At 34.9% G+C, this 45,526-nt stretch carries 45 protein-coding genes and 1 pseudogene; 34 read left to right on the top strand and 12 right to left on the bottom strand.

What is annotated here, in order from left to right; translation table 11 throughout:
• From BCR26_RS18515 to BCR26_RS09820, 6 genes are all read left to right on the top strand, one after another.
• The coding region (locus BCR26_RS18515) for a hypothetical protein (protein WP_169818873.1) at positions 1-383 on the top strand (383 nt) is incomplete at its 5' end.
• Positions 384-616: 233 nt separating this feature from the next.
• Positions 617-1,264, top strand: a complete 648-nt coding sequence (locus tag BCR26_RS09840) for a hypothetical protein (RefSeq protein ID WP_069698815.1) — start codon at positions 617-619, stop codon at positions 1,262-1,264.
• Positions 1,265-1,394: 130 nt separating this feature from the next.
• Complete coding sequence (locus BCR26_RS09835) at positions 1,395-1,955, top strand: GNAT family N-acetyltransferase (RefSeq protein WP_069698814.1); 561 nt, start codon at positions 1,395-1,397, stop codon at positions 1,953-1,955.
• A gap of 358 nt (positions 1,956-2,313) precedes the next feature.
• Complete coding sequence (trpX, locus tag BCR26_RS09830; RefSeq protein WP_069698813.1) at positions 2,314-3,300, top strand: tryptophan ABC transporter substrate-binding protein; 987 nt, start codon at positions 2,314-2,316, stop codon at positions 3,298-3,300.
• A gap of 73 nt (positions 3,301-3,373) precedes the next feature.
• The gene (locus BCR26_RS09825; protein ID WP_069698812.1) at positions 3,374-4,261 is read left to right on the top strand and encodes an ABC transporter permease; all 888 of its coding nucleotides are present in this window, start codon (positions 3,374-3,376) and stop codon (positions 4,259-4,261) included.
• On the top strand, positions 4,258-5,043 hold the full coding sequence (locus tag BCR26_RS09820) for an ABC transporter ATP-binding protein (RefSeq protein ID WP_069698811.1): 786 nt from the start codon (positions 4,258-4,260) through the stop codon (positions 5,041-5,043). Before BCR26_RS09825 ends, BCR26_RS09820 begins: the two co-directional genes overlap by 4 nt.
• A gap of 62 nt (positions 5,044-5,105) precedes the next feature.
• Here the strand turns inward: BCR26_RS09820 and BCR26_RS09815 are convergent, their stop codons facing one another.
• The gene (locus tag BCR26_RS09815) at positions 5,106-5,567 is read right to left on the bottom strand and encodes a threonine/serine exporter family protein (RefSeq protein ID WP_069698810.1); all 462 of its coding nucleotides are present in this window, start codon (positions 5,565-5,567) and stop codon (positions 5,106-5,108) included.
• Between the two features lie 12 nt (positions 5,568-5,579).
• Positions 5,580-6,335 (bottom strand): threonine/serine exporter family protein, encoded by a 756-nt coding sequence (locus BCR26_RS09810; protein ID WP_069698809.1) that lies wholly within the window; start codon positions 6,333-6,335, stop codon positions 5,580-5,582.
• Positions 6,336-6,574: 239 nt separating this feature from the next.
• Here BCR26_RS09810 and BCR26_RS18020 point away from each other — a divergent pair, with 239 nt between their 5' ends.
• Positions 6,575-6,775: a hypothetical protein gene (locus tag BCR26_RS18020; protein WP_084387102.1), complete on the top strand. Its 201-nt coding sequence runs from the start codon at positions 6,575-6,577 to the stop codon at positions 6,773-6,775.
• A 195-nt stretch (positions 6,776-6,970) separates the two neighbouring features.
• Here BCR26_RS18020 and BCR26_RS09805 read toward each other — a convergent pair whose 3' ends face one another.
• Positions 6,971-7,609 (bottom strand): type 1 glutamine amidotransferase family protein, encoded by a 639-nt coding sequence (locus BCR26_RS09805; RefSeq protein ID WP_069698808.1) that lies wholly within the window; start codon positions 7,607-7,609, stop codon positions 6,971-6,973.
• Between the two features lie 257 nt (positions 7,610-7,866).
• Between BCR26_RS09805 and BCR26_RS09800 the strand changes: the two genes are divergently transcribed.
• Complete coding sequence (locus tag BCR26_RS09800; protein WP_069698807.1) at positions 7,867-8,799, top strand: helix-turn-helix transcriptional regulator; 933 nt, start codon at positions 7,867-7,869, stop codon at positions 8,797-8,799.
• A 181-nt stretch (positions 8,800-8,980) separates the two neighbouring features.
• Here BCR26_RS09800 and BCR26_RS09795 read toward each other — a convergent pair whose 3' ends face one another.
• Positions 8,981-9,754, bottom strand: a complete 774-nt coding sequence (locus tag BCR26_RS09795) for a Cof-type HAD-IIB family hydrolase (protein ID WP_069698821.1) — start codon at positions 9,752-9,754, stop codon at positions 8,981-8,983.
• 219 nt (positions 9,755-9,973) lie between these two features.
• On the opposite strand from BCR26_RS09795, the gene BCR26_RS09790 reads away from it, so the two are divergent.
• From BCR26_RS09790 to BCR26_RS09780, 3 genes and pseudogenes are all read left to right on the top strand, one after another.
• Entirely contained in the window at positions 9,974-10,690 is a 717-nt protein-coding gene (locus tag BCR26_RS09790) for a response regulator transcription factor (protein ID WP_069698806.1), read from the top strand.
• The gene (locus BCR26_RS09785) at positions 10,690-12,159 is read left to right on the top strand and encodes a sensor histidine kinase (RefSeq protein WP_069698805.1); all 1,470 of its coding nucleotides are present in this window, start codon (positions 10,690-10,692) and stop codon (positions 12,157-12,159) included. Before BCR26_RS09790 ends, BCR26_RS09785 begins: the two co-directional genes overlap by 1 nt.
• Positions 12,160-12,348: 189 nt before the next feature.
• Positions 12,349-13,465, top strand: a pseudogene (locus BCR26_RS09780) (ISL3 family transposase).
• 83 nt (positions 13,466-13,548) lie between these two features.
• Here the strand turns inward: BCR26_RS09780 and BCR26_RS09775 are convergent.
• The 3 genes from BCR26_RS09775 to BCR26_RS09765 form a co-directional block, all read right to left on the bottom strand.
• Complete coding sequence (locus BCR26_RS09775) at positions 13,549-14,097, bottom strand: P-loop NTPase family protein (protein ID WP_069698804.1); 549 nt, start codon at positions 14,095-14,097, stop codon at positions 13,549-13,551.
• 33 nt (positions 14,098-14,130) lie between these two features.
• Positions 14,131-14,841 carry an FtsX-like permease family protein gene (locus tag BCR26_RS09770; RefSeq protein ID WP_069698803.1) on the bottom strand — a complete coding sequence of 237 codons (711 nt, stop codon included), beginning with the start codon at positions 14,839-14,841 and terminating at the stop codon, positions 14,131-14,133.
• Between the two features lie 118 nt (positions 14,842-14,959).
• On the bottom strand, positions 14,960-17,068 hold the full coding sequence (locus tag BCR26_RS09765) for an LTA synthase family protein (protein WP_069698802.1): 2,109 nt from the start codon (positions 17,066-17,068) through the stop codon (positions 14,960-14,962).
• A 261-nt stretch (positions 17,069-17,329) separates the two neighbouring features.
• On the opposite strand from BCR26_RS09765, the gene BCR26_RS09760 reads away from it, so the two are divergent.
• The 3 genes from BCR26_RS09760 to ybaK are packed head-to-tail and all read left to right on the top strand — an operon-like array spanning position 17,330 to position 19,807.
• Positions 17,330-18,505 (top strand): class I SAM-dependent rRNA methyltransferase, encoded by a 1,176-nt coding sequence (locus tag BCR26_RS09760; RefSeq protein WP_069698801.1) that lies wholly within the window; start codon positions 17,330-17,332, stop codon positions 18,503-18,505.
• A gap of 28 nt (positions 18,506-18,533) precedes the next feature.
• Positions 18,534-19,304, top strand: a complete 771-nt coding sequence (gene aroD, locus BCR26_RS09755) for a type I 3-dehydroquinate dehydratase (protein WP_069698800.1) — start codon at positions 18,534-18,536, stop codon at positions 19,302-19,304.
• Positions 19,305-19,321: 17 nt separating this feature from the next.
• The gene (gene ybaK, locus BCR26_RS09750; RefSeq protein WP_084387101.1) at positions 19,322-19,807 is read left to right on the top strand and encodes a Cys-tRNA(Pro) deacylase; all 486 of its coding nucleotides are present in this window, start codon (positions 19,322-19,324) and stop codon (positions 19,805-19,807) included.
• Between the two features lie 14 nt (positions 19,808-19,821).
• Here the strand turns inward: ybaK and BCR26_RS09745 are convergent, their stop codons facing one another.
• On the bottom strand, positions 19,822-20,226 hold the full coding sequence (locus BCR26_RS09745; RefSeq protein WP_069698798.1) for a ribonuclease HI family protein: 405 nt from the start codon (positions 20,224-20,226) through the stop codon (positions 19,822-19,824).
• Between the two features lie 87 nt (positions 20,227-20,313).
• On the opposite strand from BCR26_RS09745, the gene BCR26_RS09740 reads away from it, so the two are divergent.
• The gene (locus BCR26_RS09740) at positions 20,314-20,754 is read left to right on the top strand and encodes an EbsA family protein (protein WP_069698797.1); all 441 of its coding nucleotides are present in this window, start codon (positions 20,314-20,316) and stop codon (positions 20,752-20,754) included.
• A gap of 34 nt (positions 20,755-20,788) precedes the next feature.
• Here the strand turns inward: BCR26_RS09740 and BCR26_RS09735 are convergent, their stop codons facing one another.
• Entirely contained in the window at positions 20,789-20,989 is a 201-nt protein-coding gene (locus BCR26_RS09735) for a cold-shock protein (RefSeq protein ID WP_069698796.1), read from the bottom strand.
• Between the two features lie 185 nt (positions 20,990-21,174).
• Between BCR26_RS09735 and BCR26_RS09730 the strand changes: the two genes are divergently transcribed.
• From BCR26_RS09730 to BCR26_RS09710, 5 genes are all read left to right on the top strand, one after another.
• On the top strand, positions 21,175-22,845 hold the full coding sequence (locus BCR26_RS09730) for a formate--tetrahydrofolate ligase (protein ID WP_069698795.1): 1,671 nt from the start codon (positions 21,175-21,177) through the stop codon (positions 22,843-22,845).
• Positions 22,846-23,014: 169 nt separating this feature from the next.
• A complete protein-coding gene (locus BCR26_RS09725) occupies positions 23,015-23,428 on the top strand; it encodes a hypothetical protein (RefSeq protein WP_069698794.1) in 414 nt (137 codons plus the stop codon).
• Entirely contained in the window at positions 23,397-24,098 is a 702-nt protein-coding gene (locus BCR26_RS09720) for a CBS domain-containing protein (RefSeq protein ID WP_069698793.1), read from the top strand. Before BCR26_RS09725 ends, BCR26_RS09720 begins: the two co-directional genes overlap by 32 nt.
• Positions 24,099-24,103: 5 nt before the next feature.
• Positions 24,104-24,580, top strand: coding sequence for a signal peptidase II (lspA, locus tag BCR26_RS09715; protein ID WP_069698820.1), 477 nt, complete (start codon positions 24,104-24,106; stop codon positions 24,578-24,580).
• The gene (locus tag BCR26_RS09710) at positions 24,567-25,475 is read left to right on the top strand and encodes an RluA family pseudouridine synthase (RefSeq protein ID WP_069698792.1); all 909 of its coding nucleotides are present in this window, start codon (positions 24,567-24,569) and stop codon (positions 25,473-25,475) included. The genes lspA and BCR26_RS09710 overlap by 14 nt, the downstream gene beginning before the upstream one ends.
• 92 nt (positions 25,476-25,567) lie before the next feature.
• Here the strand turns inward: BCR26_RS09710 and chbG are convergent, their stop codons facing one another.
• Positions 25,568-26,338 (bottom strand): chitin disaccharide deacetylase, encoded by a 771-nt coding sequence (chbG, locus tag BCR26_RS09705; RefSeq protein WP_069698791.1) that lies wholly within the window; start codon positions 26,336-26,338, stop codon positions 25,568-25,570.
• Between the two features lie 455 nt (positions 26,339-26,793).
• On the opposite strand from chbG, the gene pyrR reads away from it, so the two are divergent.
• The 12 genes from pyrR to BCR26_RS09640 all read left to right on the top strand — a co-directional run bounded on the left by pyrR (position 26,794) and on the right by BCR26_RS09640 (position 40,704).
• Positions 26,794-27,336, top strand: coding sequence for a bifunctional pyr operon transcriptional regulator/uracil phosphoribosyltransferase PyrR (gene pyrR, locus BCR26_RS09700; RefSeq protein ID WP_069698790.1), 543 nt, complete (start codon positions 26,794-26,796; stop codon positions 27,334-27,336).
• A gap of 27 nt (positions 27,337-27,363) precedes the next feature.
• Entirely contained in the window at positions 27,364-28,659 is a 1,296-nt protein-coding gene (locus BCR26_RS09695; RefSeq protein ID WP_069698789.1) for a solute carrier family 23 protein, read from the top strand.
• 11 nt (positions 28,660-28,670) lie between these two features.
• A complete protein-coding gene (locus tag BCR26_RS09690; protein WP_069698788.1) occupies positions 28,671-29,597 on the top strand; it encodes an aspartate carbamoyltransferase catalytic subunit in 927 nt (308 codons plus the stop codon).
• A 9-nt stretch (positions 29,598-29,606) separates the two neighbouring features.
• Positions 29,607-30,890 carry a dihydroorotase gene (locus tag BCR26_RS09685; protein WP_069698819.1) on the top strand — a complete coding sequence of 428 codons (1,284 nt, stop codon included), beginning with the start codon at positions 29,607-29,609 and terminating at the stop codon, positions 30,888-30,890.
• 1 nt (position 30,891) lies between these two features.
• Positions 30,892-31,971: a carbamoyl phosphate synthase small subunit gene (locus BCR26_RS09680; protein ID WP_069698787.1), complete on the top strand. Its 1,080-nt coding sequence runs from the start codon at positions 30,892-30,894 to the stop codon at positions 31,969-31,971.
• Positions 31,972-35,154 carry a carbamoyl-phosphate synthase large subunit gene (carB, locus tag BCR26_RS09675; RefSeq protein ID WP_069698786.1) on the top strand — a complete coding sequence of 1,061 codons (3,183 nt, stop codon included), beginning with the start codon at positions 31,972-31,974 and terminating at the stop codon, positions 35,152-35,154.
• Positions 35,155-35,290: 136 nt separating this feature from the next.
• Positions 35,291-36,073, top strand: a complete 783-nt coding sequence (locus tag BCR26_RS09670) for a dihydroorotate dehydrogenase electron transfer subunit (protein ID WP_069698785.1) — start codon at positions 35,291-35,293, stop codon at positions 36,071-36,073.
• Positions 36,070-36,999, top strand: coding sequence for a dihydroorotate dehydrogenase (locus BCR26_RS09665; protein WP_069698784.1), 930 nt, complete (start codon positions 36,070-36,072; stop codon positions 36,997-36,999). Before BCR26_RS09670 ends, BCR26_RS09665 begins: the two co-directional genes overlap by 4 nt.
• Entirely contained in the window at positions 36,996-37,709 is a 714-nt protein-coding gene (gene pyrF, locus BCR26_RS18950) for an orotidine-5'-phosphate decarboxylase (protein ID WP_069698783.1), read from the top strand. The genes BCR26_RS09665 and pyrF overlap by 4 nt, the downstream gene beginning before the upstream one ends.
• Before the next feature lie 3 nt (positions 37,710-37,712).
• Complete coding sequence (gene pyrE, locus BCR26_RS18945) at positions 37,713-38,345, top strand: orotate phosphoribosyltransferase (protein WP_069698818.1); 633 nt, start codon at positions 37,713-37,715, stop codon at positions 38,343-38,345.
• Positions 38,346-39,093: 748 nt separating this feature from the next.
• Positions 39,094-39,804 carry a carbonic anhydrase family protein gene (locus BCR26_RS09645; protein WP_069698781.1) on the top strand — a complete coding sequence of 237 codons (711 nt, stop codon included), beginning with the start codon at positions 39,094-39,096 and terminating at the stop codon, positions 39,802-39,804.
• A gap of 9 nt (positions 39,805-39,813) precedes the next feature.
• A complete protein-coding gene (locus tag BCR26_RS09640) occupies positions 39,814-40,704 on the top strand; it encodes a LysR family transcriptional regulator (protein WP_069698780.1) in 891 nt (296 codons plus the stop codon).
• Positions 40,705-40,786: 82 nt separating this feature from the next.
• Here BCR26_RS09640 and hisC read toward each other — a convergent pair whose 3' ends face one another.
• Positions 40,787-41,842 (bottom strand): histidinol-phosphate transaminase, encoded by a 1,056-nt coding sequence (gene hisC / locus BCR26_RS09635; protein ID WP_069698779.1) that lies wholly within the window; start codon positions 41,840-41,842, stop codon positions 40,787-40,789.
• Between the two features lie 231 nt (positions 41,843-42,073).
• Between hisC and BCR26_RS09630 the strand changes: the two genes are divergently transcribed.
• Entirely contained in the window at positions 42,074-43,237 is a 1,164-nt protein-coding gene (locus tag BCR26_RS09630; RefSeq protein ID WP_069698817.1) for a pyridoxal phosphate-dependent aminotransferase, read from the top strand.
• Positions 43,238-43,652: 415 nt separating this feature from the next.
• Here the strand turns inward: BCR26_RS09630 and BCR26_RS09625 are convergent, their stop codons facing one another.
• Positions 43,653-44,177 (bottom strand): hypothetical protein, encoded by a 525-nt coding sequence (locus tag BCR26_RS09625; RefSeq protein WP_139124924.1) that lies wholly within the window; start codon positions 44,175-44,177, stop codon positions 43,653-43,655.
• A gap of 218 nt (positions 44,178-44,395) precedes the next feature.
• Between BCR26_RS09625 and BCR26_RS09620 the strand changes: the two genes are divergently transcribed.
• Positions 44,396-45,283 carry a phosphate ABC transporter substrate-binding protein PstS family protein gene (locus BCR26_RS09620; protein WP_069698777.1) on the top strand — a complete coding sequence of 296 codons (888 nt, stop codon included), beginning with the start codon at positions 44,396-44,398 and terminating at the stop codon, positions 45,281-45,283.
• Positions 45,284-45,526: the final 243 nt, after the last annotated feature.

Here is a 45,526-nt window from a genome sequence, read left to right as displayed (position 1 = left end):
GAATCACTGCGATCACTTGTGGAGCAGATGATGAACAGTACAAGGAGAAGTCGAGAGTCGAATCGTTGTCCCCGATGTTTCGAATCACTGCGATCACTTGTGGAGCAGATGATGAACAGTACAAGGAGAAGTCGAGAGTCGAATCGTTGTCCCCAATGTTTCGAATCACTGCGATCACTTGTGGAGCAGATGATGAACAGTACAAGGAGAAGTCGAGAGTCGAATCGTTGTCCCCGATGTTTCGAATCACTGCGATCACTTGTGGAGCAGATGATGAACAGTACAAGGAGAAGTCGAGAGTCGAATCGTTGTTCCCGATGTTTCGAATCACTGCGATCACTTGTGGAGCAGATGATGGATCTGATTTTTGTGATTCATTATGACTGCTTGCAGAGTAGTTGAAGCACAATCTAAAGTGGTTAAAGCTGTTTATTCTATGTATGGAACATGTTAGAATTGAGCAAGGTGGTTACAAGCACAATGTTGTTTCCTTTATTTGTAGTTACTACCACCAGTTTTAAATCATACGGGAAAAATTTTTACTGGTTCTACTAGGCAAGTATAAAAAGTATTAGTATAATAGAATGGATAAGCTTAGGAAGTGAGATGAACTAACTTGAAGAAAACATTTGTAGATGCAAAGGATGATCTAATGGGGTCACTAAATAAACAAAAAAGATTGGGCGCTATTATTATTGGTGGTGCGGTATTGCTCTTATTAAGCTTGATTATTATTGTTCCTAGAGTACAAGCAAATATTCGAAATTCTCAAATTCAGTCATTAGTTAATGAGAATATTGATTCAAAAAAAGTAACGGTTTTAGAATATAGAACTATGGATAAAGTAATTGCAGACCAAAAAGGAATTACGGTTCTTTTTTCTCAACCTAATGTAAAACAATATACAAAAGTGATGGATATTTTGAAAAAACCTGATAAATTAGCTGAATTTAATCGGGGCATTTATATTTATCCGATTGTATATAATGTTCAGGCCGTAGAAACGAAATATTCTATTGTAGCAACAGAACCAACAATTGTTTTTTTCGAGAATGGGAAAGAAAAAAATCGTTTAGTTCTTACGAAGGATTTAGATTTAAATACAGTATTTATACCTGAATTTAACCGATTGCCTTCTGGTGGACAAGCAGAAACACCAGTGGTTACACCTCCGCTAACTTCTACTATTCAATCATCAGAAGCGGTGCAGGAAACAGGAGTCTCAACAGAGCAGGAAGGAATTCCGTCTGAATCGCCTCAATAACATAAAGTAATTATTTATGCGGGAAAGAAGGGCTTTTTTATGCGTTGGTTTGCCAGAAACGTGCAGAAAGACACTATCATAAAAGAAAACAGTAATTATTTTTTTGATGTGTGGATGAGAAGTGGTAAATATGACCGGTGCTAAATGGCGATTTTTTCAAACAAAAAATATTGAATCAGAGCCTCCAATACAAAAGAAAAATCCCTTGAAAAAAATAAAAGTTAGTGCAAAAATTCGACTCGTTCCATTCGATAGAACACGTAGGGAAGCATTTCGTTGGTATCAAGATCCAGATAGTATGTATTATATTGTAGGAGCTCCAAGTATCTATACGAAGAAACAAATTCGACAGATGTATCACTGGCAAAATGAAAATGGCTTGTTGTACTATATTGAATACAATGTAGGAGAACAGTTTCGTACAATTGGAGATGTTTGGTTATCGGAGGATGACTACGCAATTGTTATCGATAAAAGATTTAGAAATAAGGGGATTGGCAGAAGTGTCACCAAATATTTTATTTATAAAGCACAAAAAATGGAACGGAAATATATTTATGTCAGTGAGGTTTTTACTTGGAATAGTGCCTCACAAAAAATGTTTACCAGTCTAGGTTTTTATCCATATGAAAAGCAAAAAGATGCTTGGAGTTATCGAAAACGCTTAAATTCCGGTCTCTTATCAAAATAAAAAAGAAAAATTAATTTATTCTTGACGAACAAAACCTTTATAGTGTAGACTGATTCTAATAAGAAACTTGCAGGAGGGAATAAACATGAAACAATTATCAACACCATTAAACCAATTGAATAGTTCATGGCAAAACTGGCGTAGATAGTTGTATGTATGATTCCTCTCATAGATGCAACTTTAGAAGATAGATTCTAAATTTTGTATCTATGCTGGTTTATTCACAATGAATTTATAACCACGTAGATAAGTTTATCTATGTGGTTTTTGTTTATTTCAAAACAACAGCCGCTCCTTATTAGGAACCGTTGTTGTTTTTTATTTTAGTTTAAAAAATATTGATATGGAGGGAAACTAAATGAAAAGAAGTCGTTTATACATTGCTGTTGGACTAATTATTGTTTTTTTAATCGGATCATTTTTTATTGAAAAAAAGGAGGAGGCAAAAGAACAGATACCAGTTGTTGGGGTACTTCAGTTTGTTAGCCATCCGGCTTTAGATGAGATTTATAAAGGAATTCAGAAAGGTTTGAAAGATGAAGGTTTTATTGATGGAGAAACAGTCAAAATTATTTTTCAAAATGGTCAGGCAGACCAAAGCAAGTTGTCAACGATGAGTCAAAAACTAGTTCAGGATAAATCGAATGTATTGATTGGGATTGCCACACCAGCAGCCCAAGCTTTAGCAAATACAACAACAAAAATTCCAATTGTCTTGGGAGCCATCACCGACCCTGTAAGTGCAGGCTTGGTAAAAGATAATGAAAAACCAGGTGGAAATATAACTGGAGTAAGTGATAAATCACCTGTCGGCAAACAAATAGATTTAGCCACCAAACTATTACCAAAAGCTAAAAAACTTGGTATATTGTATGCTTCATCAGAAGAAAACTCTAAGTACCAAGTAGAAGAAGCTAAGAAAATGGCAGAAAACCAAGGTCTGACCGTTCAAACCTACGCAGTACCATCAAGTAATGAGATAGCTCAAACAGTCCAAGTAATGAGTAGCGAAGTGGATTTTATTTATATACCAACTGATAATACAATTGCAAATGCGATGCAGACTGTTGTAAATGAAGCGAGTAAAACAAAAACACCAATTATCCCATCCGTTGATACCATGGTAGAACAAGGCGGACTAGCTACAGTTGGAATTAATCAATTCGATTTGGGTGTCCAAACAGGGAAAATGGCTGCAGCTATTTTATCAGGAAAATCTAAACCAGCAACTACCCCAATTTATACATTTAAGACTGGTGATATAATTATCAATGAAAAGCAAGCTGAGAAACTAGGGATTAAAGTACCAGATAAACTAAAAGAAAAAGCAAAAATTATCGAATAAGAATAGCTCTAGGAAAAGATATTATTCTAGAGGTAATGACTATTGGATTAATAAATATAAGGAAGTGGATCAAATGATTGTTTCAGCGATTGGACAAGGAATGTTATGGGCAATACTAGGATTAGGAATTTTTATGACTTATCGAATTTTAAATTTTCCCGATATGACAACAGAGGGGTCATTCCCATTAGGAGGAGCGGTTTGTGTGACCGCTATTACTTCAGGAGTTTCACCAGTTTTAGCGACATTATTAGGTGTTTTAGCAGGTATGGGAGCAGGCTTAGTGACAGGGTTACTATTTACTAAAGGAAAGATACCGGTTATCTTGGCAGGAATCCTAGTTATGTCAGGCTTGAATTCAGTGATTTTGTATGTGATGCAAACTCCAAATCTATCTTTATTAAATAAACCTAAAATACAAGATTTTTTTATTCCATTTAATTTGCCAAACTATTACGATATTGTCTTTCTAGGAATTATTTTTCTAGTCATTATTATTAGTTTATTGCTATTTTTTTTCAATACTAATTTAGGACAAGCTTATATTGCAACCGGCGATAATGAAAATATGGCACGTTCGATTGGAATCAAAACTGATTCAATGAAGATCTTAGGGTTAATCTTATCAAATGGGGTGATTGCACTTTCAGGTGCTTTAATCGCTCAAAATGATGGTTATGCGGATGTGAATAAGGGAACTGGTGTAATCGTTATAGGTTTAGCTTCAATCATTATCGGCGAAGTTCTATTTGGTGAATTGACTTTTGCAGAGCGTTTAGTTGCGATTGTTGTAGGCAGTATTATCTATCAATTGTTAATATTACTAGTGATTAAGCTTGGATTCGACACAACTTACTTGAAAATTTTCTCTGCGGTTATCTTAGCTATTTGCTTGATGATTCCACAATTAAAAAAAGCACTGAATTTACACTTTCTATCTGAAAAGGAGGAGAGCAAATGAGTCAAGTTTTAGAATTAAGAAATGCTATAAAAACAATTGATAACGGAATGAATGAAACAAAAACAATTTTAGATAAAGTAAATTTGACGATTAATCAAGGCAATTTTGTAACGGTTTTAGGCGGAAATGGTGCAGGAAAAAGTACTTTATTTAATACTATCGCGGGAACGATTAATTTAACTGAGGGACAATTATTCATTAAAAATGAAGCAATTACTCATTTTTCAGAAGAAAAAAGGGCTAAATATTTTTCTAGAGTTTTTCAAGATCCTAAGATGGGAACAGCACCTAGAATGACAGTTGCTGAAAACTTACTTTTAGCTTTATATCGTGGGCAAAGACGGACATTAAAACGGCGCAAGTTAAATGAACAAAGAGACTATTTCACTAAAATATGCAGTGAAGTTGGCAACGGACTGGAAAATCATCTAGATACACCAACAGGTAATTTATCTGGTGGTCAAAGACAGGCGTTGAGTTTATTGATGGCAACATTAACGAAGCCAGAATTATTGTTGTTAGATGAACACACTGCCGCTCTTGATCCTAAAACTTCTAAGCAGTTAATGGTATTGACGGAGCAACGGATAAAAGAAGCAAATTTAACTTGTTTGATGATTACTCATCGGATGGAAGATGCATTAAACTATGGCAATCGCTTAATCGTATTGAAAAAAGGAAAAATAATTAAGGATTTGACCAAAGAAGAAAAAGAAAAATTGACTATTCAAGATTTATTGCTGTTTTTTGAAGAAGAATCTGAAGCATTTTCACTGGAATAAAAATAACCCCTCAGAAGTTGATTTCACATCACTTTTTGAGGGGTTCTATAATAGTTTTGCATTCAGTAGGAGGTACGATCTATTGATTTTGTTCTATCGAGAAAAGCTTTTACAATACGTTCAACAATGCCAGTTATCATAAATCCAGAAGCAATTGCTCCTGCAGTTAAGATAACTTTTATTGCAAAATAACTACCAGTTGTGTAATCTCCAAGCACAAAACTTCTGACAGCTTGATAGGCAGGACCTCCAGGTACCAAAGGAACTAAGCTAGGAATATTAAAAATAATCATAGGCATTTTTTTCTTTCTAGAAAAATAGATACTCATTAATCCTATTCCAACAGATCCCAAGAAATTAGCAAAAACTTGACCGGATTCTAAGTTTTTAGTTAACCAAAAAATCATCCATCCAATCCCACCTGTAATGCCGCAAGCGTTTAATACTCTTCTGGGAACATTAGTCACTACACCGAATGTGACTGTACTTAAATAACTAAATAAAAAATGAATAAAAAATTCCATTAAAATACGCTCCTACATAAAAATTTTGAATACGATGGCTATGCCAACTCCAATTGAGCCTGCGACAAAAAGAGCCTCCATAGCTCTAGCAGTTCCACTAAGTAAATGTCCAGCTAAGATATCCCTAAATGAGTTTGTGATTGCAACACCGGGAACTAAAGGCATAACAGCTCCGATAATAATACTATCGATATTTTTAGCAAAATGGAAGTGAACGGCTAAATATGCCAAAAATCCAATGATAAATGCTGCTAAAAAATCATTTAGAAACTTTATATTTAGCCAAGTACTGACGGAAAAGGAAACTGAAAATCCAATCATTCCGATAATGAAAGTTGCAAGAAAGTCATCCCAAGTACCACCAAAAATATACATTAATGTACAGCTTACAACACCAGCAGAAAAAATTTGCAGTGGAATAGTAAAAGTTGGGACCTCGTCATCAATATTTGTTAAGCGCCGATTTAGTTCAGTAAGGTTTATTTCTTTTTGAGCAAATTTTCGGGAGAGATTATTTACAGCGGCAACCTTTTCCAAATTGATACTGCGTTCAGTAACGTTTTCTAACTGTGTATAAGGACTGGATCTAAATCCCATAAAAAGTCCCGTAGCTGTTACATAACTGACACTTTCTGGTTGTCCAGCGTTTGCTGCAATTCGATCCATTGTATCTTCCACACGATAAACTTCAGAACCACTTTCAGTCATTATTTTTCCAGCCATTAGGCAAGTATCTAAAATCAATTGATTCTTTTCTTTTTCTGACATACTTTTTTCCTTTCAATATGAAAATTCGCAACAAATCTAGTTTATCATCTTTTATAGTCTTTTAAAATAGATAAAAAGGAAGCTTCGGGTCAGAAAATAAATCTTCTTTAAAATTTGATTAGAAAGATAAAGAAACAGTAAAAAATCCCTATAAATATGAGTTATCTGCTAATGGCTCTTGATTTTTGTTGGTAAAAGTCCTATCCTATAAGTAACAAACCGAAGGGGTCTATTATAATATGAATAAACAGTGGTCACTCTATTCAATAAGCAGTCTGGTTTTATTAGTTTTGCTAAAACGAACGATTGATCAGAACAATTGGGGATTAAGTTTTTTCTTAGCCATCATCTTATTGATTCAAGTGACAGGTACTCTATTTTGTATTTATCAAAAAAGACACAAAAAAGGAATCCATTCTTCAAAAGCTAGGCATCTATAAATTGTTCATCTGAAGCATTACCCGACAAGTATTCGCTTGTCGGGTTTTTAGTTTGTTCTTCTATAATCGATTAAGTTTCTGTAGTAAATATCTATTTAACTAGTTTATTTTGAAAGTTCTGAATATTTGAACCTCTTCTTTTGGTTTAGAAGGAGGGTCTATGGTTGTAGTGCGTTAATTAACCTTTTTGATAAACTAGCTTTCATTATTAGACGGTAAGGATTCCATCAGCGCAAAAAAATATTTGGAATCACCAGTGCTAAAATAGTCGTGCCAAGATTCCAGTGTGTCTGATTGAAAAACATCTAAATGGGCAAGAATTTGTTTCGTCCACTGTAACGCTCCAGTGCAACTTGCAGTAATCAGGTTTTTATCTGCTACAGATTGTTGGTCTATATAATAGTTTTGACCTTTATAAGTAGGAGAAAATACTTCAAGATATTCCAACCCGTTACTGGTGTGTGGACGATTATCTAAAAGTCCAACATTAGCAAGTGCTGAGGTAGCTCCACAAATAGCACATACTGTAGCATTTAGTTTGAGAAATTCGGTTGCTTTCTCTAGGATAGCCCCATGTTTTGGGTCACTCCATGTATTTGCGCCTGGCAGTAACAATATGCTTGCTTCACTTACCTCTATCTCGTCAATTAAGCAAGTTGGTATTATTGTTAATCCTCCCATAGTATTAATTGGTTCCTTAGAATGACTTACCATTTTTAGTGTGACTTTTTTTGCATCTTTTTTGAAAAAACGACCAGAATTTAACTCTGAAATGACATACCCAAGCTCCCAGTCTGCTAGTGTGTCAAGAACGTAAATATATATTGTTAACATAAAATCCCTCCATTTATTCATTATTTCTAACGAGTGTTTATACTGTTTTTACTTTTATAAAACGTAAGACTTCGTTAATGGTGTTCTTAAAACAATGGTTGCCCCTTTTCTTGTTGTCTTATTTTGATGATTGCTTATTATCAATCTTGGCTATGATCATTCCTCCCTTCTTTGTTTTTACTGTATCACACAATTGTTGACATCATTATGGCAACAATATACAATGATAGAAGCAAATTTCAAGAGGAGGTTATTGGATGAAGGTTCACAGGCTTATTAGTATTATTATGATTCTCCTTGATAAAGAACGAATAAGTGCTCAGAAGTTAGCAGATAAGTTTGAGGTTTCGAAACGAACCATTTATCGTGATGTAGACACTATTAATATGGCAGGTATTCCTGTTCGCTCAACCTCGGGAGTAGGGGGTGGTTTTGAAATCATGCCGAAATATAAACTTGATAAAAAAGTTTTTTCGACTTCTGATATTTCAACTATTTTAATAGGACTTTCTGGCCTTTCCAATATGATAAAGGGGGATGAATTGATTAACGCTCTTACAAAAATTAAAAGTTTTATCCCTGATGAAAAAGTCAAAGACATTGAAGTAAAAACAAATCAAATATGTATAGATTTAAGTCCATGGATGGGGAACAGAGACTTACAAACCTATTTAACTATTATCCAAAAGGCTTTAGAGGAAAGAAAACTGCTGACTTTTGAATATTTGGATAGCAAAGGAAACAAAACTGAACGAACAGTCGAACCATATCAACTCGTATTCAAAGGTAGCCATTGGTATTGGCAAGGATATTGTCTTAAAAGAAATGATTTCCGTTTATTTAAACTATCTCGAATATCAAATCTCCAAACACAAGAGCAGTTTTTTGTGCCAAGAGAGTATCAAAAACCACAGTTAGAATTTACTGATATTTTGACAACTTTACAAACAAAAATTAAACTTCGTATTCATAAATCGGTCATGGATAAGGTATTAGATTGTTGCACGTATGAAAATTTTTCTCCAGATGGTGAAGAGCACTATATTGTTGAGTTTCCTTTTTTAGAGAGGGAATACTACTACAATTTTCTATTAAGTTTTGGGAATAAATGTGAGTGTCTAGAACCGTTACATATTCGTTTAGAAATGAAACGTAGAATAGAGGAGATAGCTAGTATCTACAAAAGTTGATTGTTGAAGGGAGCTGCTGGAAAAGACTATAACTTTGATGTGAAAATGAAGAATAAATATGATGCCAAAGGAACTAATTAAATAGTCCCTTTGGCATCATGATTCTTTTCTTTTATTAAATTTCGTTTTTTTAAATAGTATTTTACTGAATTCTAGCTGGCCATGAAGGATTTTTATTTGATTAAATTAAGTTAAAATAGCTTAGTGCTTTGACGATTCCTCCGTCAGTGTTGTTACTGGTAATATACGTAGAACGCTCCTTTAATTCTGGTCTAGCGTTGCCCATTGCTATTCTATTCTGACAAGCATCAAATAAGGCTAAATCGTTAAGTCCATCTCCAAAGGCAAATGTAGGCGTTTCGCTAAGGGATAGACATCGCATTAATTCTTTTACTGCCGAACCTTTTGAAATCCCTTTTTTAACAGTGTCGATTGAGTAGGGGCCATTTCTGTAAAAGGTGAATTCAGGAAAGTGTTTATAATAATACTCATCTCCATCTTCAGACAAAATCAACATCATGTTAATCACTCGACTATTTGTAAATAGGGGTTCTACTTGAGGAGCATTAGTATGAATTAATTTATACGCGTTTTTCATAGTTTCTGTTTGATTAGAACACCAAATATGCTGATCGTTATATAAAGAAAGTTCATGCCCATTTTGTAATACATGTTCATAGAGCCGTTTACATTCTTCAACAGAAAAGTCATTGGAATAGACTTTTTGACCTTCAACTTGAATAAATTGTCCGTTCATCGCTATTGCCGAATCAATCCCACTATCCGCCATAATATGTTCTATTTCAATGATTGTACGGCCTGTAGCAATTACTGGAAGTACATTATTTTCTTTTAACTTGTTGATTGCACCGTAAATTTCAGGTGTTATTTCAGATTTTTCGTTTAATAGAGTTCCGTCTAAATCAAAAAAAGCTAAAGCTTGAATTTCATTCATCATCGGTTAAACATCCTTTCCCTTTTATATCTTATCAAATAATGAATAAAAGACAAAGGTTTTTAGAAGAAATATAGAATTTATTGGAGCTTTGTGAATTATAGAGTATACTATTCATGAGAAACAAATATTCAAAAAAGAAGAATAGTACTAGTGTTGATCTTATAGAAGCAACTTAAAGACAGCTAAGTCAATGACTAAAATAAAGAGGTGTATAAAATGAACGTATTGATGATAGAAGATAATGAATCAGTTTCTGAAATGATGCAAATGTTTTTTTTAAATGAAGGATGGGAAGCAACGTTTAAATATGATGGAAAAGATGGATTAGACAGTTTTTTAGTCAATCCTGAAAGCTGGGATATGGTAACGTTAGATTTAAATTTACCAACAATGGATGGGATGGCTGTATGCCGTGAGATACGTAAAATTTCTAAGACAGTTCCAATCATTATGTTGACGGCTAGAGATTCTGAAAGCGACCAAGTTATAGGTCTAGAAATGGGGGCAGATGACTATGTCACTAAACCGTTTAGCCCACTTACGCTGATTGCTCGTATGAAGGCTTTACACCGACGTTCTGAAATTGGTGAAGTAGCCGAACAATCAAGTCATTCAGATGAAAATTATGATGTAGAAACAGACCACTTTAAAATGAATATAAAAACAAGAGAAGCGTATTTAAACGAAAAATTAATCGATGGATTAACCCCTAAAGAGTTCGATTTGCTTTATACCTTAGCTAAAAAGCCTAGACAAGTTTTTTCTAGAGAACAATTATTAGAAATGGTTTGGGACTATCAATACTTTGGAGATGAGCGTACGGTAGATGCGCATATCAAAAAATTAAGACAAAAAATTGAAAAAGTTGGACCGCAAGTAATTCAAACGGTTTGGGGCGTGGGGTACAAATTTGACGATTCTGGGGTAGCTTAATGAAATATTTATATCAACAGTTACTCGCTTTTTGGGGGGTAATCATATTAATTATTTTGATTGTTGGAATGTCATTTAGTCAATTGACAAAGCAAACCATGCAAGAAAATAATTATAAACAGTTATATGGTTATGCAAATTCAGCGTTAAACAGAAAAGATATGTATAACAAGGAATTTCCAGGGGCTACCGACCAAGAAGTGATGAATATTTCCCTGAATTGGGCGCAAACATTTTTAAAGGAACAAAATGTCCAATTTCTTTATATAGACAAAAATAAAGTAGTCCAATTCCCTAATCATTCGGAGCAAAAACTGGACTATTCTGTTATTGAACAAGAATGGAAAACATTATCTAGTGGACAATATGTTTATCGTACGGTAAATCAAGATATTTATGGCAACAAAAATACTTCGTCCTATGTGATGCTCCCAGCTTTTTATAAAACTGGGGATCTAGAGCAAAAAGTTTTTGCAGGTGTCCTAGTGATTACTCAACCAGCAAAAAATGTGTCCGATAGTGTAGACGATGTGACTGCAAATCTATTCAAAGCATTTATTATTTCCAGTATTGTTGCGCTGATTGCCAGTTATTTCCTTGCAAGTTTTCAAGTGAAAAGGATTAACCGAATGAGAAAAGCAACAAAAGAAATCACAAGTGGCAATTTTGACATAAAATTAGATACACATGATAAAGATGAGTTTGATGATCTAGCAGAAGATTTCAATAAAATGGCGGAGTCTTTGAAAGAATCTAGAGAAGAAATTGATCGACAGGAAGATCGACGTCGACAATTTATGGCTGATGCTTCTCATGAGATGCGTACACCTTTAACAACGATTAATGGCTTATTGGAAGGTTTACAATATAACGCAATTCCAGAAAGTCAGAGAGAAAATGCAATTAAGCTAATGCAAAATGAAACCTCACGTTTAATTCGTTTGGTTAATGAAAACCTAGATTATGAAAAGATACGTACCAACCAAATCAGTATCGTGGTGAAAAGATTTAACGCTACTGAAACGCTTAAAAATATTTTAACTCAATTAGAGGGGAAAGCAGAAAGTGCAGGAGACCAATTAATTTTTGAAAACGATCAGCCCATCGATGTTTATGCAGACTATGATCGCTTTGTTCAAATAATGGTTAACATTATTCAAAATTCTATTCAATTTACGACGGATGGTGAAATTCGAATTCAAATTGAAAAAGGATATTTAGAAACAATTATAAAAATTTCAGATACAGGAATTGGTATGTCTAAAGAGCAAGTTCAAAATATTTGGGATCGATATTATAAAGTAGATCCATCAAGAAAAAATACTAAATATGGAGAGTCAGGCTTAGGCTTGGCGATTGTAGAGCAACTCGTTCATTTGCACAAAGGAAAAATACAAGTGGAAAGTGAAATTGGAAAAGGAACTTGTTTTACTATTACTTTTCCAGACGTTGAAATAGTCGGAGATTAAGAAAAACACTTAAATAGAAGAAGCCCCCTCGTTAAATGCTTAGTAACGTGGGGGCTTCATTTTTTAGGGCTCTATAATATCTAGTGTTGGTGACCGATGTCGCCAGCACTTTTTTGCATAAAAAAAGACAGACATCTTCAAAACCTGTAGAATAAAGTCGACGAAAACCAATCTATAGGAGGAATGAAGATGTCTCTCTCAAATCTTATCAAAGAAACGCTCGATATTCTAGACCTAAACCTTATTTTTACTGAAAATTGTTTGACCCATGAGAAAATAGGCGAAGATAGTTGTAAGGTTTATAGTGGTACTCTGACGTATTTTCCTGAAAAATGTCTCCATTACAGAGAAACTGAAAGAAAACACTTCTATGACAGGAATTGCTCGTGCCAAACATGCCTCTATAACCACTATCTATCGGGTTCTAAAAGAATACTATACACCGCTCCCTCAAAAGAATAAGACCTTACCGACCGTTCTTTACTTTGATGAATTTAAGTCTGTGAAAGAAAGTTCTGGGACGATGAGCTTTGTTTTTATGGATGGACAAACAAGGCAGTTACTGGACATTGTAGAAAATCGAAAACTAAACTCTTTGAAAAAAAACTTTTATTCCTATGCTTATAAAACAAGAGCCACCGTTCAATATATTGTCATTGACATGTATAAGCCTTACGTCACTCTTGTAAAAAAGCTTTTTCCCAATGCAAAATTGATCATTGATCGTTTCCATATTGTTCAACATATTGGACGTACCTTTCTGACGCACCGAATTCAACAGATGAATCAGCTGAATCGAAAAAATTATCAAGAAGAACAACAATACAAGCATTTAAAGAAGTATTGGAAATTGCTTCAAAAAAACGCCTGGCATTTAGAAGGTCAAAAACAGGTTTGGCATCCTAGTTTTAGGGTGCATTTGACCGAATCAGAAGTCGTTGACCGCTTGCTTTCTTATAGCCCAGAACTCAAGCAAGGATATGGTGTCTACCAAGATTTTCTAGCAGCGATTCGGACGAAAGATTCTCACTGGTTTCAAGAGCTTTTAAAACAAAACTATTCTCATCTACCAGAGAAATATGCGACAACCATTAAGACGTTTAAACAGTATCAAAAAGGTATTTTAAACGCACTTGAACAGCCCTACTCTAATGGGCCCTTAGAGTGTTTGAACAATCACATTAAAGTATTAAAACGAAATGCGTATGGCTTTAGAAGCTTCTATAACTTCAAACTGAGAATTCTATTAACCCTAGGAACCACCCTTTTCAATCCCATGAAAAAGAACAAGCCTGCAGAAAAATAATCTCTTCTGCAGACTTGTTCTTCCTTGACACTATTCTATTGATTTTTCTTTACCAACACTAGTTGACAATGAGCCTTTTTTAGTTAGGCAATCTTTATTACCTCATCCATATAGGGGCTTTCAGCGATTTTACTATCTTCTGTTAAAATTAAAATCGCTTTTTTATCAGCTTTAGCAATTTTTTGTAGTAACGGCAGCAATTCTTGTCGCTGAAAAATGCTTAATTCTTTGAAGATATCATCAATAATAATAATATCTTTATCAAGCAATAGCATGCGACACAGTTGTAGCTTTATTTGCTCATAGAAGTTAAGTGCTTCTAAAGGCTTAATAAGTATCGATGAATCTATCCCTAAATAAGTAAAAAATTGGTTGGCTTTTTTCTTTTGTTCTTTGTTTTTTATAGAGCTTCCTACAAACAGATTTTGTTTTAAAGAGAGATATGGAAGGAAAGGATTTTCAGCTAAGACAAATCCGATACTTAATGAGTGTTTGAAATGAAAAGATTGATCCAGTAAAAAATAGCAATCTGACTTTAATGATTGTTGATCAAGGATGACTGTAATTTTTTGTGCTTGAAACAAATCCATTAATTTATCCAAATGGTGTTCATTATTTAAAGAATGAGTCATTAAAATACCTCCAGTTTTTACAGAATAAATAATTTACAAATTTTCTGATTTCCTTTTATTTATCAACAAGAAAACAATGAGACTAAAAGTACTGATGATTAATGTTAGAAGGAAGACTAAAAAAATGTTTTTTTGCAAGGCTGTTATAATCATGATAACTGGTAACCTAGTAAGATCAATGTCAAAAAAGTAAGTAACATTATCAGAATTTACTAATACATTAGGTGTGGCTTCAATAATGGTATTTGTTGAAAAAAATGAATAGTGACGATTCGTTAGGTTGTTAAAAAGTTCGCCACAAGACATCAAAGTGGCTTCATATGTATGTTGAAAAATTATTATAAAGATTGCTGAAAAAAAAGCACCAATCATAAGTAAAAACAGTGTTTCTAAAAGATACTGTTTGAGAATATTAGGTGTAGAAAAGCCCATTAAGCGCCATTTAAACAATTCTTGTTTCTTTTTTTGGATTGAAAAAAAAGTCAAAATACTAAATGATAATATGAAAAAAGCTACTACAATAGCAAATAGAAAATAGTATGAATTCAGCAACTCTCTATGGTACAAAAGATAATCCGAATTAGGACTGATTTTTTCAATTTGTAGAAAAGAGTGGGTATTGATATCAATGAGGTTCAGTATTCCTGTTAAAAGAGTTAAAAAGGTAAAGAAAATTAGACTGATAAAATAAGATAATTTTTTATGATATTTAACACTGGCTAGTGCATAGCGAATATTGCTCATATTGGTTCACCTCACTAATAGTAGTATAGAAGAATAATGTGAATAAATTATGAAAAAGATACAAAAAAGCTTGAGTATTTTTATACTCAAGCTTAGTTAATTTGTTCATTAAATGAAGTTATTTACCAGACTTTAGATAATTTTGATAGGTTTCGGTATGGTATTGATCGCTAGTAGTCTTGTTACCATTTTTACTGTACACACTAGTCGAGTCATTTCCTTTATCCTTTTCAATAGTTTCCATTTGCTCTAATTGATTTTTGTAGTTAAAATCTTCTGGTTTAATTACTTTCAAATCGGAGGCAGTGTGGAAACGTAATAAATCACCAGTTGTAATTCGATCAGAGATTTGAAGTTGTAACGAAACTTTGCGCTTCAACTCATCTGCTTCATTTTTCACTTCTTCAGTAGGTTCTTCAATTAGTTGACCGGATGCTGTGTCATAAATATTTGAACCTAACAAAGTATATTTTGGAGAAACATAATTTCCATTTCTAAATGCTACTAATTGTTCGTTTTCTTTAGAGAATAGATCTTGTCCTAATTGGATGTAATTTTTTGTGTCAACACCTAATAAATGTAAAAGAGTAGGTAGAGCATCCACTTGACCGCCGTACGTATGGTTAATTCCACCTTTTGTTTGTCCAGGAATATGAATCATGTAAGGGACACGTTGTAACGATGAGTCATCAAAGTCATTCCATAAAGCTTTTGATGAGCCTAATAACTCAGCAAGGTTTTTATTTCTAGAAGTTGAAACCCCATAGTGATCTCCGTAAAGGACAATTACCGAATTTTCATATAAGCCAGAAGATTTAAGATAATTGAAAAACTCTTCCACGGCTTTATCTAAATAGTTAGCTGTTGCAAAATAACCATTAATTGTTTCGTCAGATGTATTCGCAATTGGAAAACCAGCTTCATCATTTGTAAAGTATGAGTAAGGATAGTGATTTGAAACAGCAATAAATTTAGAATAAAAAGGTTGTTGCAAATGCTCTAAATACTGCACAGATTGATTGAAGAATGGTTTATCATGTAATCCATATTGGAAAGAATTATCCTCATTTACATCATAATAATTTGAATCAAAGAAGTAGTCGTAGCCAAGCTTTTTATACGTTTCATTACGATTCCAAAAATTCCCTGTGTTTCCGTGGAATACAGCACTTGTGTATCCAGCTTCTTGGTCTAAAATATTTGGCGCAGCTTCAAAGGTGTTTTTTCCACCTAGCTGTGTAAATAAGGAACCTTGAGCGGAACCAAACAATGAATTTTCGAATAATGTCTCAGCATCACTAGTTTTACCTTGACCTACTTGATGGAAGAAGTTATCAAAACTAAAGGTACTATTGCCATGGTATACACTGTTCAGGAATGGTGTTACTTCGTGTTCAACACCATTTTCATCTTTTAATTTATAATCAATTAAAAACTGCTGGAAGCTTTCTAAATGAATATAGATAACATTTTTTCCTTTAGCAATGCCAAAGGTATCATCATTAGGGGCTGCGTAATGATCTTTCACATAATCTTCTACTTCAATTAAATCATTAGAACTAGCTTCGGCACTGATTTGGTTTGTTTGGTAAGTAGTCACTCCATCGTAGACAGTAAAAGCATTGATACCTAAGAATTTAACAATATAGTCACGAGAGAATTGACGAGTTAATAATTGAGGTCGAGCAGTTTCAGCCATGAATAAGTTAAAAAGGAAAAATACAACAGAAAGCAAACTTACTGAAATAGCCACACGAGCTCTAACAGGGCGTTCATCCATTTTGATTTTCTTAGTTAACAATAAACCAGCAAGAACCAAAACATCTAGAAAATAGACAACATCATAAGGTCTAAAAAGTCGAACAGCACTTTCGCCAAGACCACTAGCCACTTTTCCAGCACCTAACATAGTATTAACTGTAATGAAGTCTGTAAACTCTCTATAGTAGATAACATTAGAGAAGAGTAAAAGACTCATTATTGTGAACAGAACCATCATAGTAATATAAGATGCTTTTGTTCGACGTACGTAAAGAGCGATTGCTAGTAAGAAAAATGTTGTTGCAATCGGGTTAATTAATAAAATGAAATATTCATTAGCATTCTCAATTCTTAAATTAAAATCCACTGTATAAGCGAAAATATTCTTTACCCAAATCAAGAGGGCAATCAGTGAAAACAGACCTAGGCGGGTATTTAAGAAACTAGGAGTATATAATTTTTTCAAAATAAACTTCCTTTCTGGATCAAAAAATCTCAAATGTAACTTAATCAAAGAATTAAACAGTCACATATACTCCAACAATTCTACTCTTTTGGGGATTTTATGTCAATTCTTCAACTATAATTTGTATAGATAGTTAACGAAATCTTACTATTTTTTTAAATGATGGATATCAAGAGATGATAAACCTCTAAATAAAGGTTTTAGCGACAAGGTATTTATTTTTTGGTATACTGAATTGGACATTATAAAGTAGGTGCAGAGATGAAAATACAAGTAACGAAAAAAGCGGAGAAAAAAATGAAAATGGGCTATCCTCTGATCCAAAAAGAAGATATCCAGAACGGCTATAGTATCGATACAAAAGATTGGGTAGAATTTATTGACAGTAAAGGGCACTTTATTGCGACAGGTTATGTAGGCGAACAAAATAAAGGAGTTGGTTGGCTTTTAAACTGGGCAGGTCCAATTAACGCGACGTTTTTTGAAGAAATGTTTTCTGAAGCTAAAGTTGAGCGGATTGCTTATATTGAAGATGAAACGACTACGGCTTATCGTTTGTTTAATGGCGAAGGAGATGGCGTGGGTGGCTTAACGGTTGATTGCTACGGTGATTTTGCTGTTTTTTCTTGGTATAACGAAACGCTTTTTACCTATAAAGAGTTGATAGTAACTGCTTTTCGCAAAGTGTTTCCTGAAATAATTGGCGGCTATGAAAAAATTCGTTTTACCAGCAAAGAATTACCTGAATCACAACACATATTTGGTGGAAAGGCACCAGAACCATTAATGGTTTTAGAAAATGGGGTTCGTTTTGCTACTTATTTAAATGAAGGCTTAATGACAGGAATTTTCCTTGATCAAAAAGAAGTTCGGGGACAATTCGTTGAAGGTTTTGCAGCAGGTAAAACATTACTCAATATGTTTAGCTATACAGGTGCTTTTTCTGTCGCGGCTGCAATGGGAGGTGCAACTAGCACTACAAGTGTTGATTTAGCCAAGCGCAGCTTAGCGAAGACACAAGAACAATTTGAAGCCAACCATCTTCCTTTAGAAGAGCAAAAAATTATTGTCATGGATGTTTTTGACTACTTTAAGTATGCGGTTCGAAAACAATTAACATTTGATGTTATCGTATTAGATCCTCCTAGCTTTGCAAGAAATAAGAAAAAAGTATTTTCTGTTGCTAAAAACTATGGGGAGCTAGTCGAAGATGCAGTGGAAATTTTATCCAATAACGGTGTTTTAGTTGCTTCTACCAATGCAGCTAATATTTCATTGGATAAATATACAACAATGATTATTGAAGCCTTAGAAAAGAAAAACTGTATCTATACCATTAGACAAACATATCAGTTGCCAGCAGATTTTAAAGTAAATCGTCATTTTAATGAAGGAAATTATTTGAAAGTTTTATTTATTGAAATAAAGAAAGTATAAGTGAGCGTTTTGAAGGAGAGTCTCCGATATGAAAACAGTAAAAGTGAAGGATATTGTAATAGGTGAAGGGCAACCTAAAGTTGTTGTACCGATGGTTGGAAAGACAGAAACAGAGTTACTTTTAGAAGCTGAGAGTTTGTCTTCAAGTATTTGTGACCTAGTAGAATGGCGTGTAGACCATTTTAATCAAGTGAGAGACTTCCAACTGGTAGCAAGATTATCTAAGAAAATTTCTGAAATTTTGAAAGAAAAGCCGTTGTTGTTTACTTTTAGAAGCAAAAAAGAAGGCGGAGAAGTTGATTTTTCAGCTACGGATTATTTTGAATTGTATCGGAACGTGATTGAAGCAGGCTGGGTCGATTTATTAGATGTTGAATTATTTATGCCTGAAAAGGAAGTAAATGAAATGATAGCTATCGCTCATGAAAAGGGTATTAAAATAGTGATGTGTAACCATGATTTTGAAAAAACACCTAGTCAACAAGAGCTGGTTTCTCGCCTGTGTAGGATGCAAGAAAAAAAGGCGGATATATGTAAGATTGCTGTGATGCCAAAGGATTCTAAGGACGTTTTGACTTTATTAGACGCTACTAACGAGATGCAAAAAAAATATGGCAATCGTCCTATGGTAACAATATCAATGGGAAAATTAGGGATGATTAGTCGGGTATCTGGGGAGATTTTTGGTTCCGCTATGACATTTGGTTCTGCTGAAAGAGCTTCTGCTCCAGGACAAATACCTATTTCTGAATTAAAAAACATTTTAAATCAATTATCAATCGAACAAGTAAGTGAATGAATAATGAGGTGGGAATTATGGCAAAAAAGAAAAAAAAACTCAAAACTAATGTTATGAGGATTCTTGAGCAACATAAAATTCCTTACAAAGAATTCGGCTTTCCTTGGAGTGAAGAACATCTAGGAACCGATAGTGTTGCAGAAAAAATTGGGGTTGATGAATCTCAAATTTTTAAAACGTTGCTAACTGTTGGAAATAAAACTGGACCAGTTGTTGCTGTAATTCCAGGCAATAAGGAGTTAGACTTGAAAAAATTAGCTAAAGCGAGTGGCAATAAAAAAATCGAAATGCTTCATTTAAAAGATTTAGAAGCAACAACAGGATACATAAGAGGCGGGTGTTCTCCAATTGGTATGAAAAAGTTGTTTCCAACTTATCTAGGAAAAGAAGCAGAACAATTTTCAGAGATTATTATCTCTGCTGGTAAAAGAGGACAACAAGTGGCTGTTGAACCAGCTAAAATTCTTGAATTGACAAGAGGTCAGTTGGTGGATTTGACCTAAAAAGTAAATACACATTATTTTTCCTGATAATATTTTCGTAAAGCTTGTCTTGCTAAAGAATCTGCGCCTTTGTTTTTCTTTTCAGGTAACCATTGAATCATTAACAGCGGAAAAAGTGGTTCCAATTCTTGAAATTTCAATAAATATGTTTTAAACACGGGATTCTTAGCATGCTTTTTTTCAATGGTTTCAACGACGATTTTACTATCAGAATATAGGAGAACTGTTTCGTTTGTGAGTTGCTTTTCTTTTAGTATTTCTAAAGCTTGAATGAATACTCGGAATTCAGCTTCGTGGTTGGAGCATTCTCCTAATGAAAGATGTATTTGCTCATTTAGTGCCTCGCCTAAAATAATAACTCCCCCACCACTAGGTCCTGGGTTTCCTTTTGTTGCAGCATCGACATAAATTCTTAACATAAAAGACTCCTTTTATTAATTGGGTTCATTGATAAAATATGTTATTATTGTAACGTATTGAATTTTTAACTATTGAGAGGTCGCTATATGAAGAAAAAAATCTATCATTGGCAACCAGAATTATCGATGGCGATAATTTATTGGTCTTGTACATTTGGTATATTATTTATCAGTTTAATTTTGACATTAGAAAATACTCGTCCATATTTAACAAGTAACATTGTTTTAGTTATTTTCTTTCTTTTTTTCGCTTTGGGATTGAACCGATATTTTAAAATTGGAGACGACGATTTGTTTATCCATGCTTTATTGCCAAGAAGAAGAAAAAAAGTACCATTAAACTCAATTTCTACAATTCGTGTAGGACCAAAGAGTCTAGAGATTTATTCTACAGCATTAAAAGAAGGCTCACAATTGTTTATTATGACGAAAAAGAGCAAGCATGCGTTTATCGAAAGCTTAAATAAGCATTCGAAAATAATAGGTGAAATTATCTATGATGAAAATCAAAAAATAGGTAAACATTAGAAGCAAAAACAACACCCATCAGGATGTTGTTTTTTTATATTTTCTTGACATGAGCAGCTTGTAAGCCTCTGGTGCCTTCCATTATTTCAAAAGCAACAGCCTGATTTTCTTCAAGTGTCTTGTATCCTTCTTCTTCAATAGCAGTGAAATGAACAAAAACCTCTTCATCCTCATTGTAGACGATGAAACCGTATCCTTTTTTACGATCGAACCATTTAACGAACCCTTTTTGCATTCAAATCACGCCCCTTTAATTTATAAAGACTAAACTAATTATAAGGATAAAAATCACATGAGTCAATCTTTGTCTCAAAACCGATTTTTATGATGGATAATGAACTTAAAAAAAGCTATAATAAGTAATAACTTAACAAATTTGGATCAAGAATGAATAAAGTTCGGGAAAGAGGTTGTGAGGGTATGAAAACAGATATTGAGATTTCACAAGAAGTCGATTTATTGCCAATCAAAAATATAGCCGAATCTGTCGGTTTGGCAGAAGAACATTTGGAACTGTTTGGAAATTATAAAGCTAAACTTAGCTTTTCGGCAATCAAAGAATTAGAAGACAGAAGCGAAGGAAAACTTATTTTAGTTACGTCAATTAATCCAACACCAGCAGGAGAAGGTAAATCAACTGTGACAATCGGTTTAGGAGATGCCTTGAATAAAATCGGTAAAAAAACAGTGATTGCGTTGAGAGAACCTTCACTTGGCCCTGTGATGGGAATCAAAGGTGGAGCTACTGGTGGTGGATATGCCCAAGTCTTGCCAATGGAAGATATTAATCTGCATTTTACGGGGGATATGCATGCCATTACAACTGCAAATAATGCCCTGTCTGCACTATTAGATAACCATATTCAACAAGGAAATGAACTGAACATTGATTCTCGCCGTGTGATTTGGAAACGTGTGGTTGATTTAAATGATCGAGAATTACGCCAAGTGGTTGTAGGATTGGGCGGAGCAATCCAAGGAGTTCCGCGCGAAGATGGTTTTGATATCACTGTAGCAAGTGAAATAATGGCCATTTTATGTTTAGCGACAGATTTAGAAAATTTGAAAGCTCGTTTAGCAAATATAGTTGTCGGTTATACGTTTACTCTTGAACCTGTGACAGTCAGTGATTTAGGGGTGCAAGGGGCATTAGCATTATTGTTAAAAGAAGCAATTAAACCGAATTTGGTTCAAACGATTTACGGTACTGCGGCATTAGTTCATGGTGGACCTTTTGCCAATATTGCTCATGGCTGCAACAGTATTTTAGCGACAAAAGCAGCGTTGAAATTAGGCGATTATGTTGTTACAGAAGCTGGTTTTGGTGCGGATCTTGGTGGAGAAAAGTTTTTAGACATTAAAGTGCCTAATTTAAAAAAAGCGCCAGACGCTGTAGTCATTGTAGCAACCATTCGAGCATTAAAAATGCATGGTGGTGTAAGTAAAAATGAGCTTGGTAAAGAAAATATTTCAGCTTTAGTAGAAGGTTTTTCTAATTTGCATAAGCATGTTGAAAATATGCAAAGCTATGGTTTACCTGTGGTGGTTGCAATTAATCAATTTATTAGTGATTCTGAAAATGAAATCAGTACGTTGAAAGAACTTTGCGAAAGAATCAATGTTCCAGTTGAATTAACAAGTGTCTGGGAAAATGGCGCTGAAGGTGGAGAAGAATTAGCTAAGACCGTTTTACAAGTCATAGAAGAGGAAACAGCTAATTTTCGTACAATTTACCAAAGTGGTATGAATTTGGAAGAAAAAATTGAAGCTATTGTAACTAAAATCTATGGTGGGAATAAAGTTTTATTCTCAAAAAAAGCGAAAAATCAATTGGCAACATTCCATAAGTATGGTTGGGATCGCTTGCCCATTTGTATGGCGAAAACGCAATACTCATTGTCAGATGATCCCCAACAGTTGGGTAGACCGGCTGATTTTACTATTACGATTCGTGAATTAGTACCGAAAATAGGGGCTGGTTTTATTGTCGCACTAACAGGAGATGTAATGACAATGCCAGGACTTCCGAAAAAACCAGCAGCTTTAAATATGGATATTGACAGTGAAGGAAACGCTATCGGCCTTTTCTAATAAAAAATAGTAGAGCAAACAGGGAGTTCGCTGTATCTAAGCGAACTCTGTTTTTTTGTTGTAAAAAATCAGTTAATTCAAAGGAAAAGATTAGGGATATAAAGGAAACTCCTTTTCGTATGCTACTTTTTGTTATATACTTTAATATAATGCGCAAGGAGGAATTTGTATGGAAATTCAAGTGACTCGAAATACTGGTTTTTATGGAATGGGTAGCGCAATCGAATTAACAAAGAACGGACAGAAATGGATAGCAATTAATAACAATCAGACGAAAAAAATAGAGGTAAGTGAAGCAGAGGTAATCCTTCAAGCGAGTTTCTTTTTTATGAAAAGTAATAAATTACTTATCAAGAATACTGGAAATCCAGTCAAGATAGAAATTACGATGAATCCAATGTTAATTTCAGTCTATCTTTTCTTTTTTTTGGTAATGTTGTTACTGCCAATCATTCATTTTTCAATACTGGGTATTCTCTTGTTGTTTGTTTTTTACTTTCTTTTTTTATTTTCAATGTTAGGAAAAGCTTATGTAGTTAAGGAGACGCTAAATGGGACAGGGAGCAGAAACATTTCTGAATAGTTTCAATCGAGTGGAAAAGTGGTTGAGAGAACAATTAAATAATTCTAGCAATATTGGCTTTAGCGAGATGGTCAGACGTTTAGCGAGAAAAAAAGGCTCTCAGGTTGGAACTGTAGAAGAGGATTTATTGCAAATGGCACAATTAAGGAACGCGATTGTCCATGAACGAATTTCTCAAGAATTCATTATTGCAGAACCTAATGAATGGGCTGTTAATCGTATGGTAGAAATAGAACAGTTATTAGTAAGTCCAGCTAAGGTCTTACCACGTTTTTCCAAAAAGGTAACTGGATTTGAAACAAATATCTCGATAAAAGAAATTTTGGCTATTGTGGTTAGAAAAAGATACTCACAGTTTCCAATTTATAAAAAAGGAATCTTTCAAGGATTAATCACTGTTCATGGCATTGGATTTTGGTTTGCTATGGAAAGTGAAAAAGGAGAAATTTATATAGAAGGACGAAAAGCTTCTGAATTGTTGGAAATCAATCGTAATAAAATAAATTATCATTTTGTAAATGGGGAGACAACCATTTTTGAAGCACAAGAATTATTTAGTAACCAACCTTGGTTGGAAGCCATTTTAATCACTAGAAATGCTGATCCAAATGGTAATCTATTAGGGATTATTCGACCAAAAGATTTATATAAAATTTTAGAGAAGGAATGAAGCATTTGCTAGCAATTTATCTTATTATTAGTGTAGTTCTCATTGGCTTAGATCAATGGGTGAAATATTTAACGGTGGCCAATATCCCACTGGGAGAAACAAAAGATTTTATTCCAGGATTTTTGTCATTTACTTATATTAGAAATACTGGGGCTGCTTGGAGTTTATTAGAAGGAAAAATGTGTTTTTTTTACATTATCACAAGTGTGGTTGTACTTGGTATCTTGTACGTTTTGATAAAAACACCACCTACAAGTAAATGGTTTGGATTTGGATTAAGTTTGGTTTTAGCTGGCGCAGTGGGGAATTTTATTGATCGGCTTCGTTTAGGCTTTGTGGTAGATATGTTCCAAACAGATTTTATGAATTTTCCTATCTTTAATGTTGCCGATATGTCATTAGTCATCGGTGTGATATGTATTTTTATTTACTTAGTGTTAGACGAGAAAGCAGCGAAGGACGGGAAAAATGGAACAAATTAATGTGAAAATTAAAAATGAAACGGGTAGAATCGATAAGGTTTTGAGCGAACGCCTAAAAGGACATTCACGTTCTCAAATTCAACAATGGTTAAAAGAAGAAAATGTCCGTGTAAATAATGAACTAGTAAAATCCAATTATAAAGTAAAACAAGAAGATGAGATCGTTATTAACGTTCCGGAACCTGAAGTTCTAGATGTGCTACCAGAAAATATTCCTTTAACGATTGTATATGAGGATCAAGATGTTGTCGTTGTAAATAAGCCTCAAGGAATGGTAGTTCATCCCTCAGCAGGTCATCCTACTGGAACATTAGTTAATGCGTTACTGTACCATATTAAAGATTTGTCTTCTATCAACGGTGTCATTCGACCAGGAATTGTTCATCGAATTGACAAAGATACTTCTGGCTTATTAATGGTTGCTAAAAATGATAAAGCGCATGAAGCCTTAGCCGAACAGTTAAAAGATAAGACTTCTTTACGAAAATATGTTGCATTAGTTCATGGTGAAATCGGTCATGATAAAGGTGAAATCAATGCGCCAATCGGTCGTTCGAAAACAGACCGGAAAATGCAAGCTGTTATTGAAGGTGGAAAACCAGCAGTGACTCATTTTGAAGTACTAGAGCGTTTTTCTGACTATACTTTAGTTCAATTACAATTAGAGACTGGACGAACACATCAAATACGTGTTCATATGAAATATATTGGCTATCCAGTTGCTGGAGATCCGGTGTATGGACCAAGAAGAACATTAAAGGGAAATGGGCAATTTTTACACGCTGAAATGTTAGGGTTTAAACATCCCACGACAGGGGAAATGATGGTATTTGAAGCGCCTCTTCCAGAGATTTTCGAAAAGACAATTGAACAATTACGAAATATAGAAGAGTAACATTGATTTAATAACGGAATAAACTGAGAAAGAACTGGTAAGAGGGTTTTTGCTGTCAAAAATCCTCCTACCAGTTCTGTTTATAAAACTATTCAGATTAACTGCTTAAAGTTGATCAATTCTACCTTATTTTCAGCCAAAATTAACTTTGCCTCAGAACTCTGTAAAACCTCTAACTCAATACTTCTTTCCAGTGCATAAGAGCTTCGAGTTAATATTGTTTGATCTAGATAGGCCGGGTGGCACATAATTTCCACTGTTTTATCTGTTCTTAATGGAAGCTTATAAAAGAAGTCAACTGCTACATTTTCTAGATAAAATTCACTTGAAAATAGGTCAGCACGGCGGAAATCAGTTATCATTTTATTTAATAAGGGAATGGTTTCTTTTGGTAATTCTTTAGGATGGAACCGAATTGCTAAATCGTATTCTTTTGCAAGTTTTAAATAGGTTTCTATCAGAGAGGGATCCATATGAATATGGTGATGAGAATCAATGTGTGTTGGTTGAATATCGTTATCAATCATTAGATCAATTTGTGCTTTCCATTCAGTGTATACTTCTCTCAGATTTAGAGGACTGTTCAATTTGTCTGCTAATGGATTCTTTTTGAATAAGCCGTCTTCATCTACTAATGACGGGACTAATTCAATAGATGAGATAGGACGTCCAACGTCTAAGGCTAAGTGAACGCCCAGATCTAAATCTGGGTTTGCTTTTGCAAGTTCATAGGCGTGCATGGTATCAGGCATGTTGTTCATTAAGGTAGTTGCGGTAACAATTCCATCTTTGAAGGAATCAATAATTCCATAATTTTGACCTTTAGAAAAACCGAAATCATCGGCATTAACAATTAACTTCATTTTTAAAACCTCCGTTTTTATCTTATCTAAATTGTACCAGATTTTTAGTCAATGGTATGCTGTTATGTTTTTATGAAAACCTAGATTAGATTAAATGTTGCTTGAGTGCAAGTAATACTGAGCGTTCCTTTAAAAAGAAGCATTTAAACACTAATAAAAAAAATTCAGCATTTGGAAAATAATCGTTGCATTATTTTCCAATAAAAGGTACACTGTTTAAAGAATAAAAAATGAATATGAACATCCTTTAAGAGTAGTCCCGTGAGGCTAAGAAGGAAACGTGCAGAATAATCTAAGTGCGCTTAGAGAAAAGACTGCATGTGATGCATAGTACCTTAGTGTAATCAATCCTCCTGCCCAAAATCCGGGTAGGAGTTTTTTTGTATAAAAAATGAACTGTTTTTCGCTTAAAGGTGCTCAAATTCTAGCAAAATAGATATTCAGGAGGAGAAAAAATGCAAGCAAAGGAAGTCGTCGATGCGGTTACTATGAAGCGTGCTTTAACACGGATTACCTATGAAATCATCGAAAGAAACAAAGGGGTTCAAGATATTGTCTTAGTAGGTATAAAAACTAGAGGCATTTATATTGCTCAACGGATTGCGGAAAGGTTGAAGCAATTGGAGCATGTAGAAGTTCCTGTTGGGGAGTTGGACATCACTTTATACCGGGATGATGTGAATGAAAGTGCACTGAACGAACCTGAATTACATTCCTCAGATATACCGTTTTCTTTGGAAGGGAAAGAAGTAATTTTAGTGGATGATGTACTATTTACAGGAAGAACGATACGTGCAGCAATGGACGCAGTAATGGATTTAGGTCGACCAAGAAAAATTTCTTTAGCTGTATTAGTAGATAGAGGGCATCGTGAATTGCCGATTCGCTCGGATTATGTGGGGAAAAACATTCCGACATCTATGACTGAAGAAATTATTGTTGAGATGGAAGAGTTAGATGGTCAAGATAGAATTATGATTAGTAAAGAAGAGAAATAAAAAAATTAAGTGGATGGGTTTGATTGAATGAAGACAGAAACAGGAAAAAAGTTTAGAAATACAGATGCAGTTTTAGATATACACGATCGTCCAAGTACAGGACAATGGATTGGCTTAAGCTTACAGCACTTATTTACAATGTTTGGTGCCACCGTTTTAGTGCCAATTTTAGTAGGGATTGATCCAGGAATTGCTTTAGTTAGTTCGGGGTTAGGAACAATCGTTTATCTGACAACCACAAAAGGAAAAATACCCGCTTACTTAGGGAGTAGCTTTGCTTTTATCGCAGCGATGCAAATGTTGATGAAAAGTGATGGTTATCCTGCGATAGCCCAAGGGGCAATGACGACAGGTGCTGTTTATCTAATTGTTTCTCTGATTGTTGGAAAATTTGGTTCCGACTGGTTAGATAAAATTTTACCGCCAATTGTTGTGGGACCTGTTGTGATGGTTATCGGATTAGGCTTAGCGTCAAATGCAGCGAATAATGCAATGTATAGCGATGCCGCTCATACAGTTTATGATTTTAAATATATCGCAGTTGCATTAATTACATTAGGATTGACTATTTTCTACAACATGTTTTTCAAAGGATTTCTTGGGTTGATCCCAATATTACTGGGAATTGTTAGTGGTTACTTGGTGGCCTTATTATTTGGGATTATTGATCTGGAACCAATAAAAGAAGCAGCTTGGATTGCAATGCCAAATTTCGAAGTTCCTTTTGTACAATATCAACCTAAGCTATATATAAATGCTATCACAACAATGGCTCCAATTGCCTTTGTAACGATGACAGAACATATTGGACATTTGATGGTTTTAAATAAATTAACTAAACGTAATTTTTTCCAAGAGCCAGGTTTATCAAAGACACTAATGGGAGATGGAGCAGCGCAAATCGTTGCCGGTTTAGTTGGTGGACCTCCGGTAACAAGTTACGGAGAAAACATCGGTGTACTAGCCATTACAAGAGTTCATAGTGTTTTCGTTATTGGCGGAGCTGCAGTTTTTGCGGTCGCATTGGGATTTGTTGGGAAGCTTAGTGCCATCATTTTAAGTATCCCAGGACCTGTTATTTCAGGAATCAGCTTTGTTTTGTTCGGTGTGATTGCAGCCAGCGGATTGAAAATTTTGATTGACAACAAAGTGGATTTTGACAAGAAAAAGAATCTATTAATTGCATCAGTTATTTTGGTCATTGGAATTGGTGGATTGGTCTTTAAATTAGAAACCTTTGAATTATCATCAATGGCATTAGCAACAGTTCTAGGAATTATTCTTAACCTAATTTTACCTGAAACCGCAAGAAGCGAAGAATAGGAGGAAAACGAATGATTATCACATCTGAACGTATTAGTTTAAAACATCTTTTAACCGTTGAAGCTTTATCAGACCAAGAAGTAATAGGATTAATTCGAAGAGCACAGGAATTTAAACAAGGTGCTACATGGCAACCAGAAAAGCCGCAGTACTTTGCAACGAATTTGTTTTTTGAAAATAGTACTAGAACTCACAAGAGCTTTGATGTAGCTGAGAAAAAACTTGGGATTGAAGTGATAGAGTTTGAAGAAAGCATGAGTTCAGTAAAAAAAGGTGAAACACTTTATGACACTGTCTTAACAATGTCAGCAATAGGGGTAGATGTGGCAGTTATTCGTCATAGTGAAGAGAATTATTACGATGAGCTGATTGAAAGTAAAACCATCCAATGTTCTATTATTAATGGTGGAGACGGTAGCGGACAACATCCAACGCAATGTTTATTGGATTTAATGACGATATATGAAGAGTTTGGCTATTTCGAAGGATTGAACATCGCGATTGTCGGTGATATTACACATTCTCGAGTCGCAAAATCGAATATGCAAATGTTGAAACGTTTAGGAGCGAAGATATTCTTTTCTGGCCCAGAAGAATGGTACGATAAGAAATTTGAAGCTTATGGTCATTACTTACCTGTAGATGAAGTGGTTGAAACAGTGGACGTAATGATGATGTTACGCGTTCAACATGAGCGACATGATGGCTCTGAAATTTTTTCAAAAGAATCGTACCATCAAGAATTTGGTCTGACGATTGAGCGTGCTGCAAGAATGAAAAAACATGCAATAATTATGCACCCAGCACCCATCAATCGTGATGTAGAATTAGCAGATTCTTTAGTCGAAGGAATCCAATCGAGAATCATTCAACAAATGAGTAATGGTGTTTATATGCGAATGGCAATTTTAGAAGCAGTATTACAAGGAAAGGCTTAGGTGATTAAAATGAAAACATTAATAAAAAATGGAAATATTGTGAACAAAAATAATGAGTTGACACCTGTTTCAATTTGGATTGAAGAAGGCAAGATTAAAGCAATTGGAGCAGACTTTGATGATACTAAATTTGACAAAGTTTACGATGCTAAAGTACAATTAATTGCTCCTGGGTTAGTAGACGTTCATGTCCATTTGAGAGAACCTGGTTTTACCTATAAAGAAACTATTAATACTGGAAGCAAAGCCTCTGCAAGAGGTGGTTTTACCACCGTTTGTGCGATGCCCAATCTGAATCCAGTTCCAGATACTGCTGAAAAATTAAAAGAAATCTATGATATTATTCAAAAAGATTCAGTGATAAAAGTGCTCCAATATGCGCCCATAACAGAAGAACTAAGAAGTGAGCGTTTAACGGATCAAAAAGCGTTGAAAGAAGCAGGCGCTTTTGCTTTCACGAATGATGGTGTTGGTGTACAAACAGCAGGAACTATGTATCTTGCGATGAAAGAAGCCGCAGAAGTTGGGTTGGCTTTAGTTGCCCACACAGAAGATGACTCTCTTTTATTTGGTGGCGTGATGCATGAAGGAGAAATATCGAAAAAACTTGGGTTGCCGGGAATATTAAGTTCAACTGAAGCGTCACAAATTGCTAGAGATGTTGTTTTAGCAGGAGAAACCGGTGTTCACTATCACGTTTGTCATGTTTCTACAAAAGAAAGCGTTCGTGTTATAAGGGATGCAAAACGTGCTGGAATTAACGTAACAGCGGAAGTATCGCCACACCATCTGATTTTAATAGATGAAGATATTCCTGAAGATAACGGTTTTTGGAAAATGAATCCTCCATTAAGAGGAAGTGCAGATCGTGACGCGTTAATTGAAGGACTTCTTGATGGAACAATAGATTGTATCGCGACTGACCATGCGCCTCACGGGTTAGACGAAAAAAACCAAAGCTTTATGAAGGCACCATTTGGTATTGTAGGAATTGAAACAGCCTTTCAACTGATTTACACGTATTTTGTAGAAACCGGAAAATTCACTTTAGAACAAGTAATTGACTGGATGGCTAAAAAACCAGCCGCTATTTTTGGCTTATCAGCTGGAACGTTAGCAATCGGTGCAGCAGCAGATATTGCTATTTTTGACCTTGAGTTTGAAGAAGTGATTAATGACAAAGATTTTGAATCATTAGCGGTAAATACACCATTTGTTGGTTGGAAAGTTAAAGGAAATACTTTGATGACATTCGTTGATGGAAAACTAGTCTGGTCAAGGGAGGACGTCTAGTTTGAAGCGATTATTGATTTTAGAAGATGGGACTGTATTCGAAGGGAAAGCTTTTGGTGCAGAAGTAGATGTTGTAGGAGAAGTTGTTTTTACTACAAGTATGACAGGGTATCAAGAAACAATCACGGATCAAAGTTTCAACGGCCAAATTATTACTTTTACCTATCCAATGGTTGGAAACTATGGTGTGAATCGCGATGATTATGAGTCAATCGCTCCTACATGTAAAGGTGTGATTGTGAAAGAGCATGCTCGTGTGGCATCAAACTGGCGTAGCCAAATGACGTTAGATGATTTCTTGAAACGAAAAAATATTCCAGGTATTTCTGGAATAGATACACGAGCGTTAACAAGAAAATTACGCTCTGTAGGAACCATGAAAGGGAGTATTATTGATGCGGAAGATGATTTAAATCATGCCTTCGATCAGTTAAAAGCAACAGTCTTACCTAAAAATCAAGTGGCACAAGTTTCAACGACAAAGCCTTACCCAAGTCCAGGTATTGGGCGCAATGTGGTTGTGATTGATTTTGGGTTAAAACATAGTATTCTACGAGAATTGTCCAAGCGTCATTGTAATTTGACCGTTTTACCTTATGATACAGATGCTGAAACTATTTTAGAATTGCATCCTGATGGAGTGATGTTAACAAATGGACCAGGCGATCCCAAAGATGTGCCGGAAGCCATTGAGATGATTAAACAAATTCAAGGAAAAGTACCAATATTTGGGATATGTTTAGGTCATCAACTATTTTCTCTAGCGAATGATGCAGATACTTACAAAATGAAGTTTGGCCATCGAGGCTTAAATCATCCTGTAAGAGAAGTTGCGACTGGGCGAATTGATTTCACCTCGCAAAATCATGGCTATGCGGTTGATGAAGCGACAATTGATGCGGATAAATTAATGGTTACCCATATTGAAGTAAATGATGGAACGGTAGAAGGTGTTCGTCATCGGAAATATCCAGCCTTTACAGTTCAGTATCACCCAGACGCAGCGCCTGGACCTCATGATGGGTTGCACTTGTTTGATGAATTTATGGAATTAATGGATGCGTGGAAGGAGCAAGGATAGATGCCAAAAAGAACAGACATAAAAAAAATTATGGTTATTGGCTCTGGACCGATTATTATCGGTCAAGCAGCTGAATTTGACTATGCTGGAACACAGGCATGTCTTGCTTTGAAAGAAGAAGGTTATGAAGTTGTTTTAGTAAATTCAAACCCTGCAACAATTATGACAGATAAAGAAATTGCAGATAAAGTTTATATAGAACCAATCACCCTTGAATTTGTTTCACGAATTTTGAGAAAAGAGCAGCCAGATGCCCTCTTGCCAACGCTTGGTGGACAAACTGGATTAAATATGGCGATGGAGTTAGCAGCTTCGGGAATTTTATCGGAATTGAAGGTTGAACTTTTAGGTACAAAATTGAGTGCAATTGATCAAGCGGAGGATCGGGACTTATTTAAACAATTGATGGAAGAACTTGAGCAACCAATTCCAGAAAGTGACATCGTTACAACGGTAGATCAAGCTGTTGCATTTGCTAATAAGATTGGTTATCCGATTATTGTTCGTCCAGCTTTCACTTTAGGAGGAACTGGCGGTGGAATGTGTGACAATGAAGAGGAATTAAAAATAATTGCTGAAAATGGCTTGAAACTATCTCCTGCTACCCAATGTTTAATTGAAAAAAGTATTGCTGGCTATAAGGAAATTGAATATGAAGTAATGAGAGATTCAGCGGATAACGCGATTGTAGTTTGTAATATGGAGAATTTTGATCCAGTTGGCATTCATACTGGAGATTCTATAGTTTTTGCTCCAAGTCAAACATTATCTGACTATGAATATCAGATGTTACGAGATGCTTCTTTAAAAATCATCAGGGCTTTAAAAATAGAAGGTGGCTGTAACGTACAATTAGCTTTAGATCCTCATAGCTTCAATTATTATGTGATTGAAGTAAACCCTAGAGTATCTAGATCATCAGCTTTAGCCAGTAAAGCAACTGGCTATCCGATTGCAAAATTAGCGGCTAAAATTGCAGTTGGACTAACTTTGGATGAGATGAAAAATCCAGTGACAGAAACGACCTATGCAGAGTTTGAACCTGCTCTGGATTATGTAGTTGCTAAAATTCCTCGCTGGCCTTTTGATAAATTTGAAAAAGGCGATCGTCTTTTAGGGACACAAATGAAAGCTACCGGTGAAGTGATGGCGATTGGGAGAAATATTGAAGAATCTCTGCTAAAAGCTGTTCGTTCTCTAGAAATTGGTGCATATCATAATGAATTAGCAGAATGTCGAAAAGTGACGGATGATGTTTTAACCGAGAAAATTGTAAGAGCGCAAGATGATCGATTATTCTATCTATCGGAAGCAATCAGAAGAGGCTATCCACTTGAGGAACTCGCGATGCTAACGAAAATTGATGTCTTCTTTTTAGACAAATTATTGCATATTGTTGAGCTTGAACAGGAACTTTCTAAAAATAGTAAAAATGTAGACTATTTAAAGGAAGCCAAGCAAAACGGATTTTCAGATAAAAAAATAGCAAATTTATGGGGAATTAGTGAACAGGAAGTTAGAGATTATCGTCATGAAAAGGGTCTTCTTCCAGTCTATAAAATGGTAGATACTTGTGCCGCTGAGTTTGAATCTCAAACGCCATATTTTTACAGCACTTATGAAATTGAAAATGAAAGTCTTCCCTCTGAAAAACCTTCTGTATTAGTTTTAGGTTCTGGTCCGATTAGGATAGGCCAAGGAGTTGAATTTGATTATGCGACCGTTCATTCGGTAAAAGCAATTCAAGCCGCTGGTTATGAAGCTATTATCATGAATAGCAATCCAGAAACTGTTTCAACCGATTTTTCTATCTCTGATAAGCTTTACTTCGAGCCGTTAACCTTAGAAGATGTATTAAATGTTATTGACTTGGAACAGCCGGTTGGAGTAATCGTTCAATTTGGTGGACAAACAGCGATCAATTTAGCTGAGCCATTGGTAAAACAAGGCGTTAAAATCTTAGGAACCTCTATTGAGGACTTGGACAGAGCTGAGAACCGTGATTTATTTGAACAAGCATTAAATCAGTTAGAAATTCCTCAACCACCTGGGGATACAGCAACAAGTGAAAAAGAAGCAGTTGCAATAGCTAATCGAATTGGGTACCCTGTATTAGTAAGGCCAAGTTATGTTCTAGGTGGACGAGCGATGGAAATCGTTGAAAATCAGATTGATTTGGAAGACTATATGAGAAATGCGGTTAAGGCTTCTCCAGAGCATCCTGTTTTAGTGGATAGTTATTTATTAGGAAAAGAATGTGAAGTTGATGCCATTTGTGATGGGGAAACAGTGTTAATCCCAGGAATTATGGAACATATAGAGCGGGCAGGAGTTCACTCAGGAGATTCAATGGCAGTCTATCCGCCACAAACATTATCTGAAGAAATTAAACAGACTATTGCTGAATATACAAAAAAATTAGCACTTGGACTAAACTGCATTGGAATGATGAACATTCAGTTTGTTATTCATGAAGAAAAAGTCTATGTGATTGAGGTAAATCCTCGTGCTAGCCGAACGGTTCCTTTTTTAAGTAAAATTACGGGTATTTCAATGGCACAAGTAGCAACAAAAGCAATTTTAGGTCAAAAGTTAACGGATTTAGGTTATCAAGATGGGTTATATCCTGAAAGTACCCAAGTTCATGTGAAGGCACCCGTTTTCTCATTCACTAAATTAAGAAAAGTGGATACCTACTTAGGTCCTGAAATGAAATCGACAGGGGAAGTCATGGGTTCAGATGCCAATTTGGAAAAGGCGTTATATAAAGCATTTGAAGCTTCAGGCTTACACTTGCCAAGTTACGGGGCAGTTCTCTTCACAATTGCAGATGAAACAAAAGTAGAAGCACTGGATTTAGCGAAACGTTTTAAAGAAATTGGCTATAGTATATTGGCAACAAAGGGAACAGCAGCGCTTTTTGAAAAACATGGACTAACAGTAAAAACTGTCGCAAAAATCAACTCGAACGAAAAGGAAACAGTCGTTGATTTGATTAGAAAAGGTGAAACACAAGTTGTAGTAAACACCATGGATAAAAATAGATCTAGCTTAAATAAAGATGGCTTTTTCATTCGAAGAGAGTCCGTTGAGCATGGGATTCCACTATTTACTTCCTTAGATACAGCGAACGCAATTTTAAAAGTTTTAGAATCAAGAGCTTTTTCAACAGAACCAATTTAACAATGGTAACTGTTTCTTTTAGGAGAGAAAAAACCCTAGGAGGAGCAGTTATCTAATAATCTCGGTTCTATAGTGGTGGCTATTAATAGGTAGTATATTTTTAACGTTACCAATTATCTTGTAAAGGAGTATCAGGATGAAACAAGAAATGATGACCATTGTCTGTCAAAAACAATTAGCACCCAGAATTTATCAAATGACATTAACAGGTGAATTAGTGAAAGAAATGAAGATTCCAGGGCAATTTGTTCATATCAAAGTTCCTAGAGCCGATTTACTTTTACGTCGACCAATTAGTTTAAATCAAATCGATATTGAAAATAAAACTTGCACAATTATTTATCGAGTTGAAGGAGATGGAACACGCGTTTTTTCTGAAATGATTGCTGGAGAGAAACTAGATGTCATGGGACCTTTAGGAAACGGATTTGATGTCAGTGGCTTAAAAGAAGGACAGAAAGCTTATGTTGTAGGTGGAGGTATTGGGATTCCGCCTATGTACGAACTATCTAAACAATTGAATGAAAGAGGCGTCGAAGTCGTACATTTTTTAGGGTATGCTTCAAAAGAGGTGGCTTATTTTCAAGATGAATTTAGTGCTATAGGAAATACTTATTTTGCAACTGATGATGGTTCATTAGGGGTTCACGGAAACGTCGGACACCTTTTAAAAGATGCGGTAAAAAATGAGCAGCCTGATGTTGTTTATGCTTGCGGAGCGAATGGGATGTTAAAAGCGGTTGCAGAAATATTTTCGGATAAAAAAGATGTTTTTCTATCAATGGAACAGCGGATGGCTTGTGGCATGGGTGCTTGTTACGCATGTGTTTGTCATGTAAAAGAGGATGAGACAGGAACGAAAAGTGTCAAGGTTTGTGATGAAGGCCCAATTTTTAGAGCAAGTGAGGTGGTATTATGATAAATAATCCTTTAGCAATCAAATTACCAGGATTAGATTTGAAAAACCCCATTATACCTGCAAGCGGCTGTTTTGGTTTTGGAGAAGAGTATGCCAAGTATTTTGATTTAAATAAGCTAGGTTCAATTATGATAAAAGCAACAACTCCACAAGCACGTTTTGGCAATTTAACACCAAGAGTTGCTGAAACTTCTAGTGGCATGTTAAATGCCATTGGGTTGCAAAATCCTGGTTTAGAGATCGTTATGTCTGAAAAATTAACCGCATTAGAAAAATATGATTTGCCAATTATCGCTAATGTAGCAGGGGCTTGTGAAGAAGATTATGTCGAAGTTTGTAGCAAAATTAGTAAGGCTCCTAATGTTAAAGCCATCGAATTAAACATTTCTTGTCCCAATGTAAAACATGGTGGGATTGCTTTTGGAACAGATCCAGAAGTAGCGTTTCAATTAACTGAAGCAGTAAAAAAAGTATCGACAGTCCCTATTTATGTAAAACTATCACCCAATGTTACTGATATCGTTCCTATCGCTCAGGCAATTGAGGCTGGTGGGGCAGATGGTTTTTCGATGATTAATACGTTATTGGGAATGCGAATAGATTTAAAAACACGTCGTCCAATTCTAGCTAATCAAACGGGGGGCTTATCTGGTCCAGCAATCAAACCAGTTGCTATTCGATTGATTCATCAAGTAGCACAGGTATCTACACTTCCAATTATTGGAATGGGTGGGGTTCAAACAGTGGATGATGTACTTGAAATGTTTATGGCTGGTGCCAGTGCAGTCGGAGTTGGAACAGCTAATTTTACTGACCCATATATTTGCCCTAAATTAATTGACGCGTTGCCTGAAAGAATGGCTGAATTGGGAATAGAATCTTTAGAACAACTAATAAAAGAAGTACGAGAGGGGCGTCAATCGTGAATCAAAAACCTATTATTGCTTTAGATTTTCCTTCCAAAAGAGAAGTTAAGTACTTTTTAGAAAAATTTCCAAAAGAAGAATCTCTTTTCGTCAAGGTTGGAATGGAACTTTTTTATCAAGAAGGACCTGAAATTGTTCGTTGGCTTAAGGCATTAAATCATTCTGTTTTTCTAGATTTAAAACTACATGATATTCCTAATACAGTTAAAAGTGCGATGTCCGGGTTAGCAAAATTAGGGGTAGATATTACTAATGTCCATGCAGCTGGCGGTATTGATATGATGGTTGCAGCTAAAGAAGGTTTAATTGCGGGAACAAAAACAGGAGAAAAAGTTCCTGAATTGATTGCTGTAACACAGCTAACTTCAACAAGTGAAGCAGCCATGCATAAAGATCAACTAATTGAAGTTTCATTGCAAGAAAGTGTTATCCATTATGCGCAATGTGCCAAGAAGGCTGGGTTAGATGGGGTTGTCTGTTCCGCTTTGGAGGTTTCAATGATTCATGAAGCGACAGAAGAAGCATTTATCTGTCTTACCCCAGGAATTCGACCTAAAGGTAGTGCGGTAGGAGATCAAAAGAGAGTGATGACTCCAGCCGATGCGAAAGTAATTGGCTCGAATTATATTGTTGTTGGAAGACCTATTACACAGTCAGAAAACCCGTATGAAAGTTATTTATCAATCAAAAAAGAATGGAATGGAGAATAAATGATGACAGATTTATCTAAAGAAATTGCTAAAGATTTGTTGGAAATAGAAGCAGTATTTTTAAGCCCAAATGATCCATTTACTTGGGCTAGTGGGATTAAAAGTCCAATTTATTGTGATAATCGGATCACGATGAGTTATCCAAAAGTTCGTAAAGCAATTGCTGTTGGTTTGGCTGAAAAGATAAAAGAAAAATACCCTGACGTTGAAGTCATTGCAGGAACAGCGACTGCTGGTATTCCTCATGCAGCGTGGGTAGCAGATATCTTAGAGCTACCAATGGTTTATATTCGTAGTAAAGCAAAAGATCATGGTAAAGGAAACCAAATCGAAGGTCGTATCACAGAAGGTCAAAAAATGGTGGTCATTGAAGATTTGATTTCTACTGGTGGAAGTGTTTTAGAAGCAGCGGAAGCCGCTAAAAAAGAAGGAGCAACAATTCTAGGAGTTGCTGCAATCTTTACCTATGAGTTACCTAAAGGGAAAGAAAAGTTTAGGGAACATGAAATGGATTTAGTTACTTTGACAAATTATTCAACGTTGATTGACGTAGCATTGGAATCGGATTATATTGAAGCCAGAGATTTAGACCTATTAAAAGAGTGGAAAAAAGATCCAGCAAATTGGAGTATATAGGACTAAAGGAAGTGAAGAGGTAATTCTCTTTATTTCCTTTTTTTGAAATTAGAAACTATATCCGCTCCACTACTTGTAGCTGATGCCGGTGACAAACCGTGGAACCGCTCTGAGCCCAAAGCCCAGGTCTCAGAGCTTCCAAGCTTCAAACTTGGGCTAATAATTTGGTGGCAAGCCCAAGTAATTCACATTGTCTTCTTGGCACGGTTACTGACACTAACTGCTAGTAGTTCCGCTAGCACAGCAGTAGCTGATAGACTTAATCTGAAAAAGTTAAATTATTTAACTTTTTCAATTTTATCTACACATCTTACGGTGTGGACTACCAGTTACAGTATGTATGTTGGAGGTCACTTATATATGGAACGAGATTCAGGAAATGTTATTGTATTATCATTACTATCTTTCTAAGCATCTTTGGAAATATTTCCAGCCAGTTTTTAATCATTCTTTTTCCAAAAATCATTAAGCGGAACTGCTAGTAGTGAGCAACCTTTACCTTTTTGACTAGACTTTAAAGTTGTTCCTCTGTTAAATAAATCGGGGTTGTTTTGGCCATCCCATTTGGACTATCTTTTTTACTGCTATTATAGAAAAGGTTAATCTATGCGCAAAACGCTAGACCTTACAACTCACTTTTTATGAATAAAAGATTGGAATTAGATAAGAATTTTTTTCCTTTTAAATTGACTCCCACGTTCAAATAAGATAAAGTATCCACAATAATAAAATTTAAAGGTGGAGTTTGATGAGAGAAATATCAAAAATAAAAAACATGGATGTAGAATGGGATTATGGCAACGAGAGAGGACCGGACAAATGGCATACTTTGTGTGATTGGTTCGCTTCTGGAGCAAAGTATCCTTATCAGTCGCCTATTCAATTATCCAAAAAATTAGTTGATAGAAAGACAGTTGATCACAAAATCACTTTTAACTATAAAAAAGAAGAATTCACAGAAAAAGAATTTAAGAACACCTTTCATTTTATTCCTCCTAATACGGAGAGCTATGTTCTTTTTGAAAATGAACGTTACTATTTAACAGATATTCATTTTCATACGCCTAGCGAACATGTTTTAGAAGGAGAGCAATTACCGTTAGAGTTTCATTTGGTTCATATGAATAACTCAGGAGAAAACTTAGTTGTAGGCTGCCTTTTTACAATTACTACCGAGGAAAATAAATTCTCTCAAGGACGTGAAGTTTTTGAATGGAAGCTTTACTCTCATAAGCAATCATTTAATCCAACTATTTTTTTACCAGATCAGCGAACGCATTTTCATTACTTAGGGTCCTTAACAACTCCGCCAACGAAAGGTCCTGTTCACTGGTTTGTTTTTGATACGGTTCAAAAAATGGATCAAGAATTTATCGATTTGATTAAGGAAGGGATGTTACCTTTTAATAATCGTCCAATCCAACCATTAAATAACAGAAAAATCTATTTTTCTGATTAAGGGGAAAACATGAATATCCAGCAAATGAAGTATGTTGTAGCCGTTGCAAACAATGGAAGTTTTAGAGAAGCAGCTAAGAAATTATTTATTACTCAACCAAGCCTTTCAAATGGAATAAGAGAATTAGAAGAAAAATTGGGTGTAACTTTGTTTACTCGTACGAATAAGGGAGCGTCTTTAACAAAAGATGGATTAGAATTTTTAGAATATGCTGAAACCATTTTGACTCAAATTGAATTGATGGAAAGTCGTTATCAAGAAGTAACTACAAGTGAACGGTTTTCTATTTCTTCACAACATTACGATTTTTTGGGTGAAGTAATGGCTAAAGTAATCAAAAAATTTGAGAAAGATTATAAAAATTTCCGTTTATTTGAAACAACAACATTAAAAGTTATAGAAGATGTGAAAAGTTTCCACAGCGAGTTAGGCGTTATTTATTTGAACGAACAAAACAAAGCGGGAATTGTTCGTTATTTGGAGCAAGCTAATTTGAGTTATGAAATAATAGGTTATTTTAAAACACACATTTTTTTAGGAAAAAATCATCCTTTAGCTAAAAAAGAAGTAATCAAGTTGGAAGAACTTTGCTGTTATCCTCAAGTTAGGTTTGCACAAGAAGGCAGCAATTTCGCTTATTTTTCAGAAGATTTAATCGAAAATCAAGAACAAGAGACGGTTATTTATACAAATGATCGAGGCACATTAATGAATATATTAGTGGAAACAAATGCGTATGCTTCGGGCTCAGGACTGATAACAGGCTATACAAAAAAAGAAATTTGTTTAGTTCCTTTAGCCAATAGCCCAGAAAACAAGATTTGTATTTTAACACAAAAAAAACGCTCAGTTAGTAAAATTGGGAGCTATTTTGTTAATGAATTAAAGCGCCTATTTTAGAAGAATTGATAATAGATTATAAGGCATAGAAAGTCTAGTGAACAAAAATACTAGATTCTCTATGCCTTATTAATATTTTTAGCTAAATTGACCTTTTTAGAATATTTTCTAAAATTTGATAAACTTCGGCCATTTCTTCCTGAGTACCAATAGAGATCCGCAAAAATTGCTGTAATTCAGTCGGTTTAGAGAAGTAGCGGACAAAAATGTTATTTCCTTCTAATTGTTGATAAACTTTTTCCATTGATAATTTAGGATGGGTCACCATTAGAAAATTAGTGCTTGAAGGCAAGCTTTTAAACCCTACGGCCTTAATTTTTTCATCAAACCATTTTCTTGTTTGACAGATTTTTCTTGAATACTCTTCATAGTATAAGGAATCTTCGACTGCACTTTTTGCTAAGGATTCGGCAATCATATCTACGGAATAAGGATTGAACGAAGATTTTATTGCCGCTAAGACATTCATTAATTCTGGATTCCCTATCGCATAACCAACTCTTAATCCTGCTAATGAACGCGATTTAGAAAAGGTTTGAACAATCACTAAGTTGGGATAACGTTCTAAAAGTGTAATAGCTGAAGTTCCAGCAAAATCAATATAAGCTTCATCTATAATCACAACCGATTCGGAATTCTGTTCTAACAATTGGGCTAATTCTTCTATGCTTTTAAAAATCCCAGTTGGCGCATTAGGATTTGCAATAATGATGCCACCATTTAGTTGATTATAATCTTCAAAGTTTATCTCATAATTCTTATTTAAAGGAATTTCTTTGTAAGGAATTTTGAACAAGTCCGCCCAAATTCTATAAAAACCATACGTAATAGTTGGAAATAAGACTGGATCAGAACAATTAAAAAAAGCTAAAAAACAAAAAGCTAGAATTTCATCGGAACCATTTCCAACAACAAAATGATTGGGAGTTAAATGGTAAGACTGTGCAAGGGACTCTTTTAAAGAGAGATTGTCGACAGAATTATAGCGTTTCAATTGATTGGTTGAAAAATTCTTCAATGTCTTAGCTACTTTCGGCGATGGGGGGTAGGGATTTTCATTTGTGTTTAATTTAATCATGTCCGTAAAATTGGGTTGTTCTCCAGGTACATAAGGTGTAACATTGCGAATTCCTTTCATAAATGTGTAACCTCCTAAAAATGTCTATTTCTGTATTTTCTATTAACTATAATGAAGTAGCAGAATTATAGCAAGAGGAATCTGTGAATATAACAAGAAAAAAGTTCTTTTTTTAAAGAAAAATTTCATTTTGGCTCTGTTTTATGATAATATAAGTCCATTAAGAAAAAAGAATAGTCTTTCATTTTTGAATAATGGCTATAACTAATGGATAGAAGGAGTGAAATGTGGATGGATTTAACTAAAAGATTCAATAAGCAATTAAATAGAATAGCTGTTTCAGTCATTCGCCAATTTGATGAACAAGTGTCTGGGATTGAAGATGTGATTAAATTAACATTGGGAGAACCAGATTTTCATACACCGGATCATGTGAAAGATGCCGCTCATGAAGCAATCAAAAATAATTTTTCTCATTATACGGGAATGTCAGGACTATTAGATGTCCGCCAAGCGGCATGTTATTTTATGAAAGAAAAATATGCGGTTGAATACAAACCAGAATCTGAAGTATTAGTGACGGTTGGCGCGACAGAAGCAATTTCAGCTAGTTTGTTGTCTATCTTAGAACCAGGTGATAAAGTTTTAATGCCGGCGCCAATTTATCCAGGATATGAGCCTGTCATCTATTTAGCGTCAGCTGAACCAGTATATATTGACACTCGTTCTAACCACTTTGTACTTACACCGGAAATGATTGAAAATGCAATGGCAGAGCATGGTAATCAAGTAAAAGCGATTATTTTAAATTATCCAAGCAATCCAACGGGTGTAACTTATACGAGAGAAGAAGTTCAAGCAATCGCTGAAGTGTTGAAAAAATACCCGATTTTTGTCATTAGTGATGAGATATATAGTGAATTAACTTATGAAGACCAACATGTTTCAATTGCTGAATTCATTCCTGAACAAACTATTTTAATCAATGGCTTATCGAAGTCTCATGCGATGACAGGCTGGCGAATTGGGTTCATTTTTGGACCAGAACGTTTGATTGCCGAAGTGATTAAGGTCCATCAATATTTGGTTACAGCAGCTTCCACAATTTCTCAAAAAGCTGCAATTCGTGCTCTAGTTGAGGGAATGAATGATGCAACGACTATGAAAAAGGAATACCTAGAACGAAGAGATTTTGTTTATGATGAAATGACAAAGTTTGGCTTTGAAGTAGCCAAACCGAATGGAGCATTTTATATATTTGCTAAAATACCAAGTAACTATGAACAAAATTCTATGAAGTTCTGTGTAGATTTAGCAGAAAAAGAAGCGGTTGCAATTATTCCAGGAATTGCTTTTGGAGAAGAAGGAGAAGGCTATGTCCGGATTAGTTACGCAGCGGATATGAAAACTCTTAAAGAAGCTATGAAACGGATTGGAAGATATATGAAGAGTTAGTTTTTCAATGGATTTGAAAGAGCTCTTACTAGTAGCTTTTTTACTCGGAGGACCTAGTTTTGAATCTACATCAAGTCAAACAAACGATTTTTTGAGGAAGCAATGATAAAGGAATTTAGGTAAAGGCATAAGAAGCAATAGGAAGAATAGATAAATGTGTTTTTAGACCTAGCTTGTATTTTTTATGACTAGAAGTAGTTATAGGCAGAAAGAAAAGTACTAGAAAAAATGTATTGATCCTCAAGAGTTAGACCTAAAATCTCGTGCACCCCATAGCCTGGAATAATATCCAAGTTAGGGGGTCTTTTTATCTGACAAAATATGGCATTGAATTCAAAATGAAAATTGTACAAGATTGTTCAAATGGATAAGGAGAATGGATGTCCTCGAAAAAAAATGGATTTAATGAGAGAAATCAAATGAAGAAATAGCTAAGCTTAACTAATGACTCTTTTATAATCAAACGTTCGGTTGAAATATTTTGTTTCAAAATGAATTCGGTACTTTTTGTGAACATACTTTTTGACTCGCCACTGAAGATACCATTATGTTCCACATATTTTAAAGGAACAAATTTTACTGAGATGCTTAAATCATTATAATTAAGAGACTTTAAGTCTAGATATTTACAGTTAGTGGCTTCTTTTGGGACAGTTATAGCGTTTAAAGTAACTTTACCAGTGTTGTCATAAGTAAATAAAAATAGGTCAGATTTAAATTTTTCTTTTCCTTTTAATGTATAATAACTTTCTTCATGGAGATAAATTCCATTGAAATCTTTAGGTAAGTTATTAATTTTTTTGTTTACTATATGGTTTTTATGTACAGCATAGGGAAATGTTGCTTTTTCTGCTTCTGATAGAGAATTGAATTGTTCTTTATTGTCAAATTCTCCTGTCAAAATAGTTGTTATTTTTTCCAAGTCTTCCATTTTTCTCACGCAGCTTTCTTTTAACTTAATTATATCACTATTGAAGCTAATTTAAAGAAAAACGTTCTAGTTACAACGCTTGTTACATTTATTTGAAAAGAAAAAATGTTAAATAAAACATAGATTATTTACAATCCTTTACCAGTTATTTACCTAATGTTGAAATAGAATTAACAAGGGGTTGTTAAACTGATCTTGTAACTAAATGAAAAGAAGGAAGTGCAGGAATGAAAAAAGTATTTTTGACAACAGTTATTTTAAGTATGAGTGTTTTATTAGCAGCTTGTGGGTCACAAAAGGCGAGCACAGATAGTTCTTCAACTAAATCAACTGAGCCCGTTAAAATAGTTGCTGTTGGCTCAACAGCATTACAACCTTTAGTAGACGCAGCAAAAGATCCTTTTATAGCCGAACATTCTAACTATACAATATCAGTACAAGGGGGAGGAAGCGGAACAGGGCTTTCTCAAGTTGCAGACGGAGCAGTTACAATAGGTAACTCAGACGTTTTTGCCGAAGAAAAATCTGGTGTGGATGCTTCTGCACTTGTGGACCATCGCGTAGCAGTTGTGGGAATGGGCCCAGTGGTTAACAAAGAAGTAGGAATAAAAAATTTAACAAAGCAAGAATTAATCGATGTTTTTACTGGAAAAATTACGAATTGGAAAGAACTGGGAGGGAAGGATCAGGAGATCGCCGTAATCAATCGACCTGCTGGCAGTGGAACAAGAGCAACATTTGAAAAATGGGGCTTAGATGGAGCGACATCTATTCAAAGTCAAGAACAAGATTCTTCGGGAACCGTGCGTCAAATTGTTTCCCAAACACCAGGAGCGATTAGTTATTTAGCCTTTTCTTATTTTGATGATTCAGTGACGAGCCTAAGTATTAATAATGTGAAACCAACCGAAAAAAATGTTGCGGATAATTCATGGGAAATTTGGTCCTATGAACATATGTATACTAAAGGTGAACCAGAAGCAGGTGTGAAAGTATTTCTAGATTATATCACTAGTGAAGAGGTTCAAAAAGGGATCGTCAAAGAATTGGGTTACTTGCCAATAACAGCTATGAAAGTGGATAGAGATGTTAACGGAGTAGTAAACAATCAATAGCTTAATAGCGGTTGGATTAGAAGTGTTTAGCCCTGAGAATCATGCAAATAGGCTGTGTTTCTAGCATATCTTATGTGTAGAAGTTGATAGAGACTGAAACGAATTACAGTGTTGTTTCTGATCCTACTATTTATTTGATTTAAAATGAGAGTGGGACAATAAACTACTATTTATAGAAAACAGAGACGATTTTGACTATTATTATCAAAATCGTCTCTGTTTTTTCTTTTGAAAGAGCTTTTC

Origin of the sequence: Enterococcus rivorum, from assembly GCF_001742285.1 — a bacterium.
GTDB lineage: Bacteria > Bacillota > Bacilli > Lactobacillales > Enterococcaceae > Enterococcus_L > Enterococcus_L rivorum.
The sequence above is the reverse complement of the archived record's forward strand: the minus strand, read 5'-3'. Positions and strand labels throughout refer to the sequence as shown.

What these genes read in the sequence shown, in the direction of transcription:
- BCR26_RS09835 (WP_069698814.1), top strand. Translation starts at nt 1,395, where the DNA reads ATGACCGGTGCTAAATGGCGATTTTTTCAAACAAAAAATATTGAATCA.
- trpX (WP_069698813.1), top strand. Translation starts at nt 2,314, where the DNA reads ATGAAAAGAAGTCGTTTATACATTGCTGTTGGACTAATTATTGTTTTT.
- BCR26_RS09825 (WP_069698812.1), top strand. Translation starts at nt 3,374, where the DNA reads ATGATTGTTTCAGCGATTGGACAAGGAATGTTATGGGCAATACTAGGA.
- BCR26_RS09820 (WP_069698811.1), top strand. Translation starts at nt 4,258, where the DNA reads ATGAGTCAAGTTTTAGAATTAAGAAATGCTATAAAAACAATTGATAAC.
- BCR26_RS09815 (WP_069698810.1), bottom strand. Translation starts at nt 5,567, where the DNA reads ATGGAATTTTTTATTCATTTTTTATTTAGTTATTTAAGTACAGTCACA.
- BCR26_RS09810 (WP_069698809.1), bottom strand. Translation starts at nt 6,335, where the DNA reads ATGTCAGAAAAAGAAAAGAATCAATTGATTTTAGATACTTGCCTAATG.
- BCR26_RS18020 (WP_084387102.1), top strand. Translation starts at nt 6,575, where the DNA reads ATGAATAAACAGTGGTCACTCTATTCAATAAGCAGTCTGGTTTTATTA.
- BCR26_RS09805 (WP_069698808.1), bottom strand. Translation starts at nt 7,609, where the DNA reads ATGTTAACAATATATATTTACGTTCTTGACACACTAGCAGACTGGGAG.
- BCR26_RS09800 (WP_069698807.1), top strand. Translation starts at nt 7,867, where the DNA reads ATGAAGGTTCACAGGCTTATTAGTATTATTATGATTCTCCTTGATAAA.
- BCR26_RS09795 (WP_069698821.1), bottom strand. Translation starts at nt 9,754, where the DNA reads ATGAATGAAATTCAAGCTTTAGCTTTTTTTGATTTAGACGGAACTCTA.
- BCR26_RS09790 (WP_069698806.1), top strand. Translation starts at nt 9,974, where the DNA reads ATGAACGTATTGATGATAGAAGATAATGAATCAGTTTCTGAAATGATG.
- BCR26_RS09785 (WP_069698805.1), top strand. Translation starts at nt 10,690, where the DNA reads ATGAAATATTTATATCAACAGTTACTCGCTTTTTGGGGGGTAATCATA.
- BCR26_RS09775 (WP_069698804.1), bottom strand. Translation starts at nt 14,097, where the DNA reads ATGACTCATTCTTTAAATAATGAACACCATTTGGATAAATTAATGGAT.
- BCR26_RS09770 (WP_069698803.1), bottom strand. Translation starts at nt 14,841, where the DNA reads ATGAGCAATATTCGCTATGCACTAGCCAGTGTTAAATATCATAAAAAA.
- BCR26_RS09760 (WP_069698801.1), top strand. Translation starts at nt 17,330, where the DNA reads ATGAAAATACAAGTAACGAAAAAAGCGGAGAAAAAAATGAAAATGGGC.
- aroD (WP_069698800.1), top strand. Translation starts at nt 18,534, where the DNA reads ATGAAAACAGTAAAAGTGAAGGATATTGTAATAGGTGAAGGGCAACCT.
- ybaK (WP_084387101.1), top strand. Translation starts at nt 19,322, where the DNA reads ATGGCAAAAAAGAAAAAAAAACTCAAAACTAATGTTATGAGGATTCTT.
- BCR26_RS09745 (WP_069698798.1), bottom strand. Translation starts at nt 20,226, where the DNA reads ATGTTAAGAATTTATGTCGATGCTGCAACAAAAGGAAACCCAGGACCT.
- BCR26_RS09740 (WP_069698797.1), top strand. Translation starts at nt 20,314, where the DNA reads ATGAAGAAAAAAATCTATCATTGGCAACCAGAATTATCGATGGCGATA.
- BCR26_RS09735 (WP_069698796.1), bottom strand. Translation starts at nt 20,989, where the DNA reads ATGCAAAAAGGGTTCGTTAAATGGTTCGATCGTAAAAAAGGATACGGT.
- BCR26_RS09730 (WP_069698795.1), top strand. Translation starts at nt 21,175, where the DNA reads ATGAAAACAGATATTGAGATTTCACAAGAAGTCGATTTATTGCCAATC.
- BCR26_RS09725 (WP_069698794.1), top strand. Translation starts at nt 23,015, where the DNA reads ATGGAAATTCAAGTGACTCGAAATACTGGTTTTTATGGAATGGGTAGC.
- BCR26_RS09720 (WP_069698793.1), top strand. Translation starts at nt 23,397, where the DNA reads ATGGGACAGGGAGCAGAAACATTTCTGAATAGTTTCAATCGAGTGGAA.
- BCR26_RS09710 (WP_069698792.1), top strand. Translation starts at nt 24,567, where the DNA reads ATGGAACAAATTAATGTGAAAATTAAAAATGAAACGGGTAGAATCGAT.
- chbG (WP_069698791.1), bottom strand. Translation starts at nt 26,338, where the DNA reads ATGAAGTTAATTGTTAATGCCGATGATTTCGGTTTTTCTAAAGGTCAA.
- pyrR (WP_069698790.1), top strand. Translation starts at nt 26,794, where the DNA reads ATGCAAGCAAAGGAAGTCGTCGATGCGGTTACTATGAAGCGTGCTTTA.
- BCR26_RS09695 (WP_069698789.1), top strand. Translation starts at nt 27,364, where the DNA reads ATGAAGACAGAAACAGGAAAAAAGTTTAGAAATACAGATGCAGTTTTA.
- BCR26_RS09690 (WP_069698788.1), top strand. Translation starts at nt 28,671, where the DNA reads ATGATTATCACATCTGAACGTATTAGTTTAAAACATCTTTTAACCGTT.
- BCR26_RS09685 (WP_069698819.1), top strand. Translation starts at nt 29,607, where the DNA reads ATGAAAACATTAATAAAAAATGGAAATATTGTGAACAAAAATAATGAG.
- carB (WP_069698786.1), top strand. Translation starts at nt 31,972, where the DNA reads ATGCCAAAAAGAACAGACATAAAAAAAATTATGGTTATTGGCTCTGGA.
- BCR26_RS09670 (WP_069698785.1), top strand. Translation starts at nt 35,291, where the DNA reads ATGAAACAAGAAATGATGACCATTGTCTGTCAAAAACAATTAGCACCC.
- BCR26_RS09665 (WP_069698784.1), top strand. Translation starts at nt 36,070, where the DNA reads ATGATAAATAATCCTTTAGCAATCAAATTACCAGGATTAGATTTGAAA.
- pyrE (WP_069698818.1), top strand. Translation starts at nt 37,713, where the DNA reads ATGACAGATTTATCTAAAGAAATTGCTAAAGATTTGTTGGAAATAGAA.
- BCR26_RS09645 (WP_069698781.1), top strand. Translation starts at nt 39,094, where the DNA reads ATGAGAGAAATATCAAAAATAAAAAACATGGATGTAGAATGGGATTAT.
- BCR26_RS09640 (WP_069698780.1), top strand. Translation starts at nt 39,814, where the DNA reads ATGAATATCCAGCAAATGAAGTATGTTGTAGCCGTTGCAAACAATGGA.
- hisC (WP_069698779.1), bottom strand. Translation starts at nt 41,842, where the DNA reads ATGAAAGGAATTCGCAATGTTACACCTTATGTACCTGGAGAACAACCC.
- BCR26_RS09630 (WP_069698817.1), top strand. Translation starts at nt 42,074, where the DNA reads ATGGATTTAACTAAAAGATTCAATAAGCAATTAAATAGAATAGCTGTT.
- BCR26_RS09620 (WP_069698777.1), top strand. Translation starts at nt 44,396, where the DNA reads ATGAAAAAAGTATTTTTGACAACAGTTATTTTAAGTATGAGTGTTTTA.